At 63.6% G+C, this 48228-nt stretch carries 54 protein-coding genes and 3 pseudogenes; 28 read left to right on the top strand and 29 right to left on the bottom strand.

Going from position 1 to position 48228, the window contains the following annotated elements; all coding sequences use genetic code 11:
* Window positions 1–113: 113 nt before the first annotated feature.
* The 3 genes from ACIGGF_RS23120 (at window position 114) to ACIGGF_RS23110 (ending at window position 1533) form a co-directional block, all read left to right on the top strand.
* Window positions 114–350: a hypothetical protein gene (locus ACIGGF_RS23120; protein ID WP_347873397.1), complete on the top strand. Its 237-nt coding sequence runs from the start codon at window positions 114–116 to the stop codon at window positions 348–350.
* 51 nt (window positions 351–401) lie between these two features.
* On the top strand, window positions 402–821 hold the full coding sequence (locus tag ACIGGF_RS23115) for a DUF6153 family protein (protein WP_032364204.1): 420 nt from the start codon (window positions 402–404) through the stop codon (window positions 819–821).
* Window positions 822–906: 85 nt separating this feature from the next.
* Window positions 907–1533: a DUF305 domain-containing protein gene (locus tag ACIGGF_RS23110; protein WP_032364203.1), complete on the top strand. Its 627-nt coding sequence runs from the start codon at window positions 907–909 to the stop codon at window positions 1531–1533.
* Window positions 1534–1637: 104 nt separating this feature from the next.
* Here the strand turns inward: ACIGGF_RS23110 and ACIGGF_RS23105 are convergent.
* Together ACIGGF_RS23105 and ACIGGF_RS23100 are read right to left on the bottom strand one after the other, a co-directional pair.
* A pseudogene (locus tag ACIGGF_RS23105) lies at window positions 1638–1931 on the bottom strand (heavy metal translocating P-type ATPase); the annotation flags it as partial.
* 386 nt (window positions 1932–2317) lie between these two features.
* Window positions 2318–2995: a GntR family transcriptional regulator gene (locus ACIGGF_RS23100; RefSeq protein WP_347873398.1), complete on the bottom strand. Its 678-nt coding sequence runs from the start codon at window positions 2993–2995 to the stop codon at window positions 2318–2320.
* A 59-nt stretch (window positions 2996–3054) separates the two neighbouring features.
* Between ACIGGF_RS23100 and ACIGGF_RS23095 the strand changes: the two genes are divergently transcribed.
* The 3 genes from ACIGGF_RS23095 (at window position 3055) to ACIGGF_RS23085 (ending at window position 4768) form a co-directional block, all read left to right on the top strand.
* Window positions 3055–3681 carry a peroxiredoxin gene (locus ACIGGF_RS23095; RefSeq protein WP_166810359.1) on the top strand — a complete coding sequence of 209 codons (627 nt, stop codon included), beginning with the start codon at window positions 3055–3057 and terminating at the stop codon, window positions 3679–3681.
* 125 nt (window positions 3682–3806) lie between these two features.
* On the top strand, window positions 3807–4424 hold the full coding sequence (locus ACIGGF_RS23090; protein ID WP_347873399.1) for a class I SAM-dependent methyltransferase: 618 nt from the start codon (window positions 3807–3809) through the stop codon (window positions 4422–4424).
* Complete coding sequence (locus ACIGGF_RS23085) at window positions 4421–4768, top strand: DsrE family protein (protein WP_032370113.1); 348 nt, start codon at window positions 4421–4423, stop codon at window positions 4766–4768. Before ACIGGF_RS23090 ends, ACIGGF_RS23085 begins: the two co-directional genes overlap by 4 nt.
* Window positions 4769–4805: 37 nt before the next feature.
* Here ACIGGF_RS23085 and ACIGGF_RS23080 read toward each other — a convergent pair whose 3' ends face one another.
* Together ACIGGF_RS23080 and ACIGGF_RS23075 are read right to left on the bottom strand one after the other, a co-directional pair.
* Window positions 4806–5678, bottom strand: coding sequence for a cytochrome c biogenesis CcdA family protein (locus ACIGGF_RS23080; protein ID WP_347873400.1), 873 nt, complete (start codon window positions 5676–5678; stop codon window positions 4806–4808).
* 11 nt (window positions 5679–5689) lie between these two features.
* A complete protein-coding gene (locus ACIGGF_RS23075) occupies window positions 5690–6418 on the bottom strand; it encodes a thioredoxin domain-containing protein (RefSeq protein WP_006898205.1) in 729 nt (242 codons plus the stop codon).
* 106 nt (window positions 6419–6524) lie between these two features.
* On the opposite strand from ACIGGF_RS23075, the gene ACIGGF_RS23070 reads away from it, so the two are divergent.
* From ACIGGF_RS23070 to ACIGGF_RS23060, 3 genes are all read left to right on the top strand, one after another.
* Window positions 6525–7037, top strand: a complete 513-nt coding sequence (locus tag ACIGGF_RS23070) for a hypothetical protein (protein WP_347873401.1) — start codon at window positions 6525–6527, stop codon at window positions 7035–7037.
* A 78-nt stretch (window positions 7038–7115) separates the two neighbouring features.
* Entirely contained in the window at window positions 7116–7523 is a 408-nt protein-coding gene (locus ACIGGF_RS23065) for a DUF302 domain-containing protein (protein WP_006898203.1), read from the top strand.
* Window positions 7524–8687: a hypothetical protein gene (locus tag ACIGGF_RS23060; protein WP_347873402.1), complete on the top strand. Its 1164-nt coding sequence runs from the start codon at window positions 7524–7526 to the stop codon at window positions 8685–8687. It begins immediately after the preceding gene.
* 22 nt (window positions 8688–8709) lie between these two features.
* Here the strand turns inward: ACIGGF_RS23060 and ACIGGF_RS23055 are convergent, their stop codons facing one another.
* The gene (locus ACIGGF_RS23055; protein WP_347873403.1) at window positions 8710–8925 is read right to left on the bottom strand and encodes a YgaP-like transmembrane domain; all 216 of its coding nucleotides are present in this window, start codon (window positions 8923–8925) and stop codon (window positions 8710–8712) included.
* Between the two features lie 33 nt (window positions 8926–8958).
* On the opposite strand from ACIGGF_RS23055, the gene ACIGGF_RS23050 reads away from it, so the two are divergent.
* Window positions 8959–9819 (top strand): RNA polymerase sigma factor, encoded by an 861-nt coding sequence (locus ACIGGF_RS23050; protein ID WP_347873404.1) that lies wholly within the window; start codon window positions 8959–8961, stop codon window positions 9817–9819.
* A gap of 584 nt (window positions 9820–10403) precedes the next feature.
* On the opposite strand, the gene ACIGGF_RS23045 is transcribed toward ACIGGF_RS23050, so the two are convergent.
* From ACIGGF_RS23045 to ACIGGF_RS23020, 6 genes are all read right to left on the bottom strand, one after another.
* Entirely contained in the window at window positions 10404–10928 is a 525-nt protein-coding gene (locus ACIGGF_RS23045) for a hypothetical protein (protein WP_347873405.1), read from the bottom strand.
* A complete protein-coding gene (gene ctaD, locus ACIGGF_RS23040) occupies window positions 10925–12697 on the bottom strand; it encodes a cytochrome c oxidase subunit I (RefSeq protein WP_231783674.1) in 1773 nt (590 codons plus the stop codon). The genes ACIGGF_RS23045 and ctaD overlap by 4 nt, the downstream gene beginning before the upstream one ends.
* Window positions 12698–12776: 79 nt before the next feature.
* Window positions 12777–13613: a sulfite exporter TauE/SafE family protein gene (locus tag ACIGGF_RS23035; protein ID WP_161121496.1), complete on the bottom strand. Its 837-nt coding sequence runs from the start codon at window positions 13611–13613 to the stop codon at window positions 12777–12779.
* Window position 13614: 1 nt separating this feature from the next.
* On the bottom strand, window positions 13615–13953 hold the full coding sequence (locus ACIGGF_RS23030; protein ID WP_347873406.1) for a rhodanese-like domain-containing protein: 339 nt from the start codon (window positions 13951–13953) through the stop codon (window positions 13615–13617).
* Window positions 13954–13981: 28 nt separating this feature from the next.
* Window positions 13982–14770 carry a GntR family transcriptional regulator gene (locus tag ACIGGF_RS23025; RefSeq protein ID WP_347873407.1) on the bottom strand — a complete coding sequence of 263 codons (789 nt, stop codon included), beginning with the start codon at window positions 14768–14770 and terminating at the stop codon, window positions 13982–13984.
* A gap of 484 nt (window positions 14771–15254) precedes the next feature.
* Entirely contained in the window at window positions 15255–16649 is a 1395-nt protein-coding gene (locus tag ACIGGF_RS23020) for an MBL fold metallo-hydrolase (protein ID WP_347873408.1), read from the bottom strand.
* Here ACIGGF_RS23020 and ACIGGF_RS23015 point away from each other — a divergent pair.
* The 3 genes from ACIGGF_RS23015 to ACIGGF_RS23005 all read left to right on the top strand — a co-directional run bounded on the left by ACIGGF_RS23015 (window position 16633) and on the right by ACIGGF_RS23005 (window position 18966).
* The gene (locus tag ACIGGF_RS23015; RefSeq protein WP_397523447.1) at window positions 16633–16821 is read left to right on the top strand and encodes a hypothetical protein; all 189 of its coding nucleotides are present in this window, start codon (window positions 16633–16635) and stop codon (window positions 16819–16821) included. The two genes, ACIGGF_RS23020 and ACIGGF_RS23015, sit on opposite strands and share 17 nt — an antisense overlap.
* A gap of 406 nt (window positions 16822–17227) precedes the next feature.
* Window positions 17228–18433: an FAD/NAD(P)-binding oxidoreductase gene (locus ACIGGF_RS23010; RefSeq protein ID WP_161121492.1), complete on the top strand. Its 1206-nt coding sequence runs from the start codon at window positions 17228–17230 to the stop codon at window positions 18431–18433.
* The gene (locus ACIGGF_RS23005) at window positions 18430–18966 is read left to right on the top strand and encodes a hypothetical protein (RefSeq protein WP_161121491.1); all 537 of its coding nucleotides are present in this window, start codon (window positions 18430–18432) and stop codon (window positions 18964–18966) included. The genes ACIGGF_RS23010 and ACIGGF_RS23005 overlap by 4 nt, the downstream gene beginning before the upstream one ends.
* Before the next feature lie 93 nt (window positions 18967–19059).
* Here the strand turns inward: ACIGGF_RS23005 and ACIGGF_RS23000 are convergent, their stop codons facing one another.
* Entirely contained in the window at window positions 19060–19323 is a 264-nt protein-coding gene (locus tag ACIGGF_RS23000; RefSeq protein WP_042925979.1) for a metal-sensitive transcriptional regulator, read from the bottom strand.
* A gap of 115 nt (window positions 19324–19438) precedes the next feature.
* Window positions 19439–21619 (bottom strand): MMPL family transporter, encoded by a 2181-nt coding sequence (locus tag ACIGGF_RS22995; RefSeq protein ID WP_347873410.1) that lies wholly within the window; start codon window positions 21617–21619, stop codon window positions 19439–19441.
* 134 nt (window positions 21620–21753) lie between these two features.
* Here ACIGGF_RS22995 and ACIGGF_RS22990 point away from each other — a divergent pair, with 134 nt between their 5' ends.
* Genes ACIGGF_RS22990 through ACIGGF_RS22980 form a run of 3 tightly spaced genes read left to right on the top strand, consistent with a single transcriptional unit; the run spans window position 21754 to window position 23066 of the window.
* Window positions 21754–21999 carry a DUF2892 domain-containing protein gene (locus tag ACIGGF_RS22990; RefSeq protein WP_347873411.1) on the top strand — a complete coding sequence of 82 codons (246 nt, stop codon included), beginning with the start codon at window positions 21754–21756 and terminating at the stop codon, window positions 21997–21999.
* Window positions 21996–22427, top strand: coding sequence for a DUF5313 family protein (locus ACIGGF_RS22985; RefSeq protein WP_347873412.1), 432 nt, complete (start codon window positions 21996–21998; stop codon window positions 22425–22427). Before ACIGGF_RS22990 ends, ACIGGF_RS22985 begins: the two co-directional genes overlap by 4 nt.
* A gap of 3 nt (window positions 22428–22430) precedes the next feature.
* Window positions 22431–23066 (top strand): class I SAM-dependent methyltransferase, encoded by a 636-nt coding sequence (locus ACIGGF_RS22980; RefSeq protein ID WP_347873413.1) that lies wholly within the window; start codon window positions 22431–22433, stop codon window positions 23064–23066.
* Here the strand turns inward: ACIGGF_RS22980 and ACIGGF_RS22975 are convergent.
* The 4 genes and pseudogenes from ACIGGF_RS22975 to ACIGGF_RS22960 all read right to left on the bottom strand — a co-directional run bounded on the left by ACIGGF_RS22975 (window position 23045) and on the right by ACIGGF_RS22960 (window position 26096).
* Window positions 23045–24187 carry a recombinase gene (locus ACIGGF_RS22975; RefSeq protein WP_347873414.1) on the bottom strand — a complete coding sequence of 381 codons (1143 nt, stop codon included), beginning with the start codon at window positions 24185–24187 and terminating at the stop codon, window positions 23045–23047. The genes ACIGGF_RS22980 and ACIGGF_RS22975 overlap by 22 nt on opposite strands.
* A gap of 8 nt (window positions 24188–24195) precedes the next feature.
* Window positions 24196–24414 (bottom strand): annotated as a pseudogene (locus tag ACIGGF_RS22970) (tyrosine-type recombinase/integrase); the annotation flags it as partial.
* Window positions 24396–25832, bottom strand: a pseudogene (locus ACIGGF_RS22965) (heavy metal translocating P-type ATPase); the annotation flags it as partial. The pseudogenes ACIGGF_RS22965 and ACIGGF_RS22970, both read right to left, overlap by 19 nt.
* A 33-nt stretch (window positions 25833–25865) precedes the next feature.
* On the bottom strand, window positions 25866–26096 hold the full coding sequence (locus tag ACIGGF_RS22960; protein ID WP_032364250.1) for a heavy-metal-associated domain-containing protein: 231 nt from the start codon (window positions 26094–26096) through the stop codon (window positions 25866–25868).
* 213 nt (window positions 26097–26309) lie between these two features.
* On the opposite strand from ACIGGF_RS22960, the gene ACIGGF_RS22955 reads away from it, so the two are divergent.
* The 3 genes from ACIGGF_RS22955 to ACIGGF_RS22945 all read left to right on the top strand — a co-directional run bounded on the left by ACIGGF_RS22955 (window position 26310) and on the right by ACIGGF_RS22945 (window position 29183).
* Window positions 26310–27422 carry a tyrosine-type recombinase/integrase gene (locus tag ACIGGF_RS22955; protein ID WP_032405569.1) on the top strand — a complete coding sequence of 371 codons (1113 nt, stop codon included), beginning with the start codon at window positions 26310–26312 and terminating at the stop codon, window positions 27420–27422.
* Between the two features lie 13 nt (window positions 27423–27435).
* Window positions 27436–27786, top strand: a complete 351-nt coding sequence (locus ACIGGF_RS22950; RefSeq protein ID WP_032364201.1) for a helix-turn-helix transcriptional regulator — start codon at window positions 27436–27438, stop codon at window positions 27784–27786.
* A gap of 317 nt (window positions 27787–28103) precedes the next feature.
* Complete coding sequence (locus ACIGGF_RS22945) at window positions 28104–29183, top strand: hypothetical protein (protein ID WP_032391672.1); 1080 nt, start codon at window positions 28104–28106, stop codon at window positions 29181–29183.
* Here the strand turns inward: ACIGGF_RS22945 and ACIGGF_RS22940 are convergent.
* From ACIGGF_RS22940 to ACIGGF_RS22910, 7 genes are all read right to left on the bottom strand, one after another.
* On the bottom strand, window positions 29159–29386 hold the full coding sequence (locus ACIGGF_RS22940; RefSeq protein ID WP_347873415.1) for a hypothetical protein: 228 nt from the start codon (window positions 29384–29386) through the stop codon (window positions 29159–29161). The two genes, ACIGGF_RS22945 and ACIGGF_RS22940, sit on opposite strands and share 25 nt — an antisense overlap.
* A 1376-nt stretch (window positions 29387–30762) precedes the next feature.
* On the bottom strand, window positions 30763–31068 hold the full coding sequence (locus ACIGGF_RS22935) for a hypothetical protein (protein WP_347873417.1): 306 nt from the start codon (window positions 31066–31068) through the stop codon (window positions 30763–30765).
* A 195-nt stretch (window positions 31069–31263) separates the two neighbouring features.
* A complete protein-coding gene (locus ACIGGF_RS22930; RefSeq protein WP_094689023.1) occupies window positions 31264–31872 on the bottom strand; it encodes a hypothetical protein in 609 nt (202 codons plus the stop codon).
* 397 nt (window positions 31873–32269) lie between these two features.
* The gene (locus ACIGGF_RS22925; protein ID WP_179276676.1) at window positions 32270–32434 is read right to left on the bottom strand and encodes a hypothetical protein; all 165 of its coding nucleotides are present in this window, start codon (window positions 32432–32434) and stop codon (window positions 32270–32272) included.
* The gene (locus tag ACIGGF_RS22920; RefSeq protein WP_032401360.1) at window positions 32431–32760 is read right to left on the bottom strand and encodes a hypothetical protein; all 330 of its coding nucleotides are present in this window, start codon (window positions 32758–32760) and stop codon (window positions 32431–32433) included. The genes ACIGGF_RS22925 and ACIGGF_RS22920 overlap by 4 nt, the downstream gene beginning before the upstream one ends.
* Window positions 32761–32826: 66 nt before the next feature.
* The gene (locus ACIGGF_RS22915) at window positions 32827–33126 is read right to left on the bottom strand and encodes a hypothetical protein (protein ID WP_347873418.1); all 300 of its coding nucleotides are present in this window, start codon (window positions 33124–33126) and stop codon (window positions 32827–32829) included.
* A 52-nt stretch (window positions 33127–33178) separates the two neighbouring features.
* Complete coding sequence (locus ACIGGF_RS22910) at window positions 33179–33415, bottom strand: hypothetical protein (RefSeq protein WP_347873419.1); 237 nt, start codon at window positions 33413–33415, stop codon at window positions 33179–33181.
* Window positions 33416–33976: 561 nt separating this feature from the next.
* On the opposite strand from ACIGGF_RS22910, the gene ACIGGF_RS22905 reads away from it, so the two are divergent.
* The 5 genes from ACIGGF_RS22905 to ACIGGF_RS22885 all read left to right on the top strand — a co-directional run bounded on the left by ACIGGF_RS22905 (window position 33977) and on the right by ACIGGF_RS22885 (window position 42137).
* Window positions 33977–34486, top strand: coding sequence for a hypothetical protein (locus ACIGGF_RS22905; RefSeq protein WP_347873420.1), 510 nt, complete (start codon window positions 33977–33979; stop codon window positions 34484–34486).
* Between the two features lie 175 nt (window positions 34487–34661).
* On the top strand, window positions 34662–35303 hold the full coding sequence (locus ACIGGF_RS22900; RefSeq protein ID WP_347873421.1) for a hypothetical protein: 642 nt from the start codon (window positions 34662–34664) through the stop codon (window positions 35301–35303).
* A 168-nt stretch (window positions 35304–35471) separates the two neighbouring features.
* The gene (locus ACIGGF_RS22895; RefSeq protein ID WP_363799514.1) at window positions 35472–36053 is read left to right on the top strand and encodes a hypothetical protein; all 582 of its coding nucleotides are present in this window, start codon (window positions 35472–35474) and stop codon (window positions 36051–36053) included.
* 217 nt (window positions 36054–36270) lie between these two features.
* Entirely contained in the window at window positions 36271–41202 is a 4932-nt protein-coding gene (locus ACIGGF_RS22890; protein WP_347873424.1) for a DEAD/DEAH box helicase, read from the top strand.
* Window positions 41202–42137, top strand: coding sequence for a GIY-YIG nuclease family protein (locus ACIGGF_RS22885; RefSeq protein ID WP_347873425.1), 936 nt, complete (start codon window positions 41202–41204; stop codon window positions 42135–42137). The genes ACIGGF_RS22890 and ACIGGF_RS22885 overlap by 1 nt, the downstream gene beginning before the upstream one ends.
* A 9-nt stretch (window positions 42138–42146) precedes the next feature.
* Here the strand turns inward: ACIGGF_RS22885 and ACIGGF_RS22880 are convergent, their stop codons facing one another.
* On the bottom strand, window positions 42147–42707 hold the full coding sequence (locus tag ACIGGF_RS22880) for a recombinase family protein (protein WP_397523446.1): 561 nt from the start codon (window positions 42705–42707) through the stop codon (window positions 42147–42149).
* Between the two features lie 377 nt (window positions 42708–43084).
* Between ACIGGF_RS22880 and ACIGGF_RS22875 the strand changes: the two genes are divergently transcribed.
* Both ACIGGF_RS22875 and ACIGGF_RS22870 read left to right on the top strand, forming a co-directional pair.
* Entirely contained in the window at window positions 43085–43633 is a 549-nt protein-coding gene (locus tag ACIGGF_RS22875) for a recombinase family protein (RefSeq protein WP_032375677.1), read from the top strand.
* 154 nt (window positions 43634–43787) lie between these two features.
* Complete coding sequence (locus ACIGGF_RS22870; RefSeq protein ID WP_068051213.1) at window positions 43788–44078, top strand: hypothetical protein; 291 nt, start codon at window positions 43788–43790, stop codon at window positions 44076–44078.
* 201 nt (window positions 44079–44279) lie between these two features.
* On the opposite strand, the gene ACIGGF_RS22865 is transcribed toward ACIGGF_RS22870, so the two are convergent.
* The 4 genes from ACIGGF_RS22865 to ACIGGF_RS22850 all read right to left on the bottom strand — a co-directional run bounded on the left by ACIGGF_RS22865 (window position 44280) and on the right by ACIGGF_RS22850 (window position 47131).
* Entirely contained in the window at window positions 44280–44627 is a 348-nt protein-coding gene (locus ACIGGF_RS22865) for a hypothetical protein (protein ID WP_094642614.1), read from the bottom strand.
* A 310-nt stretch (window positions 44628–44937) separates the two neighbouring features.
* Window positions 44938–45210: a DUF4235 domain-containing protein gene (locus ACIGGF_RS22860; RefSeq protein ID WP_032375676.1), complete on the bottom strand. Its 273-nt coding sequence runs from the start codon at window positions 45208–45210 to the stop codon at window positions 44938–44940.
* A complete protein-coding gene (locus ACIGGF_RS22855) occupies window positions 45207–45464 on the bottom strand; it encodes a DUF3618 domain-containing protein (RefSeq protein WP_032375695.1) in 258 nt (85 codons plus the stop codon). Before ACIGGF_RS22855 ends, ACIGGF_RS22860 begins: the two co-directional genes overlap by 4 nt.
* A gap of 50 nt (window positions 45465–45514) precedes the next feature.
* Window positions 45515–47131, bottom strand: a complete 1617-nt coding sequence (locus ACIGGF_RS22850; protein WP_314145773.1) for a YhjD/YihY/BrkB family envelope integrity protein — start codon at window positions 47129–47131, stop codon at window positions 45515–45517.
* Between the two features lie 365 nt (window positions 47132–47496).
* Between ACIGGF_RS22850 and ACIGGF_RS22845 the strand changes: the two genes are divergently transcribed.
* On the top strand, window positions 47497–47793 hold the full coding sequence (locus tag ACIGGF_RS22845) for a hypothetical protein (protein ID WP_052063203.1): 297 nt from the start codon (window positions 47497–47499) through the stop codon (window positions 47791–47793).
* On the top strand, window positions 47790–47978 hold the full coding sequence (locus ACIGGF_RS22840; protein WP_032375675.1) for a hypothetical protein: 189 nt from the start codon (window positions 47790–47792) through the stop codon (window positions 47976–47978). The genes ACIGGF_RS22845 and ACIGGF_RS22840 overlap by 4 nt, the downstream gene beginning before the upstream one ends.
* The last annotated feature ends 250 nt before the right edge of the window (window positions 47979–48228 follow it).

Here is a 48228-nt window from a genome sequence, read left to right as displayed (position 1 = left end):
TCGTGAAAGACCTGCGTTTGCGGGACATGAGGACATCCTTCCAGCGGAACCATTGATCCCGCTATCTCGGTGTCCACCATCCGGGGGGAACCTCATTCTACGGCGGGCTCGGGATGGTCGTCGCAGCCTCCGAGGCCGAGACGCGGGCCGCGACACTGTCGTTGATGTACTTGGTGGCGTACCTGTCGCAGGGTCTCACTGCGGTTGGGATCGGTGCGCTCGCAACCTTCTGGGGGCTCGACAGGGCGATCGTGGTGGCGATGCCGACGCTCGCAACACTCAGTGTCGCGAGCGGGGTGTTGGTTCACTGGTTCGCACGACCGAGAGCTGACGTCCGACTGGCCAGCTGAACGACGCACCGACGCTACCCCTGGGGGGTATGCCCTGTTACCGTCGAGAGCATGAACTCGACGATTCGTCGCACTCGACGGGGCACAGCCTCGGCGATCGGATTGTTGATTGCAGTGACGGTGTTCGGGGTGTTGTTGATGCATTCTGTGACACCGGCATCGTCGATGGCTGGCCCGATGTCGGAGTCGATGACCGGTGGTCATGCCGCGATGGCGTCGACAGCCCCGGGCAGTAGCTCGGCTTCGGTGATGTTCGGGGAACACGATTGTCCGTCGGCGCATCAGATGATGCATCCCTGTGTGGGAACTCCGGTGTCGTGGGCCGCGTTGTCCGTCCCGACGATGAGCACCGAGACAGGCCAGTCGCCGACAGCGGTGGACGGGATCGCCGGGCGCACAGACTCCATCCTGGAGCGCGCACCGCCGTGGACCTTGTGGGAGTTGGACAGATCGGTGACCTTGCGAGTGTGACAGGGAGCCCGGTAGACGCGCGTCGACCGGCGGACCGAAACACGTCACACACCCCTGATTGTCCACTCTTGCAAGGAGATTCCACATGCGTACCAAAGTCATGGCTTCACTCGCTGCTGCCGCCGCCAGCGCGTTCCTCGTCGTCGGCTGTAGCAACGACTCGACCGATTCGTCGATGGACGGGCATTCCATGGGCTCGATGTCCTCCGCACCGATGTCCTCGGCCCAAGCAAGCGCGTCCGCAGAGTTCAACGATGCCGACGTGATGTTCGCGCAGATGATGTATCCGCACCACGCACAAGCAGTCGAGATGGCCGACATGGCGAACGGCCGCACCGACAACCCGGACGTGCTGTCGCTGGCATCGGCGATCGCCGGCGCACAGCAGCCCGAGATGGACCAGATGACGGCATGGCTGACCGAGTGGGGCCAGCCCATGCCCGACATGGACATGAGTGACATGGGCGGGATGGACCACAGCTCTGGCAGCGGCATGATGACCGCTCAGGACATGGACGCGTTGATGGCAGCGTCGGGACCGGAATTCGACCGCCAGTGGTTGACGATGATGATCGCCCACCACACCGGTGCCATCGAGATGGCGAACACCGAAATCGCGGACGGTTCCAATCCTGACGCCCTGGAGATGGCACGCGCCATCGTCGCCACTCAGCAGCAGGAAATCGAGACCATGCAGCGGCTGCTCGGCTGACCCGGCCCGCCACACAACGATGGCCGCATCCTCTCCGGCGGAGAGGGTGCGGCCATCAGCGTTTCGCAGTCGTCAGGGCTGCGTTTCCGGTACGAGATCAGCTCTCACAGTGACGGTGTGCGCTGCGACGGAGGATTGGAACTCCCCTCGTTCAGCGCTCCGGCGATGGTGTCGGGCGTGAGGTCGAGTCGCCGGAGCAGCTGCGCGTTCGCGGCGACGATGATCGTCGACAGCGACATCAGGATCGCGCCGATGGACATGGGCAGTACGAACCCGACCGGTGCGAGCACTCCTGCCGCGAGTGGGACTGAGATGAGGTTGTATCCCGCTGCCCACCAGAGGTTTTGCTTCATCTTTCGGTACGAGGCGCGCGAGAGTTCGATTACCGACAGCACCGATGTCAGTTTCAGAAGACGACTGCACTGTGTCAGAAGTGGACTGCACTGGACGGTCGACTAAGTCGCCATAGCTTAAAGAGTGATGTCCACAATTTCGCTGACGAAGCCAGCAGCCGTCTCACCGACAAACGGAATCAGAGTGAGCGGCGTCAGCGAGTGCTACGGAATCCTCCGATAAGAGGGCGCGTCACACCCGGGGCGCGGTTCGGGTTCGTTCGATCTTTCGAATAACTGAGCACGGGTTTCATACACAGTCACTATGGCTGGATGTGGATCGCGCATAGCGTCGCTTGACGTCCGAATCCACCGAACCGGCCATGCCGTTCGGATAGGTGACGGGCCGCGGAGCAGAGGCAGCTGCGGTCGTTGTGGTCGTGCCCTTCCGCTCAATCTGACGTGGGGTCGCCGCGGATGAAGGTCTCTTCGTGTTCGCGAGACAGCCGAGCGGCCCTTTCGGCATCGCCCGCACCGAGCGCTTCGAGTATTACTTGGTGCTGTTCCGTGCTGGCACCCATGTCGAATCCTGGTGCCAATACGAGTTGAGCGGTTCGACCTTCGATCGACAGATGCTCCCACGTCGACAGCAGTGTGCTGTTGCCGGAGGCCGCGACGATGAGCCGATGGAATGCCATAGCGTGCGCGACCCATGCTCGACCGTTCGCGGCGACGGCGGCGGAGCGCATACCGTCGACTTCATCGGCAATGCGGTCCACCGCCATGCCGCGACCGGCTGCAAGTCGTGCTGCTGTCTCTTCCAGTGCTGCGCGCACCACTGACACCTCATCGAGCTCGTCCTGGTCGACCCGTCTGACTCGGCACCCGTGGTGGGCTTCGAAGACCACCAGGCCCATTCCGGCCAACTGCCGAAGAGCTTCACGGACGGGACCTTGGCTCACGCCGAGCTCACGAGCGATCCGCGTCTCGATCAACCGATCTCCCGGCGAGTACGTGCCATCGGCTATTCGATTCCACAGCAGATCTTTGATCTGTTCGGGCAGACCGGTCACCGTGACGCCCTGCCCTGTCTTTGACCGAGCATCCGTCGACTCCGAGGGGACTTTCACATGTACGATCATAAATGATCGATCATTTATGATCTACCGATAATTGAAAGGACGCACCGATGAGTATTCGATTGGGCGATACAGCTCCGGATTTCACCGCCGCCACAACCACAGGAACGATCTCCTTTCACGAATGGCTGGGAGACTCGTGGGGAATGCTGTTCTCCCACCCCGGTGACTTCACGCCCGTATGCACAACCGAACTCGGTGCGGCAGCGCGGCTGAAACCTGAGTTCGATCGACGTGGAGTCAAGCTACTCGGCCTCTCTGTGGACTCGGTGGATTCGCATCTGGCATGGGAAGGCGATGTCGGTCAAACGCAAGGCACAGCAGTGAATTTCCCGATGATCGCAGACACCGATCGCGCAGTCTCCGAGCTCTACGACATGATTCACCCGAGCGCCAGCGCGGCGGCCACCGTACGTTCGGTGTTCGTCATCGCCCCGGACAAGTCGATACAGCTGATCCTCACTTACCCGATGTCCACCGGCCGCAACTTCACGGAAATTCTGCGCGCGATCGACAGCTTGCAACTGACCTACGGTCAGCCAGTGGCTACACCCGCCGACTGGCAGCCGGGTCAAGACGTGATCATCGGACTGGGCGTTTCCGACGACGAGGCAACAACACGATTCCCCGGATATCGAACCTTGAAGCCTTATCTGCGGTTGACCGCGCAGCCCTGACCAGGGCACCCGTTCACACTGTTACCCCCCGGGGTACAGTGAAGTGACTCACAGCTTCGTCGACGCGTCGGGTTGTCCGACCCTGCGGTGGTCAGCGGTGGTCAACAGTGGAAAGGCGTGAATCAGTGAATTCGTCGGACTGGGATGCTCGGTACAGCAGCGTCGAGCATCCGTGGGGGTCGGCCCCGGCGGCTGCCCTGTCTGCGCGGTTTGCGGAGCTGCCCCCTGGCCGGGCGGTCGATCTGGGGTGCGGGGACGGGCGCCACGCTCGATGGTTGGCCGACGCGGGGTGGACGGTGAATGCTGTCGATTTTTCTTCTGTGGCAATCGAACTCGCACGCAGCGGCGGGGAGGACCGGTCGATCGACTACACCGTTGCCGACGTGCGGGCCTGGGAGCCGCCCGGCCCGGTGGATCTGGTGGCCATCGGCTTCCTGCATCTACCGGTCGACGAGTTGGTTGCCGTCCTTGCCGGTGCAGGAAGTTGGCTCGCACCGGGTGGACGGCTGTTGTATCTCGGTCATGCGCTCGAGAACTTCACTCACGGAGTCGGAGGCCCACCCGATCCGTCGATCCTGCCCGCCATCGACGACCTCGCCCGCGCCGCGAGCGGATTGCAGGTCCACGAGCTGGAACATCTGGTCCGCCCTGTCGGTGAGGGTCGGGCCATCGATGTTCTTCTCCATGCACAGCCGTGGGGCACCGCAGCTCACCGTGATCTGAAGAACGGAACTTTCACGTGACCGATCATCCGACTCCCCTGCGTGTGGTGTTCGCCGTCAACACCACACCCACCGCCGTGGTGCGGGCGATCCACAACCTTCTCGATGCTGCGACCGAGCCGGTGACGATCGAAGTCGTGTGCTTCGGACCGGGCCTCGATGCGGCCTTGCGCTGTTCGGATATTTCCCTGGAGATGCGGGCGTTGATCGATTCGGCCTCCATCACGGTGAAAGCATGCCGCAACAGTCTGGAGGGCAGAGGGCTCGGTGACGACGATCTGCTGATGGGTGTCGAAGTGGTTCCCGCTGCAGTGCTCCATCTCGCTCGACGTCAGCGAGATGGGTGGTCACAGCTCTACACCTGACATCACATCCCCGCTCCAGTGTCGTAGGCACACCGTCTCAGAGAGTTCGGTTCTCGCGTTCACCGAGCTCGGAGGACTCGGCTGCGGTGTCGCGGCCTCGACCACGGACGATGCGCACCGTCAGGACTGCGATGATCACCAGCACTGCGATCAGGAGTACTGCGGTGTTCGGTACCGCGTCGGCCACGTCGCTGATCCAGACCTGGAGCGAGTACTGACTGTCGACCCCCATGACGCCGCCGAGGTTCGCTGTGCCCTCCGTGAGCAGGAACAGCACTCCGATACCGATGAAAAGTACCCCCGATATCAGAGATGTCGTGTGCGTTCTCAGCGGTCCTATGCTGATTTCCTTGCCGCGCAGCCACGTTCGTGATCCGAGCGAGAATCGGTCCCAGACCAGCGCCAGCACGAACAGGGGTATCACCATCCCCGCTGCGTAGAGCGCCATGAGAACTCCGCCGTATACGGCCTGACCGCCGGCGACGGCGACGGTCAGGACCGCGCCGAGCAGGGGTCCCGAGCAGAACCCTGCGAGCCCGTAGACCGCGCCGAGGGCGAACACCGATCCGGTGGAGGAGACGTCGATGCGCGCGGCTGCTCTCTGCGCGGACCCCAGCGCGAAGCCGCGACCGACGATGATCATCACCCCGAGGGCGATGATGACCACGCCGCCGATCATCGTGGTGACCTCGCGATACCGGGTGATCGCCGAGCCGATGGCCCCGACTCCGGCACCGAGGGGCACCAGGACCGCCGCGAGCCCGAGGTAGAAGATCCCGGTGCGGCCGGCGAGCTTGCCGGCCCCGTCGAAGGCGTACGCGAAGAAGGAGGGCAGCAGCAGGGCCGAACATGGACTGAGAAGTGCCAGGAGCCCGCCGAGGAATGCTCCGAGAAGTCCGATCTGCGACATCGCGGGCCGCCCTACGCGCCGGCTGCCGCGTCGATCAGATCGACGAATTCCGAGAACGGTTGCGCGCCCAGAACCGGATCACCGTTCACCGAGAACGCCGGAGTGGCCGGGATACCCAACGACTGCGCTTCGGTGGAGTCGGCGGTGATCGCGGCGTCGAATGCGGTGCCGGTGGCGTCGGCGGTGAACCGAGCCATGTCCGGTACCCCGGCCTGTTGCGCGTAGCTCTGCAGCGACTCCAGTGTCAGGTCCGCGTGACCGGTTTCGGGAGCATCGGCGTAGACGGCGCGGGTGAACTCCCAGAACTTGCCCTGGGCGGCGGCGGCGCGTCCGGCCCGGGCGGCGTCGAACGATTGTTGCCCGAAAATGGGTAGGTCTCGCCATTCGATGCGCAGGGTGCCGGTATCGACGTATCGGTCGATCAGCTGCGGCTCGGTGTCCCGGCTGAATTGGGCGCAGAACGGACACCGGAAGTCCGAGAAGGCGATCATCACCACCGGGGCATCGACGTCGCCGAGGGCCATCGGATCATCGGGCTCGCGGTGCGCCAGATCGCCGAGCGGTCCCATCACCGGCGGTCCGCTCGCGCTGCTCGACCCGGCGTCCGGTGCGGCCTCCGACTGCTCGTCGCCACCTGTCGTTCCGAGTACGAGAGCTCCCACGAGCACGGCCGCCACCACCACGGCGATGGCCAGGAGCACGATGTCTCGTCGGCGAGTGGAGCGAGATGTCGAAGTCATGCAATACCTTTCGGCAGTCGGCAATACTGGCAGCGATACCCATCTGGGTATAGCCTCACAGTGTCACCCTACTCACACAACTACAACCCGTAGGAGATCCTCGCTGATGACCGAGCCCGCCACGTCCGACCGCCTCGACGTCGAAACCGCAGGCCGTTCCGATGACGAGGTGATCGCCCAGTCCGCTCGGTACGGGCGTTGGGGGATGCGGGCGGCACGCGGCACCGTCGCCGGTGTGATCACCGTGTTGGTGGTGGGCATTCCCACCGACATCATCGACACGCCGGTCTTCGGCCGTGAGGTGCCGGTGCGGGCGTGGGAGCTTCCGGTTCTGCTGGCCACGGCCCTGTTGACCGCACTGTGGTTCGGGATCGACAAACCCGCGCGGGTCGAGCGGACCGGCACACCCGCCGCTCTCGGTGTCGTACTGACCTTCTTCGCCGTCGGATGTCCGGTGTGCAACAAGCTGGTGCTTCTCGCGCTCGGCACCTCGGGTGCCCTGGGGTTGTGGGCACCGATACAACCCATCCTCGCCGGGGTGTCCCTGGCAATGCTGACGGCAGCGGTGATCGTCCGATGGCGCAAACGCGACTGCACCTCCGCTTCCTGCGCAGCATGACCGGGCGACGCCTGCTCACCCGCGCACCGACCATCGAGTGACCGACACCCGAACCGATCGAAAGGAACCGAACGAACTATGACCGAACTGGCCATCGGTACCCGAGTGGACATGCCGTTCGAGGAAACCGTGGACGCAACCCGTGAGGCACTCGCCGAACAGGGATTCGGAGTGCTCACCGAGATCGACATGCAGTCGACGTTGAAGAGCAAGATCGACGCCGACATCGAACGCTACGTCATCCTCGGAGCATGCAATCCGCAGCTGGCGAAGGCTGCCATCGACACCGATCGGCAGGTGGGGTTGCTGCTGCCGTGCAACGTGGTGGTGCGAGCCGACGGCAGCAGCACCATCGTCGAAGCGATGAACCCCCAAGTGATGGTGGGGCTCTCGGATGCAGCGGGCCTGGCCGAGGTCGCCGACCGGGCCACTGCACTGCTGCAGAGCGCGATCATGGCACTCGGCGGAGACAGCACCACCGCATAGATGGGTGTGCACCGTATCGGCAGAGCGGCGGCGGTGATCGGGACCGTTGTACTGTGCGCCGTCGCGCTGGCGTCGGCGTGCAGTTCCTCGCCTACTCGAGACGCCACGGGCACCGATCCGGCCGCGCATCCGGCCGCGCCGCCGCCGGGCTTCGGAGACACGGCACTGTGGTCGATCCCGTTCCTGTCGCAGCCGAAGATCGTCGAGGACGGGTTCGTCGGAGTCGTCGACTCCTCGGACGCATCCGGTTCGCACCGGGTGCAGGTACTCGACGACACCGGCACACCACGGTTCGGCGTGGACGTACCCGCCGATCGCGACGAGTTCGCGGTGACCAGCACACACAACCGTGAGCTGTTGATCACCGAGGACATCGATGATCCCGGTTCGGGTGCACCGGCCACGATGACCGCCCGCGATACCCGCACCGGCGACCTCGTATGGGGTCCGGTCTCTGCTGCAGGCTGCCTGACCGGGTCCGGGCTGCTGATCGACGCCGACTGCTCGCAGACAGCAAGGCCCGCAGCCGTGGCCGCCGTCTCGGCGACCGACGGACACCGCACCGACCTGACGGGTGCGATCTCCGAATCCGGTGGATACGCGGTCACCGTCGACGGCGACACAGCGCGCATCGTGACCGCCGACACCGGCAACACCGCCTGGTCCACCGACACCCTCACCCCGCCCCCCGCAGCGATCCCCGGGACCGCACGATTCGTCGCCACCGCCGGCAATGCAGTGGTCGTGGCATGGACGATCCCGACCCGTCCCGAACCGATCCAGGCGGTCTATCGACTCTCCGATGCCGAGCTCCGATGGATCAGCGGTAGCCGCAGTCCGATGGTGGTGACCGCCGACAGCAGTAGCGGGGCGACAATGATCACCACCGCAGACCTCACCGACGACGGAATCGCTGTCCTGTTCGAGCAGTACGGCACCCGAGGTTTCACCGCCGATCAATTTCCCGCCGCCGACCGCTTCGCTCTGGTCGGCGGCGTCGTCTACGGCGCGTCGGACTCGGGGGTGACTGCCATCGATGCGACCTCCGGCCGCGTCACCGGCACATCACCGAGTGCCGCACCGACAGCAGTGACCTCGAACGGTGTCGCATTGGCCCAGAGCAGCGACGGGTACACCGCGTTCAAGGTGATCCCCCATTTCTGAGCTGCCCGCCCGCGCACCCCGTTCAGGACGTCTTGGGCCGACCTCGAAGATCGACGGAGAACAACGGGCCGAGCAGACACACGTTGATCACCCCGGTCAGCACGAAGACACCGCCGATCACTCCCACCACGATGCCCCCGACACCGCCGAGCATGACGGCGACCACGATCAGAGCGATTCCCACCACGATGCGCAGTGCGCGTCCGGCAGTACTGCGCATGAATTCGACGAACGACATGATGATTCCAGTTCTGTAGAGGGACTTTCACTGTTGGACGGGCGAGAACGCCGAAGTGGACAAATCCACGGCTCCTCGCGCGAACAGCCCAACCCCGACCTCGACCTCGACCTCGACAGCGCGGCATACGACGAGCGCTTCGCGCGCGATCTGATCGACCAGGGCACGACTCTTCGTCGCTTCGCAGCCGCGATGACACGATCACCGGCCGATACCGACGATCTGGTGCAGGACGTCCTCGAACGCGCATGGCGCAACCGGAGAACGTTTCGATCCGAATCGGCGCTGACGACGTGGCTCTACCGGATCACGATCAACCGTGCACGCGATGTGGCCGCACGCGCGGAGACTCAGCGCACCGAACCATCGGGCACGGGCGACATCGATGTACCGATCAGCGACCTCGAGCACCCCGAGACGGTCGCGCAGGCGCTCAGCGATCGATCCACGGTGCGAGCAGCGCTGGCGACGTTGACCGTCGAGGATCGAATGGTCCTGGCACTGCACGACGGCGAGGGCTGGACGGCGACACAGATCGGTGCGGTCGGCGCGCTCACCACCGCAGCGGTGTACAAGCGCATCCACCGTGCACGGGTGAAGCTGCTATGCGCCCTCGACAACGGTCCCGCACACCCGCGAAACGACTCCCAGGCGTGCCGGCGCACACTCGCCGCGGCATCGGACTACCTGGACGGGCGTCTCGATGTCGACGCGTCGGCCCGCATCGACACGCATCGACACGCACCTGCGGCAGTGTCGCCGGTGCCCACCCATCGCACAGGCCCTGATCGGTATCAAGACCGCACTCGGCCTGCGGCCGTGGACCAGCGCGGTACCCCAACAGTTCGTCTACGATGTCGCCCACTTGGGCGGACCCCCTGCCCGCCGCGATGACCGATCATCCCCGACACCCGGAATTGGATACCCCATAGGGTATACTGGGAAGTGAATTGTCGATCGAGGGAGAGACTCATGTGCAGGGCTGTCACGTGCAAGAAGTGCGGAAAAACGACGTGGGCGGGATGTGGTCAACACGTCGATCAGGTGATGCGGGGCGTTCCGGCGTCCAATCGCTGCAAGGGGCACGACTCCGATCCGAAGTCACCGGGATTGTTCTCCCGCATGTTCTCCAAGAAGTAGATCGCGGTCCGCAGCCCTGGTCCTGCCAGGGCTGCGACCCGAGTCGTCTTTCTTCGTGATCTCGGTTGTCGCGGCGTCGACCGGTCAGACCGTGCATGCGCAGGTCCGCATCGTAGTGAACGAACAGCCCCCACCCGATCAGGTGCAACACCACGACCGCACTCGCCATCGCCGGCAAGCGGGGGGCTCCGTCGCGGGCAAATCGATGTCGCGCAGGCGCACTCACGTCGGTCACCGGCGCAGCCAGCCGTCCGGCGGGCAGTCGAGGGTAGTTGCGATCGACGTCTGCGACCCCGGAGTGGCTTTCGCCGCCGCGGGGTGCGGGCGAGGATGCTCGATCAGCTTTTCCCGTTCCCGGAGGTATCGTCGCCGATGCTCGGACCGACCCCGACCAAGGTCAACGACCGACGATGATGAGGATCGACCCAGACCGAAATGGTGGCACCGGTCACCAGTGCGCGGACGGTCGACCGTTCTGCACGCACATCGCACCGGTACGTTCCGGACCCGGGCACCGTCACTTCCAGTTCCACTCGTCGTGGATCGATGTCGGTGCCCAGGACCACCGCCCACCCCTCGACGATGTCGTCCTCTCGGTCCGCCGCGGTGTCCCGGACCGCTGCGGGATGCAGCGGTGTGCGGGCTGCGAACATCATCGCCGCCATCAGCAGCACCGCGAAGCCGGCCACCACGGCAGCGGTGACAGCGGTCGCTGACCCGGGTGAGAGTCGAGGGACGAGGAAGGTGAACACCAGGATCAGCGCGAGCACGTAGAACCCCATGGCGACCGCGATCGCGTACGACACCCGTCCCGGTACCAGGACAGCGGCACCTGTCGAGCGCAGTCTCCGCGTGCTCGTCACCGTCTGTCCTCTGGGGTCCCGCTGGCGGTGCCCTCTTCGACGCCGTCGGCGATGATTTCGGAGGGGGCCCGCACGTCGGCGGTGTGGCCCGTCAGCCCGACGTGGGCTTCGGTGCGCATGCGCTCGACCATATGAGGGTAGTGCAGCTCGAACGCCGGCCGCTCGGAACGGATACGAGGTATTTCGGTGAAATTGTGACGGGGCGGTGGGCAGGTGGTGGCCCATTCGAGAGAGTTGCCGTAGCCCCACGGATCGTCGACGGTGGCGACCTCACCGTATCGGTAGGACTTGAACACATTCCACACGAACGGCAGCGTGGACAGCCCGAGAATGAACGCTCCGATCGAGGAGATCAGGTTCAAGGTGGTGAATCCGTCGGAGGGCAGGTAGTCGGCGTAGCGGCGCGGCATCCCTTCGTTGCCGAGCCAGTGCTGGACCAGGAACGTCATGTGGAACCCGACGAACGTCGTCCAGAAGTGCCACTTGCCGAGGCGTTCGTCGAGCATGCGTCCGGTGATCTTGGGAAACCAGAAGTACACCCCGGCATAGGTGGCGAAGACGATGGTCCCGAACAGCACGTAGTGGAAGTGAGCCACCACGAAGTAGGTGTCGGTGACGTGGAAATCGATCGGGGGGCTGGCCAGCAGCACACCGGTCAGTCCGCCGAACAGGAACGTGATCAGAAATCCGATGCTGAACAGCATCGGGGTTTCCAGGGTGACCTGTCCTCGCCACATGGTGCCGATCCAGTTGAACAACTTCACCCCGGTCGGCACGGCGATGAGGAAGGACATGAACGAAAAGAACGGCAGCAGAACAGCTCCGGTGGCGTACATGTGGTGCGCCCACACCGTGATCGAGAGCGCTGCGATGCCGAGGGTGGCGAAGATCAGACCCTTGTAGCCGAAGATGGGTTTGCGGCTGAAGACCGGGAAGATTTCGGAGACGATGCCGAAGAACGGGAGCGCGACGATGTAGACCTCGGGATGGCCGAAGAACCAGAACAGGTGCTGCCAGAGCACCGCTCCCCCGGTCGCCGGGTCGAACACGTGACCACCGAAGTGTCGATCGAACGCCAGCCCGGCCAACGCGGCCGCGAAGGTCGGGAACGCCAGCAGCACCAGCACCGAGGTCACGAGCATGTTCCAGGTGAAGACCGGCATCCGGAACATCGTCATGCCGGGTGCGCGCAGGCACACCACGGTGGTGATGAAGTTGACCGCACCCAAGATCGTGCCCAAGCCGGACAGGATCAGCCCCAGTACCCACAGGTCGGCACCGACGCCGGGGGAATGCAGTGCACTCGTCAGCGGCGTATAGGCGGTCCACCCGAAGTCCGCGGCACCTCCCGGGGTGATGAACCCGGCGAGCACGATCAGCGATCCGAAGACATACAGCCAGTACGCGAACGCGTTGAGTCGCGGGAACGCGACGTCCGGTGCCCCGATCTGCAGCGGCAGAATGTAATTGGCGAATCCGTACGCAACCGGGACGGCGTAGAGCAACAGCATGATCGTGCCGTGCATGGTGAACAGCTGGTTGTACTGCTCGTTGGACAGGAACTGCAACCCCGGTACCGCGAGTTCGGTGCGCATGAGCAGCGCCATCAACCCGCCGATGAGGAACAATCCGAACGAGGTGACCAGATACATCTTCCCGATCGTCTTGTGATCGGTGGTGGTCACCAATTGGAACAGCGTCGAGCCCTTCGGCTCGTGACGCATCGGATACGGCCTGGCCGCCTCAGGGCGGGGAATCAGTGCGGTCATCGACGATCTCCTCGATCCGGGTGTGCGATGCGCCGCATTTGCGTGCGCCGAAATAGGCTGTGATGCACAACGATGTGCGTTACAGGGCCATGGAGGCCTGGACGGTGACGTAGACGGCCACGACGAGCAACAAGGCGGCGAAGCTACGGGTGAGCGTGGTGGCAGAGACTCTGTCGCTGATGACTTTTCCTGCGAACGAGCCTGCAATTGCCGCGAGGGTGAACGGTACGACGATCTCCCACGGGATGGTGGCACCCGTGCCGAGACGCTCGGTGAAGGCCCCCGCACTGGTGATCGAGATGATCACCAGTGACGTTCCGACTGCGACGGGCATCGAATAGCCCAGTGCCAGAACCAGAGCGGGGACGATGAGGAAGCCGCCGCCCACTCCCAGAAACCCGGTGAGGAAGCCGACGACGAGCGCGGAGGCGACCAGCTTGACTACCTGCGACGTGGTGATCTTCACTTTCGCGGGCTTGGTGGCGACCGCGACGGCGCTCGGGCGTGTTCCCGCGGTCTCGGCCGGGTTCGGTAGGTCGGTATCGTGTCCGCGCCGGGTGCGGCGCAGCATCGCGCCGGCGGCGACGATCATCAGTGCCGCGAACGCGAGCAGCAAGATCTGCGGGTCGACCGATCGGTTGAGGATCGATCCACCGAAGGCGGTGACCGAGCCCAGGATTCCGAATACTGCCGCTGCCCGCCACCGAACGTGCCGTGCTCGCGCATGGCTGATGGCCGCGATGATCGAGGTGATTCCGACGATGATCAGCGAGGCGCTCGTTGCCGATTGCGGTTCGACCGCCAGGAGATACACCAGGGCAGGAACAGTCAGTATCGATCCCCCACCACCGAGTGCGCCGAGGGAGAGCCCGATGAGAATCCCTGCGGCGACTGCGATCGCGAGGGTGGCGATCATGTCAGATCACTGCGCCGGGGGTGCCGTCATCGCGGACCACAGGGCGGCCGTCTTCGTGCCACGCTTTCATTCCGCCCGACAGATTGTGCGCTGTGCGACCGGCATCGGCGAGGGCCGCGACAGCTGTGCTCGACCGAGCGCCCGAGCGGCACACCACGACCAATTTCTGATCAGGAGGGTAGGCAGCAGGATCGAGATCGCCGAGGCGTACATGGACGGCGTCCGGGGCGTGGCCGGCAGCCCATTCGTCGTCCTCGCGGACATCGATCAGGATGGCTCCCGATTCGGCGATCAGTGCATGTGCGGCGGCCGGATCTGCTTCCGGTGGTGCTTCAGTCATGAACAACGCTCCTTGGATCAGTGGGTGCTTACAGGGCGTGCAGCGGCGTGGCCGGCACGAAGCGATAGCCCTCGCTCGGTGAGAACGTGGCCGAGACGGTGAACCGATCTCCTCGAATCACTGTGTGCCGCAACTCCACCGGCCGGGAATTCATGCAACCCAAGCGGCGGATCGACAGCGCGGCGGTCTTCGAATCGAGTTCGAGTGCTGCCGCATCCTCCGGATCCGGGACGACGGCAGTGACGTCCTCGCGGCCACCGGTCAGGCGGATGCCGCAGCGTTTCTCGAGCTCGATGTAGAGAGCCGTGTGAGTGAAGTCCGCATCCAGGAGGTCGCGTGCCAGATCCCCCGGCAACCAGGCATGGTCGAGCGCCAACGGCATGGTCCCTGCCATACGGATGCGCTCCAGGTAGAGCAGCGGAGCCTTGGGACCGACCTGCAAGGTAGCGGCCACCGCGGGGTCGGTCCGCAGTTCGAGTGCACGCACCACGCTGTGCTGAGCAACACCCGTGGCTTCCACGGCAGCGAAGAGACTGTAGAGCGCACCGAGTGGCTGCTCGATCACCGGCGGAGCCGCCAACCGAGAAGGCCGGCCACGCTCTGCAATCAAGATTCCTTCGTTCCGCAGGTGCCGCAGGGCCTCGCGGGTGGTGTGACGACTCACCCCGTAGCTCGTCGTCAACGCATGCTCGCCCGGGAACTCGGAGCCGGCGAATTCGTCGTCACCGATTCGGCGGACCAGATCGGCATGCAGTTGCGCCCACAGCGGCATCGCACTGGAGCGGTCGAGCGCGGCACTGCGATCGGGTTCAACCATCAGAGGCCCTCCTGTCGATCTGTGTCGGAATCCGAATTCGAGCCGCCTGCTACTGGCCCTCGGGGCCACTGTACAACAAATGTACGTACATCCGTACGGACGGCAGTGATGCTCTCCACGCGTCGAAGCGATGTCGACCGAGGATCTCGGGGACCGCAACTCCCCCGTCCCGAGAAACCATCCGTCGGCGTCGCCGACACACAACGAGACAATGCTCGCTTCGAGAAAAGTTGTTTCCCACCACGAACGAGCGCCTGGTGGAGATCGCGCCGAACCTGGTGAATCCGCCCGCGTAGCGAGCGTCATCACGTCGCTTCCCAGTCGGTTCCGGATCAGGCCAGTCGGTGCCGGATCAGGAGTGTCGCGCGGGGGCTTTCTCGCCCTGGGTCTGCCCTACCGTCGGTGGCGCGGCGAGCCGACAGAGCGAGCACCGGACCGAACCGGGGGCGGACTGCACGACCGCCTCCGGTTCGGGCGGGTTCGATCAGACTGTTTCGAGGTTGCGCGCGGCCCAGGCGGCGTAGCTGCCCTCGAGTTCGACAACTCGGTAGCCGGCGCGGCGCAGGGCGCTGGCTGCGACCGCGTTACGGACGCCGCTCTGGCAATAGGTCACGATCGGACCGCCTGTGGGCAGTCCGTCGAGGTTCCACAGCAATCTGCCACCGCTGAGCTGTTCGGAGCCAGGTATGTGGCCGTCGGCGTGTTCGGTTTTGTTGCGCACGTCCAGCACCATTGCCGGGTCGAACGAATCCAGCTCGTCCGCACCGATCGTCTCGGGTGTCGTCGTGGGGAGTCCTCGTAGACTTGTGACGTATCCGGTCACCGTATCGATGCCGACCCGCAGCAGGTGATCACGTAGCTCGTCGGCGACGGCGTGGTCCTCGGCGAGCACCACCAGTGGAGTGCCCTCTCGTTCGGGGTCGTAGACCCAGGCACCGAACGAGGCTGCCTTGTCGATGCCGGGGATGTTGAGCGCTCCGGGGACAGCGCCGGCGTGCACCTCATCGTGGCTGCGGGTGTCGAGGAGGACGACCTCGTCGGAGTCGAGGGCGCGTGCCAATTCTGCGGAGTCGTACTCGCGCAGTGGAGACAGTGGCCCGAGAACGACCGGGCCCTGCTTGTTCTGACGCTTCATCCGGCCGAAGTAGGCGTGTGCATCCGGTTGGCCGTCGAGCATCTCGTCGACGAAGCCCTGCTCGTCGTCGCGCTCGACATACCCTGCCCACCAAGCGAAACGGCGTTCGTAGCCGACGCTGGTCGACGGAAGCGCGCCGAGAGCTTTTCCGCAGGCACTGCCCGAACCGTGACCGGGAAAGACCTGGATATGATCCGGCTGCGTGACGAACGACCGCTTCAGACTGCGGAATATCTGTTTGGCACCCTCGAAACGGGTGTCGACACCGTCGGCAGCTTCGTCGAGTAGGTCCGGGCGGCCGAGATCGCCGGCGAAGACGAAGTCGCCCGTCAACATGTATCCCGGAGCATCGGCGAAGGCACCGTCGGTCACCAGGAACGAGAGGTGCTCCGGGGTATGACCGGGCGTGTGAACGGCTTGCACGGTGATATTACCCAGAGCCAGCGTGTCGCCATCGTGGAGGCGTTCGGCCTCGAAGCCGTACTGCCAGTCGTCGCCGCCCTCTCCTGAGACGTAGGTGACCGCCCCGGTGGCCTTGGCCAGCTCGCGAGTGCCGGACAGGTAGTCGGCATGGATGTGGGTCTCGGTAACGGCGGTGATGGTCATGCCATGTCGATCGGCCAGGTCGAGGTACACACCGATGTCGCGGCGGGCGTCGACCACCACTGCCTCTCCCTTGGCCTGGCAGCCGATGAAGTATCCGGCTTGGGCGAGGTCTTCGTCGTAGATGCGTTCGAGAAGCATCGAAATCTCCTTGTCGATCGTGGTGGCGTTCGTACAGGTCTCAGAATTCATGGTACCCCGTGGGGTATTTCAGGAGGTTCTGTGCGACGAGGCGCACGGTTCCGATTCCTGCGGGGTGGAGGTGAAGTGGGCGGCATTCCACTGGGCGACCAAGGGCATCGCAACCGACTGATCCAGCGAGGCGCAACGACTCACAGCGACATCGCAGTGGTTGCCGACCATCATGTCCTCCTCAGCCGTCCGGCACTCGCCGACTCGGGGCGGACGAGGAAATTTCATTCGTCCCGAGTGTGGCGTTTGTCGGTATCGGCGACTAGCCTCACTCATAATGTACGTACATCCGTACGATCAATCAAGGAGAGGGCGACGTACACCTCGGCACGTGTCCTTGCACCACCTGCTCGAACGCCGGAATGACCTTCCAGCACGACTGCTGTGGATGCAGTGCACCTGGCCTCAATGACCACCAATGTCGTGACCACACGGCTCGCGCCCACACCGACGTCGAGCTGAACCACCCCGACACCAACCGAAATCGAGACAGCTCACCGAGCTCGTGTCTCGAACAGGAGGACCACATGTCCGCGCACACCATCGACCACAAAGTCGCGATCATCGGCGGAGGCAACGCCGGTATTTCGCTCGCAGCACGTCTGCGGCGAGCAGGAATGACCGACATCGGCATCATCGAGCCGGCAGAGACCCACTACTACCAACCTTTGTGGACGCTCGTCGGTGGAGGCCGCGCCCCGGCCGCGGAAAGTGCGCGTAGCGAGGCGTCGGTGATGCCCCAGGGCGTCGGCTGGATCAAGGATCGCGCCGAGGGGGTCGACCCGGATGCCCAGACGGTCAGCACCTCCTCGGGAACTACGATCCACTACGACCACCTGGTGGTGTGCCCCGGCATCCAGCTCGACTGGGATTCGGTGCCCGGTATGGCCGAATCGATCGACACCCCGCAGGTCTCGAGCAATTACCGCTACGATCTCGCGCCCAAGACGTGGCAGATGATTCAGAAGATGCGGTCGGGCACGGCGGTGTTCACGATGCCGTCCGGCCCCATCAAATGCGCGGGTGCCCCGCAGAAGATCGCGTACCTCGCGGCCGACTACTGGCGAGAGCAGGGCGTGCTCGATGCCATCCGAGTTGTCCTCGTCCTGCCCACACCCGGAATGTTCGGGGTACCGGTGTTCGCCGAGGAGCTCGAACGAGTCGTGGCGCGCTACGGCATCGAGGTGCGCAAGAACAGCGAAGTCACCGCCGTCGACCCGGACGGCCGATCGGTGACGATCACTGATAACAGCGCAGGTACCACCGACGAGCTACCCTACGACCTGCTCCACGTCGTACCGCGCCAATCCGCACCGGACTGGATCAAGGCCAGCCCCATAGCGGACCCCGACAATCCCGCCGGATACGTCCAGATCGACAAGAACACACTGCGGCACAGTCGATTCGACAACGTCTTCGCCCTCGGTGACGCCGGATCGTCACCGAACTCCAAGACCGGTGCCGCCATCCGCAAGCAAGCACCCGTGGTCGCCGAGAACCTGCAGGCGAGCATCGCCGGCCGTCCACTGACCGCACAGTACGGCGGGTACGCCTCCTGCCCCTTGACCACCTCTCGCAAGACGATGCTTCTGGCCGAGTTCGACTACACGATGCAGCCGGCTCCCTCGATACCGCTGATCGACACCACCCGCGAACGCCGCGACATGTGGTTCCTCAAGAGACGCGGACTGCCGGCGTTGTACTGGAATGCCATTCTCACCGGCCGAGCGTGAACGGTCGACCGCCGCACAGCTACGACCGCGAGGGCGACCTGAGCCACTACCGGTCGGTGTTCGAGGCCATCGAACGGCGCGTGATACCGGAGGTGGTGATCACCCGGCTCACCCCGTATCTGCTCGTTCTGGTGTCGGCGGCCGTGCTCGGAGTGGTGCTTCCGCACACCGGCGGCGCACACGGGTACGACGTTCTTCTGCGCACCGAAAGCGCCGACGCGGAGTCAGCGGGCGTGTTGGCGACGCTGTTCACCGCATTCACTCTCACGTTCACCGTCGTAGCGGCCTCGATCGCGCGTCTGGTTCGGCGTTTTCGGTGGGCTGCTCTGGCTTTGGCGGGCAACGGTGTCACCACGGTGTTCGGTGTGCTCGCGATCTGGGCTCGGCAGTCACTGGCACCGACCGCGACGGTGGCGGGTCCATCGATCGGCCTGTATCTGGGCGCGGTGGCAGCTCTGCTGTCCACCGTCCTCTGGGCACGTGTGGTGTTCACCCGCCCACCCGAGCAGCCCGGTCCAGCGCACAGGGGCTGACACGTCGCGGGCCCGATCACCACACCTCGAACCGGCTATCCCGCCTCGGTCCGATCACCCCCGTACATCGATGCGGGGGTGATCGGACCGTTGTCAGGCGAGGGCGAGAAAGAGCTTCTCGAGCTCCGCTTCGGTCATCTTCTCCCCTGTTTCCGCTCCGGTGATGCACTCACGCAGTCCGGTGGCGACGATCTTGAAGCCTGCCCGGTCGAGAGCCTTCGACACCGCGGCCAGTTGGGTGACGACGTCCTTGCAGTCACGACCGCTCTCGATCATCGAGATCACTCCTGCGAGCTGACCCTGCGCACGCCGCAGACGGTTCAATACCAATGCGATGCTTTCGGTGTCACCGGTCATGTCGTTCAGTCCTTCGTTCGATGAAACTCCAGGTTACCCCTAGGGGTAAGGGTGGTCGTGGTGGCCGACGCCGGACGGTATCGGCCACCACTGTGTTGCTCGAGATTGCTGACACTCAGCTGTGCGAGAAGCCGATCTTGGGTAGTACTGCTCGTAGCCACGTGGGTGACCACCATGCGGCGTGGCCGGTCAGGCGCAGGAGAACCGGCAGCAGAACCAAGCGGATGAGAATGGCGTCCAACAGTACGGCGACACCCAGAATGATGCCCATCTCCTTGGGTGGCAGTGGTTCGGCGAGCGCGAACGAAAAGAACACCGCGATCATCACCGCTGCCGCCGCGAAGATCACCCGACCCGAATGCGCCATTCCGTCGACCTGAGAACCGTGCGGATCACCGGTGTTCTCGTAGTGTTCCTTGACGCTCGACAGCAGAAACACCGTGTAGTCCATCGCGATTGCGAAGATCATCGCGAAGAAGAACACCGGGCCCCAGCCGTTCAGGAATCCCTGCGGGGTGAATCCGAGTAGCGACGAGCCGTGACCGTCTTGGAAGATCAGCTTCGCCACACCGAATGCCGCTCCGGTGGACAGCAGGCTGACCACGGTCCCCAGCAGGGCGATCAGCGGTGCCTGTAGCGCGATCAGCAGCAGCAGGAATCCGAGTACGAGGATCACCGACACCACGATCGGCAGATACTCGTTCAACGCGGTCTGCAGGTCCAGGTTCTCTGCGGGTGCACCGCCGACGATCGCTCCCTCGGGCAGCTCGGCACGCAAGGCGTCGAGTGTGGTCTCGAGTGCGGGGTCCGACGGGTCCACGTTCGGGATGGCCTGCAGCATGACGAAGTCGGATCCGTCCATGGCGGGCATGGGCGGCGTCACCATCGATACGCCGTCGACGCTCGCTGCGATCTGCGCGGTCTGCTCCGCCTCCGATGTGGGGGCGATGATCTGCAGCATGCCTGGTGCACCTTCACCCATCTGTGCCTGCACCAATTCGTAGCCCTGCCGGACCGGAGCGTCCTCGGGCACAACCGAAATGGACGGCATGGCGACCTTGAGACCGAGTGCCGGAATCGACAGCGCCACCAGAATCAACAGCGAGCCGATGGCGAACGGCCACGGATGCTTGTGCAGCAACTGACCCCAGGACGCGAATTTCGGCGAACGGTGCACCTGACGCTTCGCGTACGGGAGGGAGCCGGCATTGACCTTGGCTCCGAGCTTGCCCAGCACTGCGGGGAGCAGTGTGAGGGTGGCCGCGAGCACGAACACCACCGCGAGCATGATGCCCACGGCCATCGTGCGTACCGCAGGTGCTGGTACGAGAAGCACGGCAGATAAGCTGATCAGCACGGTCAGACCGGACAGCAGGACTGCTTTGCCTGCCGTGTCCATAGTTTCTGCCACTGCACGCTGCGGGTCGATCCGTCCGGCGTCGATGGTCTTTCGGAGCGCATCCCGGAATCGAACGACGAGGAAGAGCGCGTAGTCGATACCGAGCGCCAGCGCGAACATCATCGCAAAGTTCATGGCCCACACCGAGATCGGCGTGATTTCGTTCAGCAGAACCAGGCCACCCGCGGATGCGACCAGACCGGCCAGCGTCAACAGCAGGGGCAGACCTGCCGCGACGAGGGATCCGAACGCGAGCACCATGATCGCCAATGTGACGGGCCAGGAGATGATTTCGGCCTTGATCATCGCGTCGTGGTTGGCCTTGTTGAAGTCACTCCACAGTGCCGATGCTCCGGTCGGGTAGACCTCGATCGAGTCCGTGGAGGCTGCGGTCAAGTCGCCCTTGAGATCGTCGACGGCCTTCACCATCTCGTCGGTCGTCCCGTTCGCTCCACCGATGAGGATTCCGGTGTGCCCGTCGGGACTGATCGACATCCCCGGTTGCGGGGCGATCACCTCGGAAATCCGCGAGTCAGCGGCCAGAATGTCGGTGACCTCGGAAATGACAGCCGCGACAGCGGGATCGGTCACCTGCTCGGTGTCCGAGTGCACGACCACCTGTATCGCGGCAGAAGAGTTCCCGCCGAAGTGCTCCTGTGCGAGTTCGCGAACCTGGACCGACTCCGATCCGTTGGATTGCCAACCGGCACCGGCGAGAGAGCCGAACACCGACGGGGCAAACGCTCCCAATCCGATGATGACCACGAGCCACGCGGTGACCACCCACTTGAAATTGCCTGCCATGCGCGCACCGAATCGCGCCAACGGCCCGCCGGTGATCCCTGGCGGCGAGCTGTCTGCAGAACTCTCGTCGGTTCGAACGTCCGTAGAACTCACATCATGTCCTTACTGGTCGGGAAGATGGAGGAACCCTAGCATGGTACCCCAGGGGGTATGCTGAATGTTGACACCTACCCCCTGGGGTATACATGTGGTGCCGCACCACACTCACAGAAGCGAGGATCTACCGCATGTCATGCACCGACACTCCCACCGGTCCTGGCGGACCGAGTATCGAACGCGCAGTCCCCGCCCTGGCGGGCACCATGGTCCTTGCCAGCCTCGCCGCCGGATCCCTTCACGACCGCCGCTGGCATGCCCTGACAGCATTCGTCGGCGGGAATCTGCTGCTGTACTCGGCAGTCGGATGGTGCCCGGCCAGCTTGGCAATGCGGCGGCTGGGGATGCGCCAGAGCACAATGACGCCGACCCGGTGAACCGCGACAGGACCCGCCCTACGCCGTGGCAGTGGGTCGGCTACGCCTTCGGCCGCACTCTGCCCTCGACCATGACGGACTGGGTGGCCCACGATCTGACGGGCGATCACGCCGTGGTTCGGCACCTGATTCGCGGCCAGGTTCCGTTTCTTCCCATCTACGCCGTGTTCATGTTCTTTCCGGGTGAACTGTGGTTGCGTGGTGCCATGGTGCTCCTGGCGGTCCTGCTCTCGGTGTTCTTCACCGCCTCGTACATGGAAGAGAATCGGCAACGACGCCTCGTACGGCACATGCTGCCGCGCGATCTGACGAACCCCCGCAAAGCGCAGGTATCGGAACTGGTCAAGAAGCGTTATCTCGCGGCGCACCCCGAGTCCGGGGCCTCACGCACCGCCGCGGCACCCATCGCTCCCGGCCGAGAGCACTGAGCGATGGTCGGCGATTCGACGCACCGTCTCGCCCGGTGGCAGCGATTCTGGGACAAGCAAGCGGCCGGTTACGACAAGCACATGACCTTTCTCGACCGAGTCCTTTTCCGCGACACCAGGTCCTGGATCTGCAGTCGCGCCCGAGGCCAGGTTCTCGAGGTCGCAGTGGGAACGGGACTCAATCTCGAGCACTACCCGGCAGGGACGTCGTTGACCGGAATCGAGCTAAGCCCGGACATGCTCGCGCAGGCGCATACTCGGGCCGCCGGCGTCAGACCCGACGCTCGCCTAGCTCTCGGGGACGCTCACGCTCTGGATTTTCCCGATGCATCTTTCGACACGGTGGTGTGCACGTTCTCGCTCTGCGCCATCCCCGCCACGGACATCGCGCTCGCGGAAATGTCGCGAGTGCTGCGTCCGGGTGGAACGTTGCTCCTCGCCGATCACGTCGCCTCGTCGATCAGGCCGGTTCGATGGATCCAACGCCTTCTGGAACTGGTGAGCGTCCCGGTCGGTGGCGAGCACTTTCTGCGCCGGCCCTCGATCGCGATCACCGGTGACGAGAGCTTCTCTATCGAGGACATCGACCGGTTCACTCTCGGTCTCGTCGAGCGTCTTCACGCCCGAAAGGTGTCCTGAACGGGCAAGGACGATGGCCGCGGCACGAGCGGCCGACCATATTCCGGCACTTCTGCCTCGACGAACTCGAGAAGCCGCTTCAGCAGTGCATCCGCACGGTCTTCGACGTCGTCGAGCGTTGAATCGACGCCACCGAGTAGCTCGTGCGCGTCCCGGCGTGCCCGGGTCCCGTATTCGTAGTATCCGGGGTCGAGTACCGAAGCCGAGGCGGGCTGCGGGACGAGATGTGCGCTCGGTTGCCGTGCCTGCACCGAGTGGAGTCGGTGCACAGGTGCTCGCCCGTCCAGGTGGGCACGAACGATGTCGGCGACCGCACGGGACGTCAGTGGGGTCGCAGTCAACGGGGTGTGGCCCCACCGGTCGATCGCAGTCGACAGCGGCTGTCGATCGGCCGGATCGACATACCGGTCGAATCCGCTGAGCCCGGTACCGCCCCCGGCATCGAGAGCGTCGGCGAGCATTCGGGTGCTCGGATACCGCGTGTGGTAGCCCAGCACCTCCAACCAGCGCTGATACACCATCCGCGGCGAGATACCCGCCCCCGTCAGTACGGGGGAAGTGACAGTGTGGACGCCGCGGCCTGTGTCGATACGAAGGGCGTCGATCCTCGGATCGGCGGTGACGTCGCAGTGCCGCAGGGCCGCGATCTGGGTGTACGGCAGACCGGTCGAAGCGAGGATCAGGACGAGGGCGTCTCGCCGCGCGAACAGTTCTGACGGCCAACCGGATTCGGGGAGGCGGGCGACGATACCGCCGATCACGGCTGCCAGCTCGTGCAGGCGCGCCGTACGCGCCACGTCCAGCGCAGCCCGAACGATCTCCGCACGCCCCGGAGGGGGTAACAGTTGCCGAGAATGGGCGGCGTCGATCACCGCGATCCGGCGGCGTTGGGTCGTCGACGCGGCGGGGTGCGCGTGGAGGAACCGAGCAAGTGACTCCGGAGAGGCCGCCAGTGGGGGTTCGTCATGGGCGGTGCACCAGTCCTCGAACAGAGACCACGTGTTCCGATCACGCTTCGGCACCGCCACGTTCGCGATATCCGCTGGTCGTCTCGAACCGGCGCGGTCGTCGTGGTCAGTATCTGCCCCGGTCGACCCGCCGCCGCTCACGGATGCAGTCACGTGCCCGGTCATAGACCGAGTTCGGTGACCGCGTTGCCGACCAGAGGAGCGTGCTCGCGGGCATATGTTTCGACCATTGCGGGTGTGGTGTGCCCGGTCTGGCGCATGATCGCATGTGCATCGGCACCGTTGCGGAAGGCTTGCGTGACGAAGCCGGAACGGAGGGAGTGCCCACCGAGTTGGGCGACGGTGTCGGGATCGTATCCAGCTCGAGCAGCGCGGGCCCGCCGACCTGTACGCGGGTACCGTCGACATTCGCAGAGACCCCGACAGCGGGGGACGACTGGAAGTCAGTGGCCGCCGGGACGGTCAGGTTCCGTGATCGTGCGGCACCGATGATGGCGCGTGCGAGTGGGTGCTCTGAGTCGGCTTCTGCGGCAGCAGCCAAAGCGAGGACATTGTCGGCGGTGCGCCCGTTCGTCACCTCGATTGCGGTGACGGTGGGTTCACCCTTGGTGAGGGTCCCGGTCTTGTCGAAGAGCACGGTGTCCACTGTGCGCATGGTTTCGAGTGCGAGCCGGTCCTTGACCAGAACGCCGCCGCGGGCGGCGCGTTCGGTGGCGATGGAGACCACCAGCGGGATCGCGAGTCCGAGTGCGTGCGGGCAGGCGATGACCAGCACGGTGATGGTGCGGATGACGGCGTCGTCGGGCATCCCGACCAGGGTCCACACGGCGGCGGTGATGATCGCGGATCCGAGAGCGAACCAGAACAGCCAGCCGGCGGCGGTGTCGGCGATGCGCTGAGCGCGCGAGGTCGAGTTCTGGGCGTCGGCGACGAGCCGGCCGATGCCGGCGAGGGCGGTGTCCTCCCCTACTGCGGTGACCTGGATGCGCAGGCCGGAGTCGGTGGCGACAGTGCCGGCGATGACCTGGTCGCCGTCGCTGCGGCGGACGGTGCGTGATTCGCCGGTGATCATCGATTCGTCCATGCTCGCCGATCCGGAGACGATGGTGCCGTCCGCGGGTACGCGTCCGCCGGGGCGGACGACGACGAGATCACCGAGCTGCAGCTCGGCCGGGGATACCTGCACTACGTCGTCGCCGTCGACGCGTTCGGCGGTGTCCGGGAGCAGTGCTGCCAACGAGTCCAGGGCGGAGGTGGTCTGAGCGAGGGATCGCATTTCGATCCAGTGCCCGAGCAACATGATCACGATCAGCAGGGCAAGTTCCCACCAGAAGTCGAGCTGATGATCGAGCAGGCCGAGGCTCGCTCCCATCGACGCGACGAATGCGACGGTAATCGCGAGGGCGATGAGCAGCATCATTCCTGGTGCACGTGAACGGATTTCGCTGACTGCGCCGGTGAGGAACGGGGAACCGCCCCAGACATACATCACGGTGCCCAGTACCGGGGAGACCCACGCGATCCACGCTGCGTCGGGCAGCGAGTATCCGAGGAGCATCGCGAACATGTTCGAGGCAACGATCACCGGGACGGCGAGGACCAGCATGATCGCGAACAGGCGACGGAACATGCCGACGTGATCGCCGTGACCGGCATGGCCACCGTGCCCGGTATGGCCTTCGTGTTCAGTCTGCTCGCCGTGTCCGGTGTGGGCTGCGCTGTGTCCAGACGGGTCGTGGCCCGACTGTGTGCCCGCTGTCTCGGCCACGCCGACATCGGCGTGTGTGTGGTTGTTCATCGTGCGAATCCTTCTCTCCACCGAGTTCAGCGGCTACGCGGTGCGTGAATCTGCGGGTTGCGGTTCGGCTGTGTATCCGGCATCGCGAACGGCGGCGACGACCTGGGCGTGGTCGGGCTCATCGGCGCTTGTCACCGTCAGCGTCCCCGCCGACGCCGATGCTTCGACCGTGTCGACCCCGGCCACAGCACCGACTTCTTCCCGGACCGACGCCTCGCAGTGTCCGCAGGTCATGCCGGTGACTCGGTAATTCGTGGTGATCATGAGGTACTCCTTCATCTTGAGTGATACCCCCAGGGGGTATCTTGCGACGATTCGGACCATACCCCCTCCCCGTACCGTTGAAAAGGGGGCATCCATGTCACAACCGCCTACTTGCATCTGCGTCGATCTCCGGGGGCGGCCGCGGGCTCGTCGGTCATCAGCAGCTGAAGAGCATCACGTGAACATGCATCGAATGACTGTTACATTCATCCAGTGCCGGTCGACCCTGTTGCCAAAAAGCCCGCGTCCGACGCCAAAGGTTCCGCCGACCGCTTCCTCAGTGATGGCGTCGTATTACTGGTTCCGGAGGAAACGGTCCTGGAAGGAATGATCGACGGGTGGGAGACGCAGCAACGTGCGCGGATGCTCGCAAACTTGACGATCGAGCGACGGACACAGATCGTGCGGAGGCTGGTCGCATTCACGAACGACTACCCCTGGAACTGGTCGTCGATGGACGTCGAGGAGTGGACCGCACATCTTGTCGATTCGGGGGTCGCTCACTCGACTGTGCGGCTCTACCAGATGGCCGCGTCGCTGTTCTGCGCCTACATCACTGATGTCCGATATCGGTGGGATGAAGTGTGTCAGCGATACTTTCGCGTTCACCCGGTGCAGGTTTTCCACGAATGGAACACCGTCGTCCACCGCGGGGAGTACGAAGGTCGACCAGGAAACCGGCCACTGACGAGGGACGAGTTACAGGCCTTCTTCGACTACTGCGATGAGCGGGTGAACCGGGTTGGGTTGTCCGGCCGCAAGGGATGGCTTGCCAGTTACCGAGACGCGACGTTGTTCAAGGTCATCTATGCCTGGGGGCTGCGTCGCCGCGAGGCAGCGATGTTGGACATCGTGGACTGGACCGCGAACTCCGCGGCCAAAGAGTTCGGCCGCCATGGCGCATTGTCGGTTCGCTACGGCAAAGCCCTCAATGGAGGGCCACCGCGCCGCCGAACGGTACTGACCACGATGGGGTGGGCCGCCGAAGCCGTCGCCGAGTGGGTCACCGAGATTCGGCCCCTGTACGACACCGACCATCTCGCCATGTGGCCGACAGAACGTCGGGCACGCGTCGGCACCGAGTCGATTTCGCACCGTTTCGCCGAGTACCGGGACGCAATCGGACTGGAGAAGCATCTCGGTCCGCACTGCCTACGGCACTCGTATGCGACACACCTACTCGAAGACGGTTTCGACCACCTGTTTGTTCAGCAACAACTCGGACACTCCTGGGGATCTACCACCGCGATCTACACCAGCGTCGGCACCGACTACAAGAACAATGCCCTCCGACGGGCATTGGACCGAGCGTTCACCGCAGAGTAGGACGGAGACAGGGATGCAACAGCCACGCTTGAACTACGACTGGCACCTACGCCGACTGTTGGCCGAGAGGGGAATATTCGCGACGACCGGTTTGGGACCGCTGCTTGCCGAGCGCGGGATCAGTTTGTCCGAAGCTCAGGTGTATCGCCTGGTCACTGGAACGCCGGAACGCCTCAGCCTGCGTACCCTCGCGGCGCTCTGCGACATACTCTCGTGCACACCGAACGATCTGATCGAACCAGTCGCCGAACGGGCGACGGTGCGAGCGACCGGTACAACTACCCATCGGCCCAAGACCGCAGCAACACCATCCGACGCGAAGACGCGCACACCACGGCGAGCGGAAATCAAACGTAAGAAGTGATCAATACTGTTTGTGTACTGTGCAATTCAGTCGTAGACCGCGTCCGGGTGTGCGACCGCTGCAGGAAAAGACGACGACAGCATCGCGGCGCGTGCACCGGCTGCACGAAACCCGACAAGCTGTTGGACGACAACGCATTATGCCGATGGTGTCGCGAGAAGGCGCAGCGAAGCTGCCCGCGGTGCCCCAGCGTCGGTCAGCCCCTGATCGCCATGGACGGCGAACGCATGTGCGCGCGATGCGCGCTCCGCTGCCACCTCGAGCACGTCTTACCACCGACTGCCGACGGGCCCCTGGAACCACTTCGTGACGCCATAATGCAGGCTGAACCGACGACCACACGGCGATGGCTGAACCGCAACACGGACCTATTGCGCGGCCTCCACGACGGCACCATTCCCCTCACGCACGAATCACTCGACCTGCTCCCTCGGCCCAAGTCGGTCGACTACCTCCGATCACTCCTCATCGCTACGGGCATCCTCGACCCCGACGTGCACCGTAGTCTCCGGCGGCTCGAGACGGAGCTCCCGCAACTCCTCAGCGGACTCGACACAGGCCATCGCAAGCTCGCTAGCCAGTGGACGCACTGGGCTGTACTGCCGCGTTTGCGCGGACTCGAAATGCACCGACCGATCGGCACCGCCGTACAGAACGCACGTTGCCAGATCCTCCAAGTCATTCAGTTCCTCAACACACTCGAACGACGAGGAACCGAGATGCCTCGATGTGCGCAATACGACATTGACGCCTGGTTCGCAGAGCCCGGTGCGTCCCGATGGCACATCCGCCCGTTTTTGAGCTGGGCACAAAGAACACGGCACCTATCGAAAGAGATTGCCCTCCCGAAAGAGCGTCGAGCCCATGCAGAACTACCGACCGACGCCGAGGATCGCTGGCAGATCGGCTGGCGCCTTATCCACGACGAGTCACTCGACCCGGTAGATCGACTGGCCGGTGCGCTGGTCGCCCTCTACGCCCAGCCGCTACGGCGAATCGTCAGCCTCACCACAGCCGACGTGATCGCCACCGCGACAACCACAGGTCTACGACTCGGTCCCACCGACGTCCTCGACCTGCCAGATCCGTTCGCAGCCATCGCCCGAAATCTACCCCTCAAGCGGCGCACCGGAACTGCGGAACAACTACCTACGACATGGCTTTTCGCAGGTGGCCACGCAGGCAAACCGTTGAGTGCAACCAGTCTAGGAAACAGGCTGCGCGCCATTGGAATCGAGCCCCGAAAGCTACGACTGTCCGCCACCGAACAGCTAGCCCGTGAGCTCCCGCCGAGTGTGCTCGCGGGAATCCTAGGGCTCAACGCTCATACCGTCGCCAAACACACCTTCAAGACGAACGGCCAATGGGCAAACTACGCCGCCGACCGCCGACCCTGAGCGACGGCATTCGCACCCCCGAATACACCATCCCTGCCAGTGCTGTAGGAGTGGAACGAGGCCACGTGGTCGAGGTACGCGCGCCACGTGTCGGAGCTGGTCAGCTCGGCTACCTTGTCGGTGATCGAGGCGTGCAGTGATGCCGCCAGCTCGCGGCGTGCTTCGGCCTTGTCCGCTGCGCTGATCTTGGTCCGTGATGCCATGACTGGTCCCTCTCCCTCGTGACCGGTCCCCCGGCCTGCTCTGCCAATTTCTTGTCGCCGTCATCTGGCGTGAGGAGAGACAGCAGCGCACGGGAACGACGGGGCAACCCCGCGGCAGGACAGTTTTCGTGGGAGCGCAGCGAGCACGGGACGAAAAGTGTTCGGAGCCTTCGGTCGAAGCGCAGCGGAGCGAGGGGTTGAGGCGGCGGGCCCGGGTGATGCAGTATCGCCGGGAGCCAGATGTGCGACAAGAAATCGATGTCTATTCGCGGTGCGGAGCGCAGCGGAGCTCGGTTCGGAGGGACGCCCGCAAGGTGGCCGGCACCACCGCCAGGCGGAATGCATCACGCGCGTCGACGTCGGCCGGCGGCCACCTCCCACCTGAGGAGCTCGCCCGGTGACTGTGCGGGAGCGACGGAGACCGACCACGCTCGGTGTCGCGGCAGCTCAAAGACCCTGGATACATTCTTTTGTCGAACATTTATCTATTCCGCGCAATTAATCGCGAATATTCGGAAATTAATCAGAGATCTCCGCTGCTTTAATCCGGCAATAATTTGCGCTCGATAAGTGCGCGATTAAACTTATAAACGGCTCTTGACCTGCGGATACGTGGCGCTGCGCTTTCTTCGAGAGGTTGCGAAAAGGCCCTTGATATGAGACTCTGATGGAGGCGAAGCAACCGCTGAGCCAAGATATCGAGAATCCAACCGAAAGGCCGATATGCCACACGTGTGCGCAAATCACTCCAACAACGGGACGGAATTTCACTACGAAGGGAAAGTGTTATGGCAGCAGAGAAGAATGATGGGTCCGAGACCGGACGAGCAGGCTGGAGAGGATGGTTCACCAGGTTCAGGGGTTCACGACCCGTGAGGACCTTGTCGACACTGAGGCAGGTGCACGGGTGGGCACATCTGGTGTGCCATGTGTTCGGTGTCGAGATGCCGTGGCCAGGCGACGAGGTTTCGTCTCCTGTGTGGGCAATGCTGATGGCGGTCTGGGATGTGTTGGGTCCGTGGGTTCACGGAGCCGTTGACGTGCTGATCGCTTGGTTGCAGTTGTTCTAAGGCTGATAAGTAGAAGCACCAGGATCCGGTGGCCGTTCACGGTCACCGGACTTTTGGTTGTAGGGGTTGGCGGATTCAGCAGTGTCGCGCGTGGCGGCTGCGGTCGGTGGCCGTGGCGTTCGGTTCCGATTGGGGCCGGGCGTTGTTCAGTTCCACGAGCGCGAGGAGTCGCGCTGTGTTCGCTGCGATCTCTGCTGGTAGCGGTGGGCCGGTGAGTGTTCTGATGCGCATGAGGGCGAGTATTGCAGTGGGGACCGACAGAGTCGTTCTCTCGCAACGCTTTCAGGTCTGCTCACCTTGGCCTGCCTATAGGTAGAGCAGGTGGGTGGCGGTGCCGTCGAAGTGTTCGAGGTTGTCGAGGACTCCGGTGTAGTTGGCGGGTCGGCAGGCTCCGAGGCTGACGATGAGGGCGCAGGCTTCGTCGATGGTGACGAGGTAGGTCGGTGGGGTGTTGGTGGGGCTGGCGTCTGCGTGGGCCTGGGCGTCGAGGAGGGCGTAGCGGACTGCGTCGGCGGCGGCGCGTTTCGCTGCGTCGAGGCTTGGTTCTGCTCCTGCGGTGGTGATGGTTTCGGGTTGGCGGTCGGGTCGTGTGGTGACGGTCCAGGTGATCATCGGAAGTTGTGCCCTTCGGTCGGTGGGCCGGGCGGCCTGTGGTGCGTGGTTCTTCCAGCATCGCGTACCGAGCGCCAGCGAGGTCCGCGATGCGCAGGCATTTTCCGGAATCTGGGGACAGAAGATTCGCCTGTGGATGGAGATGACTCGGCCCCGGAACCGTGTCGGGTCCGGGGCCGGGGGCCTGAGAGCGTCTTAGAGGCGTCGACGCCAGGGTGCAGCCATGTCTTCCTGGTGTTCGCGTTCGGCGTCGTCGAATGCGTCGGTGAGGGTGGTCGGGTCGCTCGTGTACTGGTCGCCGTCGGTGAAGATCGCGACGGCCATGCGGTGCACGTTGCGGAGCTCGTCGAGCATGGTGACGTAGCCGAGGCGGTCGATGATGCGCCAGGTGACCGGTCCCATGTGGACCTCGACCCAGTGCATGGTGCGTCGCCGGGCTGGGACGTACTGCTCGCGTGGGGTGACGGCGGTTTCCGGTGGCGCGATCCATACAACGGACATTGCGGCGCGGGCGTAGTCGTCGCCCGGTCCCCCGGGCTGGGGTGCCTGGTTGTCGATGCGGCCGATGAGGGTTCGGGCGTCGGCGAGTCCGGCGATGAAGGCGTGGACGGCGGCGGCGGAGCGGAAGGTCATCATCAGTCGGTTGAAGGTGACGATCATCTGGGCGTCGTCGGTGGCGGCGGCGTGGACGTTGACCACGGCTTTCTGGCGTCCGACGATGGTGGCGGTGGTGTGGGTGACCACTGCGCCGTAGTTGTCGGTGTCGGTGCTGCTGTGGGCTTTCTGGGCGGTGGTCTTCGGCATCTCGCGCTCCTCTGCTCAACGTGACGAACCTCGGTGGCCCGCCAATTTTTTTGCCGTTCTGGCAGGGGAGAGTTGGACCGGCATGAGGGGGCCGGAGTGCAATGGTCGGGCCGGAAAGTTTTCAGCCGGAGGCGTCTGTGAAAAGTTTCTGGAGCCTTTCGGGCCGGGAGCGCAGCGGACGCCGGCGGTTGCGCGGAGGTCACCGCCGGTCAAAATCGGAAGGCCAGAAGGGGAAAACAAGAATTTTTTTCACAGGACGGAGCGCAGCGGAGTTCGATGCGGTGGACGCCCGCAGGGTGGCCCGGTCCTACGCGAGCCGCCGACCCTTCCCTGCAACAGAGAAGGCCCGCACCCTGTGTCGGGTGCGGGCCTTGTCGGTCTGCGGCTGGTGCCTGTGTCAGGGCTGTTCTGCCGGTGGCGTGGTCGGGCGCCCTTCGGCAGCGTCGCGGATCCACTGGGGTACCTCGAGGCCGTCACGTTCGTACAACGCGACCGATGCCCGTGCTGCGGCCCGTGCGACCTGTGGTCGGGCGGCGTTGGTGCGCTTCTCGGTGGTGGTCATCGTGGGTCCTCCTGCTCGTTCTGGTTGTCAGTGTCCTCGGTTTGTGCCGGTGACGCCAGTGCTCGCCACAACGCCCGGGTCGCGACGGCGCGCAGTACGTCTCGTTCGGTTCGGGTGATGAGCGGCGAGTCGGTCACCGGTGTGTAGATGTCCCAGCCCAGGGCGGCTTCGGCCTCGTTGTCGCTGGTGGTGCGTTCGAGGCACCAGGTGATCCGTTGCCAGGCTTGGGCGCGTTTGTCGGCCACGGTGCGTTGGCGGACGGTCAGGGCGACGCCGACGACGGCGAGGACGCCGACGATCAGGGTGACCCATGCTTGAGCGGGCATCAGGGGCGTTCCTTCCAGGTGGTGCGGGTTGGTGGCCCCGGTGCCGTCTGGCACCGGGGCGGTGGGTTACCGGCGTGAGGTTCCGCGGACGATGTCGCCTTCGATGTAGGTGAATCCGTCTCCGCGGCCGTCACGGAGCGCGAAGTGGTAGTCCGCGTGAATCCAGACGGTATCGAAGTGTCCGGCGTCGGCCAGGGTGCCGAGTAGGTCGCGGTCGGCTCCGTTGGGGAAGAACGCGACTCCGGACGAGGGCGGGTAGTAGCAGTTCAGGGTGTCGATCAGCGATTCGACGCTCCGGCATTCGGCGGCCGCGTCGAGGGCCTTGTCGTAGGTGGTCCAGTAGTCGTCGATGTCGTTGGTGGTCATGGCTTGTGCTCCTCGGTCGGTGCGGTTCGGTTGGGGTGGTGAGCGTGCGGGGTCAGTAGTCCCCGTCCCAGTGCTCGCCTGCGTAGGTGGGGTCGAAGTCGGCGGGTGCGTGGGCCGGGTAGCGGCGGCGGATGTCGTCCTCGAGGTCGAGACGGTCTTGCCAGTGCTTGTCGCACCTCGGATGCGATACCCCGGTTCCGGACAGTGCGTCCCGGTATTCGACGTCGCCGGTGCAATCGGGGCCGTCCGCGATGCAGGTGACGGCGTCGGTGTTCGTGGTCTCGGTCATAACTGTTGCTGCCCTTCGGAACTCGTGCCGGGTCGGTGTTGCGTCCTCCCCCGCGTTCTTTCGCCGTCATCTGGCGTGGGGAGAGTAGGCGGCGTACGGGAACGGCGTCCTGCCCCTGGGCCGGGAAGTTTTCAGCCGGAGGCGTTCGTGAAAAGTTTTCGGCGCCCGCAGGGCCGGAGCATCGCGGAGTCAGGGGTGGGTAAGGCGGGCCCGGGTGACGCAGACTCGCCGGCAGCCAGATGCCCGAAGAACGATGCTCGTCTACGGTGCGGAGCGCAGCGGAGCTCCACTCAGGGGACACCGCAGGTGGCCGGCACCGCCGGCAGGCGGAATGCGCGACCGCTCGTCGGTGTCGTCAGATGGCTACCTTCCACCTGTGGAGCACTTCGGGTAACTGTGCGGGAGCGACGCGGACCGACCACGCTCGGTGTCGCGGTAGCGCCGCGAGGCTCACTGGTGAGGCATACTTCTACGTGCCCCAACAGGGGAGATGCTTAAAAGTATTGATAAAACTATTCATAGTTCTTGCAACGAAGCTGGATAGTTTGCTACCTTCTCGGCATGACAACAAACGAAGACACAGTGGCAGTGTTCACCGGCAAGAGCCTCGACTCGATTCTGGGTGAGGGTGGGTCTCAGTCGTGGAAACTGGATGCAGCGCGAGCCAGGAAGTGCCAGTACGTGGTGTGCACGCAGAACGCACACAACGTCGAGGCGTACGCGGACGGCACCGAAGATCACGGCAGCGCCTTCTTGGTCGGGCGGATCTCTCGGATCGTTCCCGCAACGGCCGGCGACCCCGCCCGGTGGAAGATTCAGTTCAGCGAATTTGCTCGGATCAGTGTTTCCGACGTCTGGACCGGCGACCGAAATCCGGTGCGGTACACCACGCTGGACGATCTGGGGATCGACCTGACCGATGCAAAGTTCGAGAAATTCGACGATCAGTCCACGAGCACGCAAGCACCGACGACGGAGGTCGCCGCGTTGACGATCCGGGAAGCGAAGGCCGGTCTGGCGAAGACGTATGACGTCGATGTCGACGCCATCGAGATCGTTATCCGCGGATAGCCGAACGTCCGCCGGTCTCACCCTGGGCTATCGCAGGCAGCAACCGGAACCTGAGTCGACCGCCTTACCCTCGCTCGTACGACGAACTGTGGTCGTCGATGACGAGATCTGTGCAAATAGGTCGGCGCCGGCCGGTAACGTCCGCTCCCATCGACCCAGAAGGGGATCCAACGCAATGGCGACAACTGACGCAAGCGATGTCGACATACTTGTCGAGCACCTCACAGCTGAGATCACTGAGATGCACGCTGCCCCGGACGGATGGCCGGGGAACGTGGAACTGGCGTTGATCGACGCGGTTCTGTCGATCAGAGCGGTCTACGGAGTCTCCGCCGACACGGGCGTACGCGGCGCGATCAAGCGGTACAAGGCCGAGTCCGGCAGGCAAAGTTGGGACGACCTCGGCGTATTGGGTGAGGCCGACCCGCAGTGGCTTCAAACGGTGCTCGACAACAAGCAGAAGACCGGGGGTGTGCCGAAGGCTGAGGCGATCGTCTCTGCTGCCGGCCGGCTCGCAGCGTCGGGCGCGCGCCGCGCATCCGAGATCGATCGGGACTCTGCAGCGCAGCGAGCCGCGTACTGCGAAACTCGCGGCTTGGGCCCGGTGACGTGGGACTACTTCCTCATGCTGGTCGGCCACGACGGCGTCAAAGCCGACACTCTCGTCACTCGATTCGTGGTGGAGGCGTTGGGTCGCAGACTCGGGAGCGAAGAAGTCTCACGGCTGGTGACCGACGCTGCGAGGCGAATGGATATGCCGGTGTCGGCACTCGACCACTCGATCTGGCGGCACATGAGTAGACCTCGGAAGAGCTAGTTGCGTTCACCTGCCCGATCGAGGGAGAATTTTCATGGCCGTCGATTTCGAGTTCATCGGCATCTCGACCCATCGAGTGCGATGCTGCACGACCACCACGGGACCCGGTATGCGTTCGACGTGGCCGAATGCTCGTCGATCGAGCTCACGAACCACTGCGACCCACTCGTGACAGCACCGAAGACTGGCGACGAGCCGTTCACACAGCAGGGGCAGTCGATCGGATCGGACCTTCGCCAGTTCTGGCGTTGGGCGTGCTCGGATCTCATCGGTAACGCTCAACGCGGTGTTCTCGCCGAATACATTGTCGGACTCGCACTCGGATGCGTAGCCGATGGAGTCCGAGTGGAGTGGGATGCTTCTGATCTACTGACCGAAGGGGGAATTCGCGTCGAGGTGAAATCGTCTGCCTACCTGCAAAGTTGGAAGCAGAAGAGGTTGTCGACGATCAGCTTCGGGATCCAGCCAACGAACGGCTGGGACGCGACGACGAACACAATTGCCGCGCAACGGAAGCGGCAGGCCGACGTCTACGTCTTCTGTGTCTTCAAACGAACCGATCGGGCCACCGCCGACCCGCTCGACCTAGACCAGTGGGACTTCTACGTGATGTCTACCCAGCGCCTCAACTCCAGGTTCGGGGAGCAGAAGTCGATTGTGTTGAGCAGTCTGCTCTCGCACGATCCCGTCGAATGTTCGTTCTCCGAACTCGCCAGTGCTGTCCAGGCCGCGGCGCGCGAACAACCCTGACTCCGACCGTGCAGGCTCAGCGGCGACACGCCCCGTCGCACTCGAGGATTCAACACCGGAACTTTATGCGTCTGCGGCTCTACCAGGAAGACTCCGCTGGGCCACGACCTCTTCCGTGACCGAAACGCCGAAGAGTCCCCGTGGATGGCGGTTGTCGTCGATGTAAGCGGCATACTCGGTCTGATCGTCCCCGACGTTGAGGTGGTTTCGGTAGGTCATGGCGAGTGTGCACGAGGTTATCGAAGCGTTCCGTGGTGAGCCGTCGAATTCGGAGCGGGGCACCAAGTTCGAGCAGCTGATGGTTCGATACTTCGAGCTCGATCCGACGCTGTCGCAGCAGTACGAGCAGGTGTGGCGGTGGATCGACTGGCCCGACCGTCAAGGTAAGGCCGACACCGGCATCGACCTGGTCGCCCGCGAACGCGACACCGGCGACTACACCGCGATCCAGTGCAAGTTCTACGAACCGACCACCACGTTGAGCAAAGGCGATCTCGACTCGTTCTTCACCGCCTCCGGACAAACATTTCCCACCGCCGATGGGGATCGGTCGTTCACCAACCGCGTGATCATCTCCACCACCGACCGGTGGGGAAAGAACGCCGAAGACGCCATCAACCACCAGACCATCCCCGTCCAACGGATCGGTCTGGCCGAGATCGCCGAGGCCCCGATCGACTGGGACATCGCATGGCCGCAGGGCGAGCTGACGGTCGAGTTGAGTGAAGCGGTCCGCAACGAGCCCCGCGCACACCAGGTCGAGGCGATCGACGCTGTTTTCGCCGGGTTCTCCGCCGGCAACGACCGCGGGAAACTGATCATGGCCTGCGGAACGGGAAAGACGTTCACCGCTCTGAAGATCGCCGAACGCACGGCTGCCGAGGCCGGCGGCAGTGCACGCATCTTGTTCGCGGTCCCTTCCATCTCCTTGCTTTCGCAGACACTGCGCGAGTGGACTGCGCAAACCCAGCTCGACATTCGCGCGTTCGCGGTGTGCTCGGATTCGAAAGTCTCCCGCTCCGCCGAGGACTACAGCACCGTCGACGTCGCGATCCCGGTGACCACCGACCCCGACAACCTCGCAGCGCACATGGCGCACCGGAAACGCTCCAAAGGGCTGACCGTGGTGTTCACCACCTACCAGTCCCTGCCGACGGTCGCTGCGGCGCAAGGGCTGGGGGTGGATGCGTTCGATCTGGTGATCTGCGACGAAGCGCACCGCACCACCGGTGTCACCGTCGCCGGTGCGGACGAATCGAACTTCGTCCGGGTTCACGACGCCGAGTTCCTGAAAGCGTCACGGCGGCTGTACATGACGGCCACGCCGCGGATCTTCGACGACGCAGTCAAGGAGAAGGCCGCCGACCACTCCGCCGAGTTGTCGTCGATGGACGATGTCGACATCTTCGGCCCCGAGCTGCACCGCTTGTCCTTCGGTGACGCCGTCGAACGGGGGCTGCTCACCGATTACAAGGTCATCGTGCTCACCGTCGACGAGGACCTCGTCGCAGCCCCTATGCAGAAACAGCTCGCCGGGAACTTCGCCGAACTCCAACTCGACGATGCCTCGAAGATCGTCGGCTGCTGGAACGGTCTCGCCAAACGCGCCGGCCGCTCCCCCGACGGAGACGGGTTCACTGTCGGCGCGCCCCCGATGAAACGGGCCGTGGCGTTCGCCAAGGACATCGCCGCCTCCAAGCAGGTCGCCGAAGTGTTCCCCGACGTGGTCGATGCCTATCGCGCCCTCCTCGACGAGAACGAGAACGACGGCGAACAGGTCGACGCCACCAACCGAGACCTTGTCGTGTCCGCGCGCCACGTCGACGGAACTTTCAACGCTCTGCGGCGTAACGAACAATTGTCGTGGCTCAAAGCGCCAGTCCCCGAGGGTGAATGCCGCATCCTGTCCAACGCACGCTGCCTGTCCGAGGGCGTCGACGTCCCGGCTCTCGATGCCGTGTTGTTCCTTCACCCCCGTAATTCTGTTGTCGACGTCGTCCAGTCCGTGGGCCGCGTCATGCGCCTCTCCCCCGGAAAGGACTACGGGTACATCATCCTGCCCGTCGCCGTGCCCGCCGGAGTGTCACCGTCGCAGGCCCTCGCTGACAACCGCCGCTTCAAGGTGGTGTGGCAAGTCCTCAACGCTCTACGGGCGCACGATGATCGGTTCAACGCGATGGTCAACTCCATCGCCCTCAACGCCACCACCAAACAAGCCAAAGCCGGCCAGGGGAACGATCGACTCCTGGGCGGCCACATCGGCCCGACCACCGACTCCGACGAAACGATCGGTGACGGACACCCCACCCCGGACACCGATCCGAAGCCGGACAACGGCGAAGGTGGGAGCGGTGGGGTGGCGTCGCAGATGGCGTTGTTCGCACTCTCGGAGTGGCAGGAAGCGATCTATGCGCGCATCGTCGACAAGGTCGGCACCCGCGTCTACTGGGAACAGTGGGCCGCCGACGTCGCCGACATCGCCGCCGCCCAGATCGCCCGCATCAACGCCCTCCTCACCGGTGCCTCGCCAGAGACAGCCGAGCAGTTCGAGAAGTTCCTCACCGGGCTACGTGACAACCTCAACGACTCCATCAGCCGCGACGACGCAATCAGCATGCTCAGCCAACACCTCATCACCAAACCGGTTTTCGATGCCCTGTTCGCCGGCCACGACTTCGCCGCGCACAACCCCGTCTCGATCGTCATGCAGCAGATGCTCGACACCCTCGGCGACGCCAACCTCGAATCGGAGACCGCCGGCCTCGACTCGTTCTACGACTCGGTCCGTATCCGGGCCTCCGAAGTAACCAGCGCTGACGGCAAACAGCAGGTCATCGCCGAACTGTATGAACGATTCTTCCGTGTCGCGTTCAAGAAGCAATCCGACGCTCTCGGCATCGTCTACACCCCCGTCGAGATCGTCGACTTCATCCTCCGCGCCGCAGACCACGTCTCCAAGGAGCATTTCGGGAAGGGCCTCACCGACACAGGCGTCCATATCCTCGACCCGTTCACCGGGACCGGCACTTTCCTCACCCGACTCTTGCAATCCGGGCTCATTCTCCCCGACGACCTTGCACGCAAGTACCGGGAAGAGTTGCACGCCAACGAGATCATGCTTCTCGCGTACTACATTGCGGCAGTCAACATCGAGACCACCTATCACGCTCTGGAAACCCCAAATGGCGAGGACGGGCAGTACGAGTCGTTCGAGGGAATCGTACTTACCGACACCTTCCAGATCTCCGAAGACGGCGACAGCATGGACGCGATCATGTTCCCGCAGAACAACGACCGCATCCTCAAACAGGTCGCAGCCCCGATCAACGTCATCCTAGGTAACCCGCCGTACTCGGTCGGGCAGGACAGCGCCAACGACAACAACGCCAACCTCAGCTACCCCACTCTCGACGCCCGTATCGCCGCGACCTACGCCGGCCGCTCGACGGCGCAGCTCAAGAACAGCCTTTACGACTCCTACTACCGCGCCTACCGATGGGCCACCGACCGCGTCGGCGACCACGGAATAGTCGCATTCGTCTCCAACGGAGGATGGATCGACGGCAACACGGCGGACGGAGTGCGGCTGAGCATGGCCGACGAGTTCGCCCACCTGTGGATCTACAATCTACGCGGTAACCAACGCACAGCCGGCGAACTCTCCCGACGAGAAGGCGGCAAGGTATTCGGCTCCGGAAGCCGTTCCACCATCGTCATTTTCGTCGGTGTTAAGAACGAAAAACACACAGGACCCGTACAGATCCACTACCGAGATATCGGTGACTACCTCGACCGCGCAGAAAAACTCCGCCTCGTCGAGACGAGCACCATCGAGAACCTCGAATGGCAGAGTGTGCAGCCGAACGCGCACGGCGACTGGATCAGCCAGCGAGACAGTACGTTCAGCTCATGGCCGGCGATCGCGAGCCGTGGCGCTACGGAAGCCGTCGTCTTCCGAACTTTCTCAGGCGGACTTAAGACCAACCGAGATAGCTGGGTCTACAGCTTCTCCTCGAACTCGCTCCGCGAACAGGTCGGCAGGACGCTCACCTTCTACCAAGCGGAACTTCATCGCGCAGAGGCTCAAAGGGGGAACGGACGCCTACAGGACGTGGTGAACCGCGATCCCAAGAGCATCTCGTGGAGCAGCTCACTGTTGGCGTCGATCGACGCGCATAGGGTCATTCGCGAAGAGGCTTCTTCATACCGCGAGAGCGCTTATCGGCCATTTCAAAGAAGCCATGTCTACTTTGACAAGTCACTGAATGACCGTCCTGGCAGGCTCCCTTCGATGTTCCCCACCCCCGACCACACGAATTTCGGCTTCTACGTCGTGGGAGCGGGCTCGGACAAGCCATTTTCGACGTTGGCGACGGACACGATCCCAGACTTGTCGTATTGGGGATCAGGCAGTGGGCAGTACTTTCCCCGCCACACCTACGAACGGGTCGACGGGGCCGCGGTCGGCGAGTTCGACTTTGGTACTTCAGCAGATGATTCGAGTGTCGACGAGTGGGGCTACCGACGGGTCGACAACATCACCGACGAAATCCTCCAGGTCTACCGGACTGCAGTGGGCGCTCCCGTGACCAAGGATCAAATCTTCTGGTCGGTGTACGGGCAGCTGCATGCCCCCGCCTACCGAGAGACGTATGCGGCGGATCTGAAGAAGATGCTCCCTCACATCCCCACCCCTGAAAGCTTGGAGCGCTTCACCCAGCTCGCCGACGCCGGCGAGCAGCTCGGCGGCCTTCATATGCGGTACGAGGACGTCGATCCGTACCCGCTCAATGTCGAGATAAAGGCCGGTGCCGACGAACACGATCGTGAGACGTGGCGAGTGCAGAAGATGAAGTGGCGCACCAAAGATGACCACACTGCGATCGTCTACAACCCAAAGGTCACCATCGCCGGCATCCCACCCGAGGCAGAGAAATACTTGCTCGGCTCACGTTCGGCGTTGGCGTGGATCATCGACCGCTACCAAATAAAGACCGACAAGGCGTCGGGAATCGTCAACGACCCTAACCTTTGGTGCGACGAACACGACGACCCGACCTACATCGTCGAGCTGATCAAGAAGGTCACCACCGTGTCCGTCAGGACGGTGGAAATCGTGAAGTCTCTCGATGCGAGGGGCGTCGGCTGATGGCGCGCGCACAAACGATTCAGATCTACCTGCCCGGCGGGAATCCGGCCGGCATTCGTGTCGCCAGCCTGACCACGAGGACCGTCCGCGTGTTCGATGTACCCCGAACGCTCCTGACCGAATTCACCAAGCTGTCAGTATCAAGACAGGTCGGCGTGTACTACCTGTTCGGTGATAACGACGACGACCGAACGGCCTACATCGGACAAACCGGCAACGTCAGTACACGATTGGGGCAACACTCCTCGAAAGACTGGGAACGGGCGATGGTCGCGGTGTCCCTGACCAACGAATGGACCTCCACACACGTGGCCTACCTGGAGTGGCTGTCGATACAAGCCGCTCGACGTGCAGACCGGTATACGTTGACCAACGGCAACGACGCCAGCAACCCGTTCACCCCGGACCCACTCGAGGCGGACTGCCACGAATTCTTGGACACGATCTCGATACTGCTGACCACGCTCGGCGCACCGATCCTCGACTCTATCCAACCGGCCAGCAGTGGATCGAGAAGAACCGACGAAGACACCACCGAGCTTCTCTACTTCAGCGAATCGGACTGTGCGGCAACGGGATACCTCACGACAGAAGGTCTTGTCGTCAAGAGCGGTTCTCGCGGCCGGCCGGACTTCCGCGGTGCCGCGACCGAACGCCTCAAGGCCACACGGGAGTCCCTGATTAGCAGTGGTCGCGCTGCATTGACCGATGAGGCTTTCGTATTTCAGGTCGACGAACTGTTCGACAGCCCCTCGGCGGCCGGCGCAGTTCTGGTCGGCGGAAGCAACAACGGTCGTATCAGTTGGAAGAACGCCGCGGGTGAGGACTTGAACATGCTGGAGGCGCGCGATCTGGCTCGCGTCCAGAAGGGGAGGGACGGAGACTCGGGCACGACGTCCGGATCTATCGACACGGATGTGGAGTCATCGACATAGTGGGGTCACTCAGCGCCGTGTCTGCTCGAAGTGTCGGTACAGGGTGCGTTTGCTGACACCGAGCACGTCGGCGATGTCTCCGATAGCACTGCCCTGGTTGCGCATTCGAGTCGCTTCACGTTTCTTCGTCGTCGACAGGGCCGGCGGACGGCCACCGACTTTCCCTCGTTCGCGAGCCGCGGCCAGACCGGCGTTGGTCCGCTCGCGAAGCAGTTGACGCTCGAACGAGGCAAGTGCGCCGAAAATATGGAAGATCAGCTCGCCGTTAGCGGTGCTGGTGTCGATCTGCTCGGTCACGGATGCGAACGCCACTCCCCTGGCCTTGAGGTCGGTGACGAGCTCGATCAGATGCGGAAGGTTGCGGCCAAGGCGGTCGAGCCGCCATACACACAGCGTGTCGCCCGCCAACAGTGTCTCGAGCAAATGGTTCAGTGCCGGCCGGACAGTCGTCGACCCGCTGACCGTGTCAGTGAAGATGCGCTCGCACCCGAACGCCGTCAGTGCGTCGCTCTGCAGAGCCGGAGTCTGTTCAGCCGTCGAGACCCTGGCATACCCGTATTTGTGTCCCACAAGGCCGAAGCGTGCCACAACTCACTGATATTCCCTGTTTTGACACTCCGTGTTTAGCCTACGTTTTTGGCACAGCTCCGGCGCTGGTGGACAGATTGGGTTGTCAGTTTCAGAAGACGAGTGCACGAGTTCAGAAGTGCGCTGCACTTGACACCTCTCAAGTAATCTAGCGAAAACGCTAGATTGCTCCTTTGGTGCTTTGACTGCCCGATTGTCCGAACCTAGGCGCTCACTTATGACTACGTGTCTTTAACCTTCGTTTTAGACACGCCCTGGATTTGACACGGCAAGGACGATGAGCGTGTGTGTCAGAACTCATGTTCAAAACCGACACGCCGAAATGTGTCCCTACGACGAGTTGTGACACACTCGACCCTGTGGGAGAACTTCTGGGCTACGCGAGGGTGTCGACGACCGATCAGAGCGCCGACGCGCAGAGCGAGGCCTTGAGCGCTGCCGGGTGTTCGAGAGTGTGGACGGAGACAGCGTCGGGTGCGACGACGTCTCGGCCGCAGCTGTCGGATCTGTTCTCGCATCTGCGGCGCGGCGACACGTTGGTCGTGTGGCGACTCGACCGTCTCGGGCGATCACTCCCCCATCTCCTCGAAACGGTCGAGCAGCTCGACGTCGATGGCGTCGGGTTCCGGTCGTTGACCGAAGCGATCGACACCACCACCTCCGGCGGAAAGCTGATCTACTCCATCTTCGGAGCATTGGCGGAATTCGAACGCAACCTCATCCGCGAACGCACCAACCTCGGACTGGCAGTGGCACGCGCCCAAGGGCGACTCGGTGGCCGACCACCGGCGATGTCCGGGACGCAAATCAAACAAGCGAAGCGAATGCGCACCGGCGGAATGTCACTCACCGACATCCGAGAAGTGCTCGGAGTGTCGCGATCGACGCTGTACCGGCACTTGAAATAGCCCACCGCCAATCGCCGTTTCTCGCACATGGCCCGCCGGGCCGATGCGAGTCAACTTCCGAAGCTGCCACCGTGGGGGTCTCGGGCACATCGACGACTTTGAAAATCGATGGACGCATGATCAGCCACGAGAATTCGTCTGCTTCAATTCCGTCATGACCGAACCGGTAGAGATCACAACGACACCACCCACCATTGGTGACACACTCCAAGTGCGACGCCTAGAGGGCGGCACCGCTACCGGGACCGTAGTCGAGGACTTCGCCGACTACTTGCTGACCGTCCCCGCCGCCGGCCGAGACTGGGCCATGCCCCATCGATGGGCCATCGCGTCGGAAGACGGAACGCTGATCTTCGCCGACGACGCCGACATCATCGAGCACCACAAATCCGAACCGTCGACGACAGCACCGACAACACCGAACGACATCAGCGACAAGACCTGACCGGTGGACATCTACTCAATTCTGGTTGCCTCGGTCATCGGGTCCGCGGCCGTACTAAGCATTGCCATACCAGTCCTGCTGGCCATGACGATCATCGACATCACGCGGGCGCTGCGAAACCGCACCAAAGGTTCCCCAGGCCAACACCCGGCGTCAGCACGAAGTGCAGCCAACTTCTGACACTGACAAACGTCATCGACACTACTGATCCTCGCGTTGATCGCCCTCGCTGGTGGGAAGTCGATTCACGTCGCGATCACCGTAGGAATCACCCCATTTCCACACGCCACTGAGTGCATCGCGAACTTCGCTACCGCCCCGACGACGGCGTAGGCGCGTGGTACGCATGGCGTACTCACGGAGTCGATCACGGACATCGTCGTCCAGGTCTGGGCCACTGGGCAGATTCAAGGCCCACCACAACCGGCGCCGATACTCCGCACCCGAAATCCCGAACGCCACGAAGATGTCTTCGTCATCGGCACCTCCATAGGGTTCCCAGCGCACCGCGAACCCCACAAAAGTCTCTGCCGACCGCTCTTCCGTCATACCGATGATTCTGGTCGACGTATCGACCCGTCCGCACATCGGCCGCCCACCCCCACCACAGCCTTGAACACCCCGACCTGTGGTGCCGCTTGTGCAGTTCACTTCTGCACTCAGAATGTCAGAAGACGACTGCAATCACGGGTAAAACCCCAGCAAATCGTGCAGCCTACTTCTGAAACTGACACCATCCCTGAGTGCATCGCCGTTCCGACAACTCGTAGTCGTTTTCTATCGACGTTTCGGCATCGTCGAACGGGAAGCCGCACCAGACCGCCGATCGAGTGCGGACGCCTGTGTAAGGCTCTCGTGATCAGCTGGGGTCTTCGTGGGCGAGAGCGCGGTAGCCTTTCGCTCCGGCACGGTCGACGGCGGCTTTGACGACCCCGAACACCGCGCCATGAATGGCGGCCGCGATCAGCACCTCTTGGACGGTGCGGCTCAGGTCTTTCGGGTCGGGAGTCGAGGTGTCGTTGTCGCCGATACGTTTCCACACCTGCTTGAACACCACCCCGGCAAGTACCCCGCCGAGCACGCTGGTAGCCAGCGACAGCGGTTTGTACACCGCTTTCGACACCGCACTCATCGCAGCAACCGCCGCGCACGGCGACGACGCGAGAACACAACCAGCACTACCGCCGCGACCAGGGTCCCGACAGCGGCCGCGGCGACCTGCGGATTGTCCTGAGCCAATGTCTTGGCCTTCTCCGCCTGAACGGTTGCTTCACTGCGCACCCGCGCAGGCACATCGACTTTGTCGGCGAGCGCCGCCACCGTCTCGGCGAGTTCGGCGCGCTGCTGTTCGATATCCGGCACCGGCGCTACTGGCGGGTCTGTCACGTGCGCCTCCTCGCCTGTCTCGTTACCACGTGCAACGTGCTTGTTCTCGGTCATCGGATTCCCTTCTTGATGGCGGTGATGTCGTCGTTGACACTGGCGACGGTCTCTGCCGGTACCGGAGGTACCGCATTCTTCGCGCGTGAGGTCCCCACCGCAGCCAAAACCCCTCCCACCACCAGGACTGCGGCGGCGACGATCAGCGCTGCCAGCCACGCCGACAGCACTGTCGCCAACCCCAGCACTGCAGTTGCTATCAGAGTGGCGAGACCGAAGAACAGCAGCAGTGCGCCCGCACCGGTGATACCGATACCGATGCCGAGCCGGGTGCCTTTGCTTTTCACTTCCTCGAGGCCTGAGCGGATCTCGCTGCGCACCAGCGTCGACACCTGATCGGTCAAACGTTCGACGAGCTGCACTGTCGACAGATCCGCAGCCGAAGTGCGGGCTTCCTCCGACGGTGGCCCGGAATGAGCGTTCATTGTTTCTCCCTGCATATGTTGATTCGAAGTGATGTCTCCGCCAGTGCTGGAGCCGGAAACAGGTACAGGCAACGGCTTTTCGTCGCCGTGTGTCGTGCGATTGTGTCTGTCATCGCGCTGCCCAGCACCGCTGGAATGTGCCGTGGCATGTTGGTGCCGAAGCCGTCGTCCGTCGTCGACGGCGGCGGCATCTTTCTCCTCGTTCTTCTCCGACACCCGAGTATCTCGGGGTGGGAGCTGCAAACGTTCCTCGGCGACCATCCCTGCCTGCAGTTGTCGGCCACGTTCGAGTTCGGAATCGAGTTCGGCACCGAACAGCAACGCAAGGTTGGTGATCCACAACCACAGCAGGAACACGATCGCCCCGGCCAACGATCCGTAGGTCTTGTTGTAGCTGCCGAAATTGGCGACGTAGAACCCGAACAGGATCGTCGCGGCGACCCACACCACGATCGCCACCACTGCTCCGCTGCTGATCCACCGAAACTTCGGCTGCTGAATATTCGGAGTCGCGTAATACAACAACGCGACCGCGAGAACGACGATGACCAGCACGACCGGCCACCGTGCGATGTTCCACACCGTCAACGCGGTATCGCCGAGACCGACCGCATCCCCCACCGCGGCTGCTACCGGTCCGCTGACCGCGAGCATCACCGCCGCGAGAGCAATCAGCACCAGCGCCGCCACCGTCACCAGCAACAGCACCGGCCGCAATTTCCAGACCGGACGCCCTTCCTCGACCTCGTACATTCGGTTCATCGCCCGCCCGAACGCCCCCACATACCCCGACGCCGACCACAACGCACCCGCAACACCAGTAACCAGAGCGAACCCTGCGGCCGGAGCGGACACCAACTGCGTGATCGGCTCCCGCAGCGTCTCCACCGCCGAGGAGGGTCCCAGATCGGACACGATCTGCAACACACCATCGACGGTGGCTTGTCCTTGCCCGAACACACCGAGCAGCGACACGATCGCCAACACAGCGGGAAACAGCGACAACACTGCGTAGTACGTCAACGCTGCCGCGAGATCGGTGCACTGATCACGCGAGAACTCACGCGCAGTCTTGCGAAGCACGAACAGCCACGACGTTTTCGTCAACTCCGTCGGCGAGTCGGCCTTGCGCGGATCATCCGGGTCGGCATCCACCGGTGCGGACGGGACATCATCGTTCTCACTCACCTGACGCTAGTACCCGCAGCACACCGACGAAAACATTGCCCGAGAGTCAGCAGCAGATGAATCGTCGGCACAGAAAACGCAGTAACAGTCTGGTCTTGCGCCGCAAAATGGACCGAGCTTGGTACGCAGAGCACCGCTACCACCGGCGCGGTCTGTCTCTCGATGAGTGAACAACCCGTCAACCGAACAGGGTTTCATCGGAAATAGAACGGGGACGGTTTTCGCCCGGTGGCGGTGACAGATCACCATCACTCTTCCGTTGTTGTACACGGCCCCATACCCACGACGTTATCGGCGTTGTCCGCAGGCGAGGCGTCGAGACCACCGCGAATCAGCGGCTGACCGGCCTGCTTCAATGCTGAACTATGACCGATCCCAAACAAACCACCACCGGAGCCCTCTCGGTTGGTGACATCATCGAAGTGCACCGCCCCGACGGGACCACCTCTGCAGGGACACTCGTCGAGGACTTCGGGGACTACCTCCTGCCCGCAGACACCCTCGGTCGCACCTGGACGCCCCCACACCGCTGGGCGATCGCCCTGGACTCCAGGACCCTCGTCTTCGCCGACGACCAGGACGTCACCGCACTACCTGCTCCCCCACCCACCAACACCGCAGCCAACAGTCCCGCAGCTGACAGCACCGCCGGCACGCCGTGACGAAACACCCTCGATCTGTCCCCCGCCGCACCTATCTGTTCTGGAGCGGCGTAGCGCTCGTGCTGATCACCTGCGCGGCGTGGGCACTCGACCCCGAACGCGGGTTCCTCAGCGCCGCGATTCTCGGTGCCACCGGGACCGCCGTATTCCTGGCACTCGTAGCCGTCATCAGCAGAACAGGATGAGCGAACAACCCGCCCGGGCATGGAGGCGGGCGAGTCTGCGCGCACGCGCCCACCGCGATCGGTTCGACCTCGACACGCGAAATGAGGTTCACCCCGGATGCCGACGCAGCAGGTATCAGTTTTATCAAGACCGGCTGAGCGGCCGAAGGACGATTGGGACTGCCCCAGGTTTGGTTGACATCTGATCTGTGAGGATCGCTCCTCACGGTGGAAGGATGTTCACCATGCCGAAAGCGTTCCCAGAGGAGTT

Source organism: Rhodococcus sp. NPDC078407 (assembly GCF_044542515.1).
GTDB lineage: Bacteria > Actinomycetota > Actinomycetes > Mycobacteriales > Mycobacteriaceae > Rhodococcoides.
Note: the sequence above shows the minus strand (reverse complement) of the source record. Positions and strands in the feature narration are given on the sequence as shown.

Bases quoted from the DNA above. Each gene is read 5' to 3' on its own strand.
- ACIGGF_RS22930 (WP_094689023.1), bottom strand. From the start codon at position 31,872: ATGCCGAAGACCACCGCCCAGAAAGCCCACAGCAGCACCGACACCGAC.
- ACIGGF_RS23110 (WP_032364203.1), top strand. From the start codon at position 907: ATGCGTACCAAAGTCATGGCTTCACTCGCTGCTGCCGCCGCCAGCGCG.
- ACIGGF_RS22935 (WP_347873417.1), bottom strand. From the start codon at position 31,068: ATGATCACCTGGACCGTCACCACACGACCCGACCGCCAACCCGAAACC.
- ACIGGF_RS22885 (WP_347873425.1), top strand. From the start codon at position 41,202: ATGGCGCGCGCACAAACGATTCAGATCTACCTGCCCGGCGGGAATCCG.
- ACIGGF_RS23075 (WP_006898205.1), bottom strand. From the start codon at position 6,418: ATGACTTCGACATCTCGCTCCACTCGCCGACGAGACATCGTGCTCCTG.
- ACIGGF_RS22945 (WP_032391672.1), top strand. From the start codon at position 28,104: ATGCAGGCTGAACCGACGACCACACGGCGATGGCTGAACCGCAACACG.
- ACIGGF_RS22915 (WP_347873418.1), bottom strand. From the start codon at position 33,126: ATGACCACCAACGACATCGACGACTACTGGACCACCTACGACAAGGCC.
- ACIGGF_RS22940 (WP_347873415.1), bottom strand. From the start codon at position 29,386: ATGGCATCACGGACCAAGATCAGCGCAGCGGACAAGGCCGAAGCACGC.
- ACIGGF_RS23025 (WP_347873407.1), bottom strand. From the start codon at position 14,770: ATGGTTGAACCCGATCGCAGTGCCGCGCTCGACCGCTCCAGTGCGATG.
- ctaD (WP_231783674.1), bottom strand. From the start codon at position 12,697: ATGACCGCACTGATTCCCCGCCCTGAGGCGGCCAGGCCGTATCCGATG.
- ACIGGF_RS23060 (WP_347873402.1), top strand. From the start codon at position 7,524: ATGGGTGTGCACCGTATCGGCAGAGCGGCGGCGGTGATCGGGACCGTT.
- ACIGGF_RS23080 (WP_347873400.1), bottom strand. From the start codon at position 5,678: ATGTCGCAGATCGGACTTCTCGGAGCATTCCTCGGCGGGCTCCTGGCA.
- ACIGGF_RS22920 (WP_032401360.1), bottom strand. From the start codon at position 32,760: ATGCCCGCTCAAGCATGGGTCACCCTGATCGTCGGCGTCCTCGCCGTC.
- ACIGGF_RS23120 (WP_347873397.1), top strand. From the start codon at position 114: ATGGTCGTCGCAGCCTCCGAGGCCGAGACGCGGGCCGCGACACTGTCG.
- ACIGGF_RS23115 (WP_032364204.1), top strand. From the start codon at position 402: ATGAACTCGACGATTCGTCGCACTCGACGGGGCACAGCCTCGGCGATC.
- ACIGGF_RS22845 (WP_052063203.1), top strand. From the start codon at position 47,497: ATGACCGATCCCAAACAAACCACCACCGGAGCCCTCTCGGTTGGTGAC.
- ACIGGF_RS23035 (WP_161121496.1), bottom strand. From the start codon at position 13,613: ATGATCGCCACCCTCGCGATCGCAGTCGCCGCAGGGATTCTCATCGGG.
- ACIGGF_RS23030 (WP_347873406.1), bottom strand. From the start codon at position 13,953: ATGACTGAAGCACCACCGGAAGCAGATCCGGCCGCCGCACATGCACTG.
- ACIGGF_RS23065 (WP_006898203.1), top strand. From the start codon at position 7,116: ATGACCGAACTGGCCATCGGTACCCGAGTGGACATGCCGTTCGAGGAA.
- ACIGGF_RS22980 (WP_347873413.1), top strand. From the start codon at position 22,431: ATGGTCGGCGATTCGACGCACCGTCTCGCCCGGTGGCAGCGATTCTGG.
- ACIGGF_RS22990 (WP_347873411.1), top strand. From the start codon at position 21,754: ATGTCATGCACCGACACTCCCACCGGTCCTGGCGGACCGAGTATCGAA.
- ACIGGF_RS22925 (WP_179276676.1), bottom strand. From the start codon at position 32,434: ATGACCACCACCGAGAAGCGCACCAACGCCGCCCGACCACAGGTCGCA.
- ACIGGF_RS22865 (WP_094642614.1), bottom strand. From the start codon at position 44,627: ATGACGGAAGAGCGGTCGGCAGAGACTTTTGTGGGGTTCGCGGTGCGC.
- ACIGGF_RS22860 (WP_032375676.1), bottom strand. From the start codon at position 45,210: ATGAGTGCGGTGTCGAAAGCGGTGTACAAACCGCTGTCGCTGGCTACC.
- ACIGGF_RS22900 (WP_347873421.1), top strand. From the start codon at position 34,662: ATGGCGACAACTGACGCAAGCGATGTCGACATACTTGTCGAGCACCTC.
- ACIGGF_RS22960 (WP_032364250.1), bottom strand. From the start codon at position 26,096: ATGATCACCACGAATTACCGAGTCACCGGCATGACCTGCGGACACTGC.
- ACIGGF_RS23000 (WP_042925979.1), bottom strand. From the start codon at position 19,323: ATGACCGGTGACACCGAAAGCATCGCATTGGTATTGAACCGTCTGCGG.
- ACIGGF_RS22905 (WP_347873420.1), top strand. From the start codon at position 33,977: ATGACAACAAACGAAGACACAGTGGCAGTGTTCACCGGCAAGAGCCTC.
- ACIGGF_RS22910 (WP_347873419.1), bottom strand. From the start codon at position 33,415: ATGACCGAGACCACGAACACCGACGCCGTCACCTGCATCGCGGACGGC.
- ACIGGF_RS22890 (WP_347873424.1), top strand. From the start codon at position 36,271: ATGGCGAGTGTGCACGAGGTTATCGAAGCGTTCCGTGGTGAGCCGTCG.
- ACIGGF_RS22870 (WP_068051213.1), top strand. From the start codon at position 43,788: ATGACCGAACCGGTAGAGATCACAACGACACCACCCACCATTGGTGAC.
- ACIGGF_RS23095 (WP_166810359.1), top strand. From the start codon at position 3,055: ATGAGTATTCGATTGGGCGATACAGCTCCGGATTTCACCGCCGCCACA.
- ACIGGF_RS22950 (WP_032364201.1), top strand. From the start codon at position 27,436: ATGCAACAGCCACGCTTGAACTACGACTGGCACCTACGCCGACTGTTG.
- ACIGGF_RS23070 (WP_347873401.1), top strand. From the start codon at position 6,525: ATGACCGAGCCCGCCACGTCCGACCGCCTCGACGTCGAAACCGCAGGC.
- ACIGGF_RS23015 (WP_397523447.1), top strand. From the start codon at position 16,633: ATGCGTTCGAGAAGCATCGAAATCTCCTTGTCGATCGTGGTGGCGTTC.
- ACIGGF_RS23010 (WP_161121492.1), top strand. From the start codon at position 17,228: ATGTCCGCGCACACCATCGACCACAAAGTCGCGATCATCGGCGGAGGC.
- ACIGGF_RS23055 (WP_347873403.1), bottom strand. From the start codon at position 8,925: ATGTCGTTCGTCGAATTCATGCGCAGTACTGCCGGACGCGCACTGCGC.
- ACIGGF_RS23020 (WP_347873408.1), bottom strand. From the start codon at position 16,649: ATGCTTCTCGAACGCATCTACGACGAAGACCTCGCCCAAGCCGGATAC.